The following is a 57671-nucleotide window of genomic DNA, read 5'->3' as shown; positions in this document are numbered from 1 at the left end:
GCAAGATTCTCACTTCGCGCTATCGCATCTCGCCGGATCGTGTGCGCGTCGTGCCGGGTTGCGTCGACGTCGAACAATTCAATTTGCCGATTACGCCCGCCGAGGCCCGTCTCAAACTGCAACTGCCGCAGGACCGGCCCATCGTGCTGGCAGTGCGGCGTCTCGTGCGGCGCATGGGCCTCGAGGATCTGATCGACGCGGTCAAGCTGCTCAAGCCGAGCCATCCCGATGTGTTGTTGCTGATCGCGGGCAAGGGCCGCCTCGCGGACGAATTGCAGTCGCGCATCGACGAGGCCGGCTTGCAGGACAATGTGAAGCTCTTGGGCTTCGTGCCGGATCAGCATCTCGCAGCGCTGTATCGGGCGGCGAATATCAGCGTCGTGCCGACAGTGGCGCTGGAAGGCTTCGGCTTGATTACGGTCGAGTCGCTCGCGTCGGGCACGCCGGTGCTGGTGACGCCGGTTGGCGGCTTGCCCGAGGCGGTCGCGGGGCTATCGCCCGATCTGGTGCTGCCGGAGACCGGCGCGAAAGCAATTGCGGCGGGACTTGCCGGTGCGCTAAGCGGATCGCTAAAACTGCCTGATGCCGAAGCGTGCAGGCGCTACGCGCGTGAGAACTTCGATAACTCCGTGATCGCGAAACGTGTGGCGTCGGTGTATAGCGAGGCGATTGCGGCGGGCGGCGTGCATTGACTGAGCACTGAAATTTGCAGGGGAAATGACAAAGGCGCCGGCACCTGTAGAAGAGAGCCGGCGCCTTTGTCATACGCTAAATTTTGTGCCGCCGCCACTGCATCATCGCGATGCAGGCTTGAGCGGCAGACGATTAAAACGTCTCGTGATGCTGATTGCGCCCAATGTCCGCATGAACCATCATGTGGCACAGTTGTTCGAGATTGGTCTGCGCCTGCCAGCCCAGTTTCTCGCGCGCCTTGTCCGCGCAGCCGATCAGCAGATCCACTTCAGCCGGCCGGTAGAACTTCGGATTCACACGCACGAGCGTCTTGCCGGTCGCCACGTCGATACCCGTTTCGCGCTCTTCCTTGCCCGTCCACTCGATCTGATAACCCGCCGCGGCGAACGCCATGCGCACGAAGTCGCGGACGGTTTCCGTGCGGCCGGTCGCAAGCACGAAGGTATCCGGCTCGTCGGCTTGCAGCATGCGCCACATACCTTCGACGTATTCGAGCGCGAAGCCCCAGTCGCGTTTCGCGCCCAGATTGCCGAGTTCCAGCACGTCGTGCTTGCCGAGCTTGATCTTTGCGACCGTGTCGGTGATCTTGCGCGTCACGAATTCGCGGCCACGTAGCGGCGATTCGTGATTGAACAGAATGCCGCTGCTCGCAAAGAGATCATACGACTCGCGATAGTTGATCGTCGACCAATGCGCGAACAGCTTCGCGACGCCATACGGGCTACGCGGATAGAAGGGCGTGTCTTCGCGCTGCGGCACGGCTTGCACGAGTCCGAACATTTCCGACGTCGACGCCTGGTAGTAGCGCATCTTCGGATTGAGAATACGGATGCCTTCGAGCAGATTCAGCGCGCCGATGCCGGTCACCTCGGCGGTCGTCACCGGCTGGTCGAACGACACGCCCACGAAACTTTGCGCGGCGAGGTTATACAGTTCGTCGGCCTGAGCGCCTTCGAGCAAACGCAGCGTCGAGCCGAGGTCCGTCAGGTCGTGTTCGACGAGACGCAGGTTCGGATGATCGACCACGCCGAGCTCGCGCATGCGCCAGAAGTTCACGGAACTCGTGCGCCGATAGGTGCCTGTTACCTGATAGCCCTTGTCGAGCAGCAGCTTGGTCAGGTAGGCGCCGTCCTGTCCGGACACACCGGTGATGATCGCTTTGCGTGGTTGGCTCATAGCTTGCCTTCAATATGGGTAAAAGAAAAAGAGCACCTCAGAGCGTGCCATCCAGGAGCCGCCGCACCAGCGGTTCGACGACCTGAAAATCCTGTTCAGCCTTGAGCCGGTACAGGCCCGGCTTCGGATGCGCGCCGTCGGACATCAAGGTTTTCCAGTCGGGCAGACTGCTGATGTACGTGAACTGGTCGACCAGCGGGACCTGCTGCTCGGCGGCCACGCGGCGCGTCATCGCGACCATCGAGGCGAGCCGCGCATTGAGCCGGTTATCGGGCATCGGATTCGACGTCTCCAGTACCGGCTCTTTGCCGAGCGCGCGAGCCGTTTTGACGAGCGCGGTTTGCGCTGCGTAGAACTGCTCGGGCGTCTGGTTCTGCATGACCTCGTTAATGCCGTAGTTGATCAGCACGATCCGCGCGGGTGACGCCGTGAGCCGTTCGCGCCAGGGCAAACCGGCGGTGGGCCCAGCGCGGCGATTGCCCGTGCCGTCGAGCAGTTGCGTGGCCATGGTGCCGCCCACGCCATAGTTGGTCACGCGCACACGGTCCCCGTGATGCGTCTGCAACTCGTCCTGCAGGTAGGCCACGGCGTTCTGTGCTTGCGGCGCGCAACGGCCTTCGTTGCATGAAATGCCGAGCGTGGTGGAGTCGCCGTATGCGTCGATCAATATCTGCGCTTGCGCGGCTCGCGCGTTGCCAGGCGGTGCCGTGAGAACACACGCGGCCAGCGGCGCGAGCAGCGCGGTGCGCCATGCGCGGCCTCTCATGCGCGGCTGTGCGGTACTTGCGGCGCAGCGCTTGCCACGCCCGCGCCCGTCGTCGCATGCGAATTGCCGCGCGAACCGAAGATCAGCCGCTTCTCAAAGCCGAACCACGTGAGGCTCGCGTACGCGATGGTGATCGCGAGCGCGAGCGCGGCCGTCACATAGCGGTTCATTTGAAGCGGCCACAATGCATAGAGCACGCTCAAATGAATCAGATAGATCGTGTAGCTGATCGTACCGATGTACACCAGCACCGGATTGCACAGCAGCCGTTTGACGATGCCCTTGCTTTGCAGGGCGATGACTACGACGGACGTGCAAAGCACCAACGAAATGCTGTAAAGCCCCGCATTCGACAGCGGCGTATTGGCCGCGCGAAAACGCGGAAAGTGCAGATGCAGCCAGGCGAGCGCGGCGAGGGCGGCGATCACGCCCAGCACGGCCACGCCCTTGAACGGTTCGAGCGCGTGACGATCGCGGCGCACCGCTACCGCCAGCAGCGCGCCGGCCGCGAGCAAATCCATGCGAAACGGCGTCAGGTAATAGATCGGCCAGAACGAATCGAACCACGGCGTGGCCACTGCGCGCAGCACCGGCACGAGCAGGATCAACGCGGCGGCGACCCATGCGAGCACACGCTCGGGCACGAGCAGGATCACGAACGGCCAGACAATATAAAACTGCTCTTCGACCGCGAGCGACCACAGCACATTGAGGCTGTCGTGTCCGCTCTGATTCAGCGCATCGCCGATATTGGTTGCGAAGAACGCGTACCACTGCCAGTGCTGCGCCCAGCCGAAGCCGAACAGGATCGACGACACCACCATCAGCAACAGATAAGGCGGCAGGATGCGCCGCGCGCGACGTGCGTAGAAGTAGCCGAAATACGACTGCTCGCGCGCCTTGCGTTCGAGCAGGATGCCGGTAATCAGAAAGCCGCTGAGAACGAAAAACAGATCGACGCCCATCCACAGCGGCGCTTTCAATGCGTGCTGCGCGAACACCGCGAGCACGGCGATCGCGCGCAAGCCGTCGAGCTGCACGATGCGGCGTGAATGAGAAGGCGCTGTGGGCAGTGCGCTAGCAGTCATGAACCGTCCGTGGTGTGAAGCGGAAGAGCCGCGAGGAACTGCGAGGAATTGCAGGACGCGAGTCGCGCCCGCAATGGCCGCGACCAGAGTGCAATCGATTCTAGGCAAAATAAAATCGCGAAAAAACGGGAATGAAATGGATAAATGAATCAGATTGCAACAGCGTGTTTCGTTATGCATATTCGCGAGGCTTTTGTGCTTGCGCTTTACTTATGTTGTACTTGTGTCGCGTTCATGACGCGAGCCCCAATCGGTGCTGAAAATATCAGCAGCATCAACCGGCGCGGTAAAAAATGGGCGCGAGCGGTGCACGCATGCACCGTTCTCCGCACAAGACAAACAAATTTCCTTTTAATCGATTTTTAAATCGATTTCTTTTGTGCCGTTTAAAGGATCGAATATTTTTGAATTATTTTCGATTTTCATCGCGGCGTTTTTTACGCGTAATGTGAGCCGTGCGGATGGGGCGACCAGGGACTGCGCGTGCGCCGCATTCCTTCGACGCGGCATGCCGCCGCATTGACCCGCGTAGCAGGAGCGGGCGCCCGTGTATTCCGGCGTCGTCTCTCACAGCAACTTCTGGATGAAGCCGTCACGTTCATTGAGCGCCTGTGCGTGCCGATAGCGGCCTACGTCCGCGGATGGCGCTTGCAACGACGCTTGCGCGTGCGTGCTTGCCTATTCGCCGCACCGTTTGCAGCACCGTTTACAGCACCGTTCTGTCAAAGCGCCGATTCGCATCGACTGGAGGAAATACCTTGCCCCGTTTCACGTTCAAAAGCTGGCTCGCGGTATTCGCGTGCGTCGTCGGATTGGCTGCAGCATCGGCCAGTTTCACGGCTCGCGCGGAAACGGCGTTGGACGCGAAGACATCATGGATCGGCAATACGTTTGGCTTCGGCGACGGCACGTGGACGCAGATCAACATCACCGCGATTGCCGTCGCGCCCGACGGCAAGGTCTATACGAATGCGCCGTGGGACGAAAGCGGCGCGGAAGCGAGTGTTTACCAAAACGGCAAGATGCTCGGCTTCGCGGGCGGCACGCATGGCTGGGGCAATAGCGGCGGCAACGCAATTGCGATCAATCGCAAGTATGCGTTCGTCGCGATCGCAGTCGGCAATGAAAAAGGCCGGCTGGTCGAGCAGGGCGTATGGCCGGCAAAGGGCAAGCAGTGGTTCGGCATTTCGCGCCGGCAGATCGCCGATCCAAAGCGCGCGGCACCGTTTCAGCCCGCTGCGAAAGCTGCCGACCCGCATGCGCAACTCGCGGCCGGCTTCCTGATGATGAACGAAGTGCCGACCGGCACGAGCGCCGAGATCGGCGGACTTGCGGCGAGCGACACCACGCTCTACGCGGCCAACACGGCGCGCGATCGCATCGAGGTGTACGACGCCGAGTCGATGCAGCAGAAAGCCACGTGGAGCGTGCACGAGCCTGGCCGCATCGCGCTTGCGCCCGACGGCACGCTGTGGCTGCTGAGCGGTACGCGCAACGACCGCGCAGCGCATGTCGAGCACTACACGCCGGGCGGCAAGCGTATCGACGAGAACTTTGAACTGCCCGCCGGTACGCTCGCGGTCGACATCGCCGTCGATGCGAAAGGCCGCGTTCTGATCGCCGATAACGGCCCGCGTCAGCAGGTGCTGTTCTTCAGCAAGACCAATGGCCGCTACGAGCAATCCGGCTCGCTGGGCGAGCGCGGCGGCATTTTCAGCGGCGTCGCCGGAAGACCGGGACCGCAGCGTTTCAATGGACTCACAGGCGTGGGCGTGGATGCGCGCGGCAACGTCTACGTATCGACCAACGGCATCGGCCCGCGTTATGAGCCGATCGGCGCCGGTCTTGGCGCGACGCTCGAGAGCTACGCGCCTGACGGCAAGCAGAACTGGCTCGTGCAGGGACTGCTTTTCGTCGACGGCGCGTGGATCGATCCGTCGCGGCCCGACAGCGTGTATACGGGCAACAAACGCTTCGAGCTCGATTTGTCGAAGCCCGCGGGACAGGACTGGAAATATGTCGGATTCCTGTCTAACCGATTCAGATATCCGGACGATCCGGTTTTTCACACCGACCAGTATCCGGGCTTGCCGATCGTCCGCAAGTTGAAGGGTCACACGTTCCTGTATCTGACGGACATGTATGCGGACCATTTGAAGATCTATCGCTTCGATCCGCAACGCGATGGCGAAACGGCGATTCCATCGGGCTTTATCGCGGGCCGCGAGCGCGCGGTCGCCAAAGTGCCGAATGCACCGCCAGGCGGCGACTGGATCTGGCGCGACGCGAATGGCGACGGCAAATTCAATACCGACGAATTCGCACTCAATACGAGCGGCACGAAGCTCGCGGGCGGCTGGGGATGGTGGGTCGATACCGCCGGCGACATCTGGCGCACGCGCGATACCAAGGGCATTTACCGCTTCCGCTTCGGCGGTCTGGATTCGAAGGGCAACCCCGTCTATTCGTATTCGGACCTCACGCAGTACCCGGTGCCGCAACCGTTTACCGAACTGCATCGCGCGATCTACGAGCCCGACACCGACACGATGTATGTGAGCGGTTATACGCCCGACACGCCGGTCGATCGCGGCTTCTGGAAGGAAGTGGGCCGCGTGCTGGTGCGCTACGACAAATGGTCGAGCGGCAAGCCGGTGCAGCGCTATTCGATCGCGCTGCCGTGGCAGACACAGAGCAAACCCATCGCGACGATCATCGGCCTCACGGTCGAGGGGCGATACATCTTCGGCGTGGAACCGGTGGGCGCGGTGCACGTGTGGGACAAGGACAGCGGCCGCGAACTCGGCGTGATCCGGCCCGGACCCGAAGTGGGCGGAGCGTCCGGCTGGGTCGATGTGCCGAACGGCATCAGCGCTGCGAAGCGCGGCAACGGCGAGTACCTGATATTCGTCGAGGAAGACGCGCGCGGCAAGGTGCTGATGTACCGCTGGAAACCTTGACGGCTCGTCGGCAACACCACGCATGACAGAGAAAACAGGCAATCGTAGTCGAACCCAGGGCATCCGATGGACAAAGGCATTCTCAAGAACGTAGCGATCAATTTCTTCGGTCTCGTGCTGCCGACTTTCGTCTCGCTCGTCACCGTGCCGTCGTATATCAGGCTGCTCGGCGTCGAGCGCTATGGCGTGATCAGCCTCGTGTGGACGCTGATCGGCTACTTCGGAATTCTCGATCTCGGCATGAGCATGGCCGCGCAGAATCACATCTCGAAGGCGCGCGCGTCGGGCGACAAGAGCGAAAGCGCGCGCGTGTTCTGGAGCGCGACCTGGCTCAATCTCGCGACCGGTGTGATCGGCGGGCTGATCATCTATTTCGGCGCGTTCCTGTACACCGCGTATTTCACGAAGGTTTCGCCGGAACTGCAGCATGAGGTGTACATGGCGCTGCCGTGGCTCGCGGTGGCGATTCCCATTGCTAACGTCTCGTGGGTATTCGCGGGCGCAATCAACGGCGCTGAACGCTTCGGCATCTACAACACGAATCAGACGATCGGCACATTCCTGTTCCAGCTATTGCCGCTCGGCGCAGCGCTGTGGCTCGGCGCGAATTTGCAGAATGTGCTGGCGGCCGCGGTGTTCGCACGCATCCTCGCTGCGATCCTGCTTGGCCGGTCCGCGTTAAAAGTGCTTGAAATACGCAGTATTCTGCCGCCGCAACTCGGCGTCGCGAAGGGACTCTTCAACTTCGGCGGCTGGATGCTGATTGCGAGCGTCACCAACATGATCGCCGAATCGCTCGACCGTGTGATGCTCGGCACGAGTCTCGGCGCGCGCTTCGTCACGTATTACACGGTGCCGCAAAACCTCGTCACGCGTTTGAACATCGTGCCCACGGCGATGGTGCGCACGCTGTTTCCACGGCTGTCCGCCGTGGGCCGTGCGGACGCCGACACCATCACGCAACAGTCGCTCGAATTTCTCAACGGCGTGTTCACGCCGGTCGCGTTAATCGCGATGCTCGTGCTCGAACCGTTCCTGCATCTTTGGGTCGGCAATGAAATCGCGACCGTCGCGGCACCCGTGGGACGCATCATGATCGTCGCGGTATGGCTCGTGGGCCAGGCCAACGTCACGCGAATTTTGATCCAGTCGCAGGTCAATCCTGCCACCGCCGCGCGCGTGGGCCTGTTCGAATTGCCCTTGTTTGCAGGGGCTTTGTGGTTCGGCATCACGCATTTCGGCCTGACCGGCGCGGCGGTGACCGTGGCCGGCCGCGCGCTCTTCGATTACGTGGTGCTGTTGAGACTGTCGGCAATCCGGGCGAGACAGATCGCACTCGACATGCTCGCCCACCTCGCTTTCCTGCTGGCCAGCCTCTGGCTTTCCAGCTTCCTGCCGGGCCTCGCTATGGCGATCGTCGCCGGCGTATTGATGGTCGGCGCGAACATCGCCTGGTCCATCACGATGACTCCCGCCTTGCGCGATCTAGCGCGTTCACTGCTGTTGCGACTGAATCCGAGGAAAAGCGCATGAACCACGAAGTCCTTGAAGAAGCCGTGCTGCAAGTTCCAACGCGCAGCGCCCAGGCCGAACCGACCGCCGTTGCGGCGTTGGAGGCGTCGCCGCCGCGTGCCGCATCGCGCGGCGATAAACCCGTGCGCGTGGCCATCGTGCACGACTGGCTCGTTACCTATGCGGGCGCGGAGAAGGTGCTCGAACAGATCGTGGCGTGCTTCCCGGACGCGGACCTGTTCAGTCTCGTCGACTTTCTCGACGACCGCAGCTTTTTGCGCGGCAAGCCCGTTACCACGTCGTTCATTCAGAAGCTGCCGCTCGCGCGCACCAAGTACCGCACCTATCTGCCGTTAATGCCGCTCGCAATCGAACAACTGGACGTGTCCGCTTACGACGTGGTGATCTCCAGCAGCCACGCGGTGGCCAAGGGCATTCTCACCGGGCCGGATCAGGTGCATATCAGCTACGTGCATTCGCCGATTCGCTACGCGTGGGATTTGCAGCACCAGTACCTGCAACAGTCGAAGCTGACAAGCGGCCCGAAGTCCGCAATGGCGCGGCTCATTCTGCATTACATCCGCAATTGGGACACGCGCACGTCGAATTCGGTGGACGGCTTTATCGCCAACTCCGATTTCATCGCGCGGCGCATCAGGAAGGTCTATCAGCGCGATGCGCAGGTGATTTTTCCGCCCGTCGACGTCGAAGCCTTCACGCTATGCACGCAGAAGGACGATTTTTATCTGACGGCCTCGCGGATGGTGCCGTACAAAAAGATCGATCTGATCGTCGAGGCATTTGCGCGTATGCCCGAGCGCAAACTCGTTGTGATCGGCGACGGTCCCGACATGCAGAAAATCCGCGCGAAGGCCGGGCCGAACGTAGAAATCATGGGTTATCAGCCGTTTAACGTGCTGAAGGACCGGATGAGCCGCGCGAAGGCTTTCGTGTTTGCCGCGGAGGAAGACTTCGGCATCTCGGTGGTCGAGGCGCAGGCCTGCGGCACGCCTGTCATCGCGTATGGCAAGGGCGGTGCGCTCGAAACGGTGCGCGACCTGTCGGAGTCGCGTCCCACCGGCATGTTCTTCGACGAGCAGAGTGCGGAGTCGATCATCGCCGCCCTCGAGCGTTTCGACGGACACGTGAAGCGTTTTTCGCCAATCGACTGCCGTGCGAACGCAGAGCGTTTTTCAGAGGCGAACTTCCGCGAACGCTTTTTCGCGCATGTGGGGGCTTCGGTGCCGGCGCTGCGCAACGCGACACTCCCTCCGTACGTGCCGTATAAAGCGGAGCTTGCCGCAAACACGCCGCGCATTCTCGCCGTCGATCAAAGCGGCGTGCTCGGCGGTGCGGAGCTGTCGCTGCTCGAAATCGTGAAAGCCTTGCGCTCGCGCATTGAAGTCGTGCTGTTCGACGACGGCCCGTTCCGCGCGGCGCTCGACGAAGCGGGTGTCAGTGTCGAGGTGCTCGACGCGGGCGCACTGCGCAATGTGCGCAAGCAGGGCGGTTCGTTGCCGAAGGGCCAGGCGTTGAAGGGCTTGATGTCGCTCGTTCGCGCGACGGCCAGACGCGCGCGCAATGCGCAGGTGATCTATGCGAACACCCAGCGCGCGATGGTGATTGGAGCGGTCGCCGGCAAGCTCGCGAGGCGGCCGGTGGTCTGGCATCTGCGCGACATCGTGAGTCCCGAGCATTTCGGCGGCAAGCAGCTCGCGATCATCAAATGGTGCGCACGGCTCGGCCTAACGCACGTGATCGCCAATTCGGCCGCATCGGCGCGCGCGTTCGCCGACCTCACGCATTTCGACGAAAAACGCGTCGACGTGGTGTTCAACGGCATTTGCGCCGCGCCGTTCGACGCATTGCGCGACACGCCGCAAGCCGTGCTGCGCGAGCGGCTGAACCTGCCGAACGATGCATTCCTGGTGGGCTCGTTCAGCCGCCTCGCGCGCTGGAAAGGGCAGCACGTGCTGCTGCAGGCGCTGGTGCTCAATCCGCACATGCACGCGGTGCTGGTCGGCGCGCCGCTCTTCGGCGAGGACCAGTACGAGATCGAACTGCATGCGTTCGTCGCCGCGCACGATCTCGGCGGGCGTGTACATTTTCTCGGCTTTCAGCACGATATTCCCGCCTGCATGTGCGCGGTCGACGCGGTCGTGCATACGTCGATCACGCCCGAGCCATTCGGCCGCGTGATCGTCGAAGGGATGCTCGCGCAGCGGCCGGTGGTGGCCGCGCGCGCGGGTGGCGTGCTAGAAATTATCGACGACTACGAGAACGGCGTGCTGTGCACGCCTGGCGATGCGCATGCCTTGGCCGACGCGCTAGCCGAACTGCGCTCGAACGACGAACTGCGCATTAAGCTCGTCAAAAACGGCTACAGGACGGCGCTGAACCGGTTTGGTACGGCGAACTATGTCGAAAGCGTCGAGCGGATCCTGAAGCGTGTGGCGGGTCGTGGCAAGGCTGCTCGCGCGTGAAGTGCGCGGTTCGAAGGGCCGCGCCTGAGCCGCCGAGTTAGGGCAAAGATGCATGCTGCTGAGAACCCGGTTGAAAAGCGTAGCGAGAAACGCCGGTCACACGAGAAATAATTGACCCGGGTAAGCTGGACTCGGCCGGTTCCTGTCGTTTGGCGCAGCGGAGCGAACGTCATGGACGTTCGCTCCGTTTTTTTATCGCTATTACCTGAGCGCGCTTTTCGGCTTGAAACTGCCCGACCACTTCATCGCCGGCAGTTCGACGAGCCGATAGAACACATACGCGGCCGGCACGGCCACCAGCATATAGCCGAAGGACGGCCAGATCGACATCTGCAACGACGAGCGGTACAGCAGCGACGAAAGCAGCACGAAGATCGGCAGATGGATCAGGTACAGCGAGAAACTGAAGTCGCCGAAACGCCACAGAAGCCGCAAGCCCCAACCGTCGCGCTGGTCGCCGTTGCCGCGCTCGAGCGCATTGTAGAGATAGAAAGCAAACCCGATCGCCCACAGCTGGAACGCGCCGTACTGGCCGAAGTGAAACGCCGCGCAGCCAAGCGCGATGAATGCCGCGGCAAGTGCATAGAGCCAACGCGACGATTGCGTTCGCGGCGCAGTCCGGGCTTTCGCATCGGCAATCCACGCGCCAAGCGTCCACGAAAACCAGTACGACGTGAAGAACTGAATGTCATGCCGTTCCAGCACATACGCCGAAACGACATTGACCACGGCGACGATCGCGAGCACGGACGTCATGCCGATACGTCGACGCAGTGCAAAAAGCAGCGGATAGATCGCATAGAACTGCACTTCGAGCGAAAGCGTCCATAGCGCGCCGTTCGATCCATATGTCTTGCCGGCCACCCCTTGCAGCGAAAAGAGATTAACGAGAAACGCCTCTACGCCGATCTCGCGAATCTTGTGGCTCACCGGCGGCAGTTGCAGACTGAACCAGTCGAGTGCGAGTGTCAGCAGCAATGCCGCGAGCAGTACCGGATAGATGCGCGTAAAGCGGCGCACCCAGAAATTGCCTGCGGCGAGCCTGTAAGCCGGATCGTTAGCGAGCCGTAGTGCGCCGCTACGATGAATGCAGTAGCCGCTGATAACGAAGAAAATCGGCACGCCCGCCGATCCCCATGCAATCGGGAACGTCAGATAAGCAGCAATCGTATTCAGGCCCAATGAATGCCCCGCGTTCTGATGAAAAGCCTGCATGCCGACCCATTCGATCTGGCGGCAGTGAAAATACGCGACGAGCAGCGCGGCAAAGCCTCGCATTGCGTCGATCACATGCTCCTTGCCGGCACTGTCGGCGCGTGCGTCGCTTTGCGCGCGCGGCACGGCGGGCGTACGAGTTGGAGAGAGGGGCAGGGATGAGCCGGCGGCATCCAGTGCTGAGTCGCTCATGCGCGGTCCTTTATTCGAAGTGGTGCAAGGCGGATTCGCGCGCCGTCCGCGCGCAGTGCATCACATGCTAGTGCACTGTGCGCGCAAAAAATGGATAAAAAATCAATGGCGATTTCTTTTGAAAGTCCGTTTTGTGACCAATTGTAATTGCGCACCAGCAGATGAAGCGAACAATTATTTATCGCTTTTGTCGTGCTAATTTGCAGCACGGATTCTCCTGATGAGAGGTGAAGTCATGAACCTGCATTTGCTTGCCGGCATCGCCGTACTACTGATCCTCGTCGCCGCCTCCGCTTATCGCGAGGCGCTGCGCAATGAGCCGATCCGACGTTACCGCATTAATTCGGGCAAGCTGCCGCAACTCGACGAAAATGAGGAAGCCCGCCCGTGAGAGCCTGATGCGCCGGGCGCCTGTCAGCCGACAAGAGGGCAGCCGGCGATAAGCGGCGTGAGTAAATTTTTCTGAAACGTCTAAAAATAATTCGATTTTTCAAAGTAAATGTTGCCTGTCCTATTGGCATGCGGGGCAACGCACATCAATCGATTTTATTAAGCGATTTTTGAGAAATTTCACGCGTGATCTCGTGTGGCTTTTTTGTTAGCCTTTGTCGCGACGTTGAGCGGCCGCCATGCCCGCGAACACCAATTTCTAACCGATCTGGGAATGCCTATCATGCTGAAAGTCACCAAAGCCGTGTTTCCCGTAGCGGGCCTCGGGACACGATTCCTGCCGGCTACCAAAGCAAGTCCGAAGGAAATGCTGCCTATCGTCGACAAGCCGCTGATTCAGTACGCCGTCGAAGAAGCGATTGCCGCCGGCATCACCGAGATGATCTTCGTAACGGGCCGCAGCAAGCGCGCTATCGAAGATCATTTCGACAAATCGTATGAAATCGAAGCCGAGCTCGAGGCGCGCAACAAACAGAAGCTGCTGGACCTCGTGCGCAGCATCAAACCGGCCAACGTCGACTGTTTCTACGTGCGCCAGGCCGAAGCGCTCGGCCTCGGTCACGCGGTGCTGTGCGCAGAGAAGCTGGTGGGCGAGAGTCCGTTCGCGGTGATTCTCGCCGACGACCTGCTGCATAGCTCGAAGCCCGTCATGAGCCAGCTCGTCGATACGTTCAATCACTACCACAGCTCGGTGATCGGCGTCGAAACCATCGCGCGCGAGGACAGCCGTTCGTACGGTGTCGTGGATGGCCGCGAGTGGGAAGACAATGTGATCAAGCTCTCGGGCATCGTCGAGAAGCCGGCCCCGGACAAGGCGCCGTCGAATCTCGGCGTGGTGGGCCGTTACGTGCTGATGCCGACCATCTTCAAGCACATTCGCGCGCTCAAGCCTGGCGCGGGCGGCGAACTTCAATTGACCGATGCGGTGCAGTCGCTGCTCACCGAGGAGCAGGTGCTCGCGTATCGCTACTTCGGCACGCGTTTCGATTGCGGCAGCAAGCTTGGCTATCTGAAGGCGACGGTGGAGTTCGCGCTGCGCCATCCGGAGGTGAAGGAGGAATTCGAGGCGTATCTGCAGGCTTATATGCAGACAAACGCGCTGGCAAATCCGCAAGCAGATGCGCAGAGCGTGCCGGCGCAGTACACCGCTGAAGCGGCTTGAACAGAGCCACGGCCACCCCGATCGCGCAGTTCACGCAGGCTCGCATACAGGCATCACGTCGAAGCATCACGCAGAAGCGCGCATAACATCGCGTGCATTGAAAACGGGCGCCGCAGACCACGCGGGCGCCCGTCTTTTTTTGCCGCGCCAGAACTTCAATCCGTTCGGGGCGCGGTTGATATCAAGCTCAATTTTTCTTCACTTCCAGACGGAATTTGTGCAGCAACGGTTCCGTGTAGCCGCTCGGCTGCTGGCGCCCTTCGAACACAAGTGCCTGCGCAGCCTTGAACGCAATCGTGTCGAAGGCAGGCGCCATCGGCTTGTAATACGGATCGGCGGCGTTCTGCTGGTCGACGATCTTCGCCATGCGCTTGAAGGTTTCCTCGACCTGCTCGCGCGTCGCTACGCCGTGATACAGCCAGTTGGCGATGTGCTGGCTCGAGATACGCAGCGTCGCGCGGTCTTCCATCAGACCGACGTCGTGAATGTCGGGCACCTTCGAGCAGCCCACGCCCTGGTCGATCCAGCGCACCACGTAGCCGAGAATGCCTTGCGCGTTGTTGTCGAGCTCAGCGCGGATTTCATCGTCGCTCCACTTCGCGGTTTCGACGACCGGAATCGTCAGCAGGCCGTCGAGCAGTTCGTCGCGCACCTTCGCATAGTCGGTGCGTTCCAGTTCCTGCTGAACTGCCTGTACGTCGACCTGGTGATAATGCAGCGCATGCAGCGTCGCGGCGGTGGGCGAGGGCACCCACGCAGTGTTCGCGCCGGCCTTCGGATGCACGATTTTCTGTTCGAGCATCGCGTGCATCAAATCGGGCATCGCCCACATGCCCTTGCCGATCTGCGAGCGGCCCCGCAGGCCCGCGTGCAAACCGACGAGCACATTGCTGCGTTCATAGGCGGCAATCCATGCGCTCGACTTCATGTCGCCCTTGCGCATCATCGGGCCGGCTTCCATCGCGCTATGCATTTCGTCGCCGGTGCGGTCGAGAAAGCCCGTGTTGATGAAGGCGACACGTTCCGATGCCTCGGCGATACACGCGAGCAGATTCACGCTCGTGCGGCGCTCCTCGTCCATGATGCCCATCTTGATCGTGTTGCGCGGCAGCTTCAGCAGATCTTCGACGCGCGCAAACAGTTCGCTCGCGAATGCGACTTCGGCGGGGCCGTGCATTTTCGGCTTCACGATATAGATGGAGCCAGTGCGCGAATTCAGCTTGTGCTTGCGATCGTGCAGCGCACACAGCGTCGTGATCACAGCGTCGAGAATGCCCTCGGGAATCTCGGCGCCGTCCTTCGTCAGCACCGCCGGATTGGTCATCAAATGACCGACGTTGCGAATGAACAGCAGCGAGCGGCCATGCAGCACGACCGGCGCCGTGCCGTTCGCGGCGACGTACACACGGTCGTCGTTCAGACGGCGCGTGAACGTCTTGCCGTTCTTCGTGACTTCTTCGGTGAGGTCGCCGTTCATCAGGCCGAGCCAGTTGCGATAGAGCTGAACCTTGTCGTTCGCATCCACGGCTGCCACGGAATCTTCGCAGTCGATGATCGTGCTCACCGCCGCTTCGACCACCACGTCCTTCACGTGCGCGGCATCGGTCTTTCCGATCGAATCGTTCGCGTCGATCTGGATCTCGAAGTGCAGCCCATTGTGCTTGAGCAGCACGGCTGACGGCGCGTTCACCTCGCCCTGATAGCCGACGAATTGCGCGGGTGTCCTGAGTTCGCTCGTGCCAGTCTTCAGCGCGACGACGAGTTTGCCGCCTTCCACGCTATAGCGCATTGCATCGGCATGCGAGCCGTTTGCGAGCGGCGCGGCTTCGTCGAGAAACTTGCGCGCATAGGCGATCACCGCGGCGCCGCGCACCGGGTTGAAGGTTTTTTGCCTTTCGGCGCCGTTGGTGTCGGCAATTGCGTCCGTGCCGTACAGCGCGTCGTACAGACTGCCCCAGCGCGCGTTCGCCGCGTTCAGCGCATAGCGCTGATTCGACAGCGGCACGACCAGTTGCGGGCCTGCCTGTTCGGCGATTTCGGTGTCGACCTGATCGGTCGTGGCCTTCACGCTCGCCGGCGCCGGCACGATATAGCCGATGCCTTCAAGAAACGCACGATAGGCGCGCAAGTCGCGCACCGGGCCCGGATTGGCGCGATGCCAGTTGTCCAGTTCCGTTTGCAGGCGGTCGCGCTCGGCGAGCAGCGCACGGTTTTTGGGCGCCAGCTCGTGCACGAGGGCGTCGAAACCCGACCAGAATGCGGCGCTGTCGATTCCGGTGCCGGGCAGGGCTTCGGTTTCGACGAACTGGTCGAGGTTGGCGGCGACCTGCAATCCGCCGCGCGGGTTCATCTGAGTCATCGACTGCTCCATCTGTCTGAGTGGGGCCGATGTGTGGGGCATCGGCCCGCGTTGGGGCTACTGCCACGACAAGCTTCTTTCGGGTGTTGCATTTCGGGTTCAAGGGCCACGCAATCACGCGGCATTCGTGATTGCGCTCGCGTTGGCGATCGCTAACGCCATCGCCAATGCAGACTCAGACGCCGAGCGCCTGAATACCGGCCTTCGCGATCTGCGCGTCCTGATCGGACTTCACGCCCGATACGCCGACCGCGCCGATCACCTGACCTTCGACGATCACCGGCACGCCGCCTTCCAGCGTACCTTGCAGCGGCGCGCTGAGAAACGCGGTGCGGCCGTTGTTGATCATGTCCTCGTATACCTTGGTTTCGCGGCGACCGATCGCCGACGTGCGGGCTTTCTCCGTCGCGATGTACGAACTCGCAGGCGCGCTGCCGTCCAGACGCAGCATGCCGAGCGGGTGGCCGCCATCGTCGACCACGACGATTGCGACGGCCCACTTGTTTTTCTCGGCTTCCGTGCGCGCGGCTTCGAGGATGCGGGTCGTTTCGGCAATGGTCAGCACGGGTTTGCTCAGCATAATCAATTTCCTGTCTCGTTCATTGTAGGGATGCGACGTGCAGGGACCGCGAAAGGTGATCGTCCGCGGCACGTCCGTCGCGAATCAGCTTGATTGGGGATTCTACGTCCAAGAGCGATGTGAAGAAACGGGCGCCAGCAGTGACCACCTGCAATGGCCCGCGTCGAGCGGCGCATCGCGAACCGCGGCATGCGGGATTACCCGAAACAGGCGGCCACAAACTGACGCACAGCAGGGCTGTTGAAACGCTCAAGTGCCGAACCGATTTACAATCGAGCCTTGATTCAAGACTTGCCATATAAAAACGAGCGAGCGCGTGGTCCGGCGCTCGCGCATCCAACGCCCACGCCCCACATCATGCCAAGCATCAGCGAGCTTTTTGTCTATCCGATCAAATCTTGCGCGGGCATCGCGTTAAACGAGGCGCGCGTTTTGTCGACCGGTCTCGAATACGACCGCTACTGGATGGCCGTCGATTCGAATGGCGCGATGCTCACGCAACGCGCGTACCCACGCATGGCGCTGATCAAGGTGGAGATTGGCGCACAGGAACTGGTGATCCGCGCGCCCGGCATGAGCGAGTTGCGTACGCCACTCGATGCCGCGGAACTCGACACGCGGCCCAAGGTTGCGACGAAGGTCTGGCGCGACGCGGCCTTTGGGCTCGACACCGGCGAAGAATGCGCGACATGGTTCTCCACTTTTCTCGGCGTGCCGGTGCGGCTGTTGCGTTTCGACCCGGAGCGTGAGCGCATTGTCGATCCGGCTTATACGGAGAGCGTGGGCGGCGCCACGACGCATTTCGCCGACGGCTTCCCGCTGCTCGTCATTAGCCAGGCCTCGCTCGACGATCTCAATACGCGGCTGAATGCGAAAGGCGCACCGTCGATTCCGATCGACCGCTTTCGTCCGAACATCGTGTTGAGCGGGCTCGATGCCTACGAAGAAGACTATGTGGAGACGCTCGCCATCAGCGATGCCACAGCGGACAGCGCAGAAGGTGTCGAACTGCGCCTCGTCAAACTATGCGCGCGCTGCCCGATGCCGACCATCGACCAGGCGAAGGGCGAGCGCGATCCCGAATGGCCGAACGAACCGACCGACACAATGAGTGTCTATCGCGCGAACCCGCAGCGCGACGGCGCGATCACGTTCGGCAACAACGCGCTCGTGACGAGCGGGGCGGGCGCATGGCTGCGCGTCGGTCAAACGGTCGAAGCGGAACTGAGCTTCGGCGACTAGCTGCTGTGCGAGCAATGGTTGCAACGGACGCGTTGTCTATCGGCGCGGTGGTGCCGAATTGAAGCCGCTGAAATTAAGCCGCCGAATTGAAGCCGCTGAAGCGAAGCGCACCGGCTTCACGCGGCGCGAGCATGTGCCGCATCATCGCGCGATGCCGCGTCTTGCACCCAACCTGTCTGCATACTTTCACCGATCGCGTTGCCGATCAGAATGACCGCGGGACTGCCGAAGCCCGCATCCGCGGCGTCGGCCGCGAGCCGGTCGAGGCGCGTCACGAGGCGCCGCTCATTGACACTACCGGCCCATTGCACGACCGCAGCCGGCGTATCGGCAGGCAGGCTCGCAAGCAACGCGCTGGCGAGGCTGCCGATGCGCCGCATCCCCATATAGATGGCAAGCGTGGTGCGCGTCGCCGCGAGCGCGGCCCAATCCGGTTCGCCGTGATCTTCGGTGTGCGCCGTGACGAACGTGACGCCGTGGCAATGACGGCGATGCGTGAGCGAGATGCCGAGGCCCGCCGCAGCCGCGAAGCCCGACGAGATGCCGTTGACGATCTCCACCGGAATGCAGGCGTCGCGCAAAGTCGCGAGCTCTTCACCGGCGCGGCCGAATAGCAGCGCTTCGCCACCTTTCACGCGGACCACGTGCAGGCCCTTTTGCGCGTAACGCCTCATCAGCCGTTCGATAAACGCTTGTGGCGTCGAGCGGCAGCCGCCACGCTTGCCGACGCGAATCACACGCGCTTGCGGTGCGAGCGTGACGATCTCCGGGTTCGCGAGATCGTCGAGCAGCACGACGTCGGCGGCTGCGAGCGCCTTGGCCGCTCGCAGCGTGAGCAGATCGAGTTCGCCTGGACCGGCGCTCAGTAGCGTGACCTTGCCGGAGTTCGTGTTCATCGCGATGTCCTTTAGCTTCCCTGTGTGGCCGGCGCCTGGTTGCCGCCGGCGCAAAACAAAAAACGGCGTCCGCTCGTGATGGTCACGAGGGGACGCCGTTGTCCGATGCTGCCGATTTGCCGCTCATTGCTTCGAAGCCTTGCGAGGCACCGCGTTGTGCCTCGCGAGGTGATGCAGTCGTTTGCACCGGCTGCGTTGCCAGAGCGAATGTGATTCGCGTAAAGCTCATGCAAGGAGCAGGCCAGAACGACGCGTGCATCGCCGGCAAGGCATATCCATTTGAGTGAAAGCCCCGACGATGCGGGCTTCAATGCGTCGCCGGCGCATCGCAAGCGGCCCTTGGACGCAGCATCAGGTCCTCCGCATGGCCGCCGCGTGCATCGGCAACACGCCCGCTTTTGGCACGTGCAAAGTGCTGCGTCGCACCATCGCTGTGCTGGCTGCATCGAAATGCATCGTGCGCGTGACTCCTCGCCGGCACGCGCAATTGTCCGCAAAGCCCCGCGCTGCGCGGCGCACGCGCGCATTGACCGCGATTGGCACAACCCTTGCATTTAATGCGGCCATCGGATCAACGTGGATCCGCCGCGAGCGCCACACAAAGCGCTTGCCGCAGTACCTGGTCAGGACAACGGCGTCCCCCGGATTCAGTCATCGACTGGGTTCGCGGGACGCCGTTTTTATTTCCGGCGCCGCTTTGCCGATGACGGCATGGCGGCGACCGAAGCCCAGCACATTGAGGAAGCCGCGGTCATGAAAATCATCGTTATCGGTCACGGGATGGTCGGTCACAAACTGGTCGAGTGTCTGGCGCAAGACGCTGCGCACGGCCTCGACATCACGGTGCTGTGCGAAGAATCGCGTCCGGCGTACGACCGCGTACACCTCTCCGAATTCTTTTCGGGCAAAACGGCGGACGACCTCTCGCTCGTCGAACCGGGCTTCTTCGAGCGCCAGAACGTGCTGCTCAAGCTCAACGCAAAGGCTGTCGCGATCGACCGGGATGCGCGCACCGTGACCGTCTCGACCGGCGAGACGCTGCCCTACGACAAGCTCGTCTTCGCGACCGGCTCATATCCGTTCGTGCCGCCAGTGCCGGGGCGCGAGCGCGCCGATTGCTTCGTCTATCGAACCATCGACGATCTCGAAGCGATGCAGGAATGCGGCGCGCGCTCGAAGACCGGCACGGTGGTCGGCGGCGGGCTGCTCGGGCTCGAATGCGCGAAGGCCTTGCGCGACATGGGCCTGCAAACACATGTGGTCGAATTCGCGCCGCGTCTGATGGCGGTGCAGGTCGACGAAGGCGGTGGGCGCGTGCTGCGCACGAAGATCGAGGAACTTGGCGTGACGGTGCACACGCAGAAGAACACCACGGCAATCGTCGACGGCGAAGAGGGCACGCACCGTATGCAGTTCGCGGACGGCACGCATCTCGACACCGACATGATCGTGTTCTCCGCGGGCATTCGTCCGCGCGACGATCTCGCGCGCGAAAGCGGTCTGACGCTCGGCGCGCGCGGCGGCATCGTGATCGACAACGCGTGCCGCACAAGCGATCCGCACATCTACGCAATCGGCGAATGCGCGCTGTGGAACGGCCAGTTGTTCGGCCTCGTCGCGCCGGGCTACGACATGGCGCGCACGGTGGCAAAGCAACTGCTCGGCGAGCAGGCCGAATTCGCGGGCGCCGACATGAGCACCAAACTCAAGCTGATGGGCGTGGATGTGGCGAGCATCGGCGATGCGCATGGCACGACTCCGGGCAGTCGCGCCTATCAGTTCAGCGACGAGCGCAAGCAGGTCTACAAGAAGCTCGTGATCTCCGGTTGCGGCAAATACCTGCTGGGCGGCGTGATGGTCGGCGACGCGAGCGAATACGGCACGCTGTTGCAGATGATGCTGAACCGGATCGAACTCCCAGAGGCGCCCGAATTCCTGATCCTGCCGCAAAGCGACGGTAAGGCGAAGCCGGGACTCGGCGTCGACGCGTTGCCGGACACCGCGCAGATCTGCTCGTGCAACAACGTGTCGAAGGGCGACCTGTGCGCCGCCGTTTGCGCGGGGGCGACCGACATCGGCGCGCTCAAATGCGCAACCACAGCGGGCACATCGTGCGGCGGTTGCGTGCCGCTCGTCACTCAGGTGATGAAGGCCGAGATGAAGAAGCAGGGCCTCGCCGTGAACAACCACGTATGCGAGCACTTTGCGTATTCGCGCCAGGAGCTCTATCACATCGTGCGTGTGGAAGGCGTGCGCAGCTTCGGCGAACTGCTCGGCAAGCATGGCCGCGGACTCGGCTGCGATATCTGCAAGCCGGTCGTCGCCAGCATTCTCGCTTCGTGCTGGAACGAATTCGTGCTGAAGAAAGAGCACGCATCGCTACAGGACACCAACGACTACTACCTCGCGAACATCCAGCGCGACGGCACCTATTCGGTCGTGCCGCGCATGCCGGGCGGCGAAGTCACACCCGACGGCCTGATCGCCGTCGCTCAGGTCGCGAAGAAATACGGCCTCTACACGAAGATCACCGGCGGCCAGCGCGTCGATCTGTTCGGCGCGCGCGTCGAACAGTTGCCGTTGATTTGGGAAGAGTTGATCGAGGCGGGCTTCGAATCTGGCCATGCGTACGGCAAGTCGCTGCGCACGGTGAAGTCGTGCGTCGGCTCGACATGGTGCCGCTACGGCGTGGGCGATTCGGTCGGCCTCGCGGTCGAGCTCGAAAACCGCTACAAGGGTTTGCGCACGCCGCACAAGATCAAGTTCGGCGTCTCGGGCTGCACACGCGAATGCGCGGAAGCGCAGGGCAAGGACGTCGGCGTGATCGCGACCGACAAGGGCTGGAATCTGTACGTATGCGGTAACGGCGGCATGAAGCCCCGTCATGCCGAACTGATCGCGTCCGATCTCGACCGTGAAACGCTGGTTCGCTACATCGACCGTTTTCTGATGTTCTACGTGCGCACCGCCGACCGCCTGCAACGCACCAGTGTCTGGCGTGAAAGCCTGGAAGGTGGTCTCCAGTATCTGATCGACGTGGTCGTCAACGATCACCTGGGCGTGGCCGACGAACTGGAAGCGGACATGCAGCGCGTGATCGACAGCTACGAATGCGAGTGGAAGAAGGCGGTGACCGATCCCGAAACGCGCAAGCGCTTCCGCCATTTCGTCAACAGCGACCAGGCGGACAGCACCGTGAGCTTCGTCGAGGAGCGCGGGCAGATTCGCCCGGCGACGCACGAGGAACGCCAATCGAAGCTCGCCGCTATTCCTGTCGTAGTCGAGACTGTTTGAACCCTTTCGCGTCATTGAACGAGGAGCTCCGCCATGAGTAACGACCGCTTGCCGCAAACCTGGACACCCGTTTGCACGCTCGACGACATCGTTCCCAATACGGGAGTCTGCGCGCTCGTCAAAGGTGAACAGGTGGCCGTATTCCACGTGAACACGAATGAAGACAAGGCCGCGGTGTACGCAATCGAGAACTTCGATCCGGGCTCGCGGGCCGCCGTGCTGTCGCGCGGACTGATCGGCAGTCTCGGCGAACGCGTGGTGGTGGCCTCGCCGATCTACAAGCACCACTTCGATCTGCGCACCGGCGAATGCCTCGAAACGCCGGCGCATTCGGTGAGCGCTTTCCGCACGCGCGTGGAGAACGGCCAGGTGTGGGTCGCCGTTTGAGCGTCGAGGTTCTTCAACGGTTTCAACTAACTTCTTGAGCGATGTCGACGCCGCACTGAAAGAAGTGTGGCACGGTGCGGTGCCATGAGCGAAGAACAGGCCGGCGAATACGTGAGCCGGCTCGGGCAGGAAAAGCGCTACGCACGCGACGTTTATTCAGCGTGACGCGCGCATCGTTTCAAGCTTTACGGAGCACGCAGTTCAGCATCGAAAAGATGGCCCGCATGGCACAGACGTTGCATATAAATCGCGGGTTCCAACATAGTGATCATTCCGGTGCGTGGCGAAGCATTCGGTCAGCCGAATGATCGAAAATCAGTTTAGTGAGGATGTCTGATGAAAAACGTGATGAGCTCCCTCAAGAGTGGAGACTGGCGCGCGCTAGTAGCGTGTTTCCTTTATTTCGATACCGGCTTCACAGTCTGGGTTCTGTATGGCCCGCTCGCGCCGTTCATCAGCAAGAGCATTTCGATGACGCCCGCGCAGCAAGGTCTGCTGGTCGCGGTGCCCGTGCTATCGGCAGCGATTCTGCGGGTGACGCTCGGCAACCTCTATCAATCGGCGCACGGCAAGCGCATTGCGTTGCTCGGCGTGCTGCTTTCAGCCGTGCCGACCATCGTGTTGCCGGTGCTGCCGTTCGTGCCGTCGTACACGCTGCTGCTGGTGCTCGGCGTGTTCCTCGGCGTCGGTGGCGCGAGCTTCGCAGTCGCATTGCCGATGGCCGGCAGCAACTATCCGCCGAAGGTGCAGGGTCTCGTGCTGGGTCTCGCCGCTGCGGGCAACATCGGCGCCGTCCTCGACGGCTTCCTGTTCCCGCAACTGGCCACGCACTACGGCTGGCAGGTCGCAACGGGCGGCGCACTGCCGTTGCTCGCTATTGCGGGCATCACGCTCTATTTCTGGGCGAACGACTCCGGCGTGAAGACGGGCAGCGTGCTGCGCGCGTTCGGCAGCTTCGTGGTGACGCTCGTCGGTTTGATCGTGCTCGTGCTGCTGGTCGAAGCGGGTATGTTCGGATCGGGCAAGACCGGCGTGCTGCTGTTGCCGGTGATCGGCGCATTGCTTGCGATTGCGGTGCTGCCCAAGCGCTATCGCGCGGTGCTGGCGGAGCGCGATACGTGGGTGATCATGCTCGTTTATAGCATCACGTTCGGCGGTTTCGTCGGCATGTCCTCGTATGTGTCGCTGCTGCTGACCAATCTCTATCAACTGTCGAAGATCGATGCGGGCCTCTTCATGGCGCTTCTCGCCGCAACCGGCGCGCTCGTGCGTCCGCTCGGCGGCCTGATCGCCGACAAGGTCTCCGGTGTGCGCGCACTGACGGTGCTGCTCGCGACGATCTCGCTGTGCGACTTCGTGTTCGCCGCGGTCATGCCTACGCTGGCGGGCGGCATTGCGCTGCTGCTTTGTCTGTACCTCGCCTTTGGGCTTGGCAACGGCGCGACGTTTCAGCTCGTGCCCCATCGCTGGGCCGGCCGCACCGGCTTGATGTCGGGCATCGTGGGCGCCGCAGGCGGCATTGGCGGCTTCTATCTGCCAGTCGTCATGGGCATCGCGAAGGAAAGCACCGGTTCTTATCAGATGGGCTTTGCGACCTTCGGTGCGCTGGCCGCCTGCGCGTTCGTCGCGATCGTCGCACTGCGCCGGCCGTGGATGGCGTGGTCGATGCAATCAGGTGTGATGCACGCTCATGCAACCGAATAGGCGAGCGAGCAGTCAAGCGAGCAGGGCACTGAACAACGCCACCGAGTGCGGCAACCGGGGAATGTAAAAGCGGTAACGCAGCGCATCAACGGCCGCGTCGACGCGCAACGAAGCGCGCGCCGACGCGGCCCGCCGATCTGGATCTTCAGAAGTAAATATGGTCACAACAATAGAACGGATTCAGGTAGCGCGGTCCGAGCCAGCTGAAGCGGATGTGTCCAACGAGGCGTTGAGCTCGTTGATCAACATCGCGGGGCGTCAAAGGATGCTTTCGCAGCGCATCGTCTTCAAGGCGATGCTCGCGCTGCGGGAAAGCGACGGCGCCCTCGCCATCGCGCAAGACACGTTGCGCACGTTTGCGGACAGTCACGCGGCGCTCGTGCAAGGCCGTGACGGCTTACCCGGACTCTTTTCGCCGGCTTTGCGCGATGCTTTTCATGGCAATGGCAATGGACACGGCAACGGGCATGTCGCGAAGAAAATCGCGGACTTCATCGCATTGGCTTCGGCAGCGCTCGATGCGATAGCGCGCAAGTCGCCAAACGCCGAATCCGCGGTGCAGGCATTGATCGCTTCAGCCGATCCGCTGTTGAGCGATCTGCATGGCGTGACGGCCGTCTACGAACAGGAAAGCCGGCGTATTGCGCGGGCCCAGAAGAAAGAACAACAGCAATTGATCGAACGGATCAAGTCGATCGCGAAGGAGGCGCATATCGTGTCGTTCAACGGTCAGATCGTGGCGAGCCGCGCGGACGTAACCGGCCGCGAGTTCGCGGTGGTGGCCGGCGTGATGACGTCGATCACGAAGGAACTGGAAGCAGTGGTGAGCGCATTCGTGAAGAAAACCTCGGGCACGTGATTCGCAATTCGCCGAACGCGCTGCACTGCGTTGCCCGCGGCGCGTCCGCACGTCTTCGCTGATCTCTGCCCACACCGGCGCATCCCGGCTATGCTGGGGTTTTCGCGAACGTCGGGTCAAGCACATGAATACCGGATGGCAGGCCGTGTGGGCGACAGCCAAGGCGGAGTTCTCGGATCTCGGCGATCCGACCGATCTGACGCAAGTGCTGATGCGTCTCGGGCTCGCGCTGATACTGGGCGGCGTGATCGGTTTCGAGCGGGAAATATCACGGCGCGACGCCGGCATGCGCACGCACATGATGGTCGCGGTGGGCGCGGCCTTGTTCGTCGTGGTGCCGCTGCAAGCCGGTTTCTCGCAGGACAACATGAGCCGCGTGCTGCAAGGGCTCGTGTCCGGCGTCGGATTTCTCGGCGCGGGCGCGATCATGAAACTCAGTGCGCAGCGTGAGGTGCGCGGCCTGACAACGGCGGCAAGCCTGTGGCTCAGCGCCGGGGTCGGTGTGGCCGCGGGCCTCGGGCGTGAAGCTACGGCGATTCTCAGCGTGGTGATCGCGTTACTGATCCTGTCGAGCGCGCGGCTCGTTAAGAGCCACATGCCCGACGGCAAATAGCGGTGCGCCGGGTGTTAGAGCTTGCGGCGCGGCGCGACGCGCACAATTGGGCGCATTCAGCGCGGGCATTTTGCGTTTCAACGCGTTGGACCGGAAGACGGGCGCGGTGCGTGATGTGCCCGGTGTCCTGGCGTCTGCGACGCGCGCAACCGAAAATGTTTTTCGCCGGCTGCGCGGCTTGAAGGAGTGGCGAACGCAGCGGGAACACACACGGATCCGTCGAACCGTTCCCGCCGCGCGAGTTTGCGTTTGCCCCCGCAAAAACTAATCCGCCGCCCGCCGATCCGCCAACGCCTTCTCGCAATCCGCGAGAACCTGCCGCACGAGCCGCGCTTGCGGATCGAGTTCGTCGGTATCCAGGATTTCCTCGACGGCGTCGCGCGCCCAGTCGGTGTCGACAAAGCGCGCGTGCCGGCGCGCAATCTCCAGTGCGGTCGCCGACAACTTCGCGATGGAAAGCCAGTCTGCCTCGCGCGCGCGGCGGTCAAGCCATTTGTGGGCGGCCTGGACGTGGAACGCCGCGTCCGGCCAGTCTTCGTTGAGGTAAAAAGCGCCGAGGCTGCCGCATGTGAGCCAGCACAACAGCTCCAGACGGTCTCGCGGACTCAGATGGTGGCGTACATCACTCATGGCGACGCTCGCTGCGGTAAAGTGCTTTCCGGGGGAGGCGGCGTGCGGCCGTCCTCCGCATTGATCAACAATATCACGCAGAATTCACCAGCGGCAATTCCCGGGCGTACCCTGGCGCACGCCGCAATCCCGCAAGAGCGCCTACGCCGGTGCACCGCTGCAGGCGGGCCGCCGGTGCTGTTTTCAGCTGCGTCGTTCCGCCGTTGGATTGCTGTCGGCGTTGGTTTGCGGCTGGCGTTGGTTTGGCGCCGCCGTTGTTTTGGCGCCGCCGTTGTTTACGGTCGTCGTTGTTTTACCGTCGACGTTGTTTGCCGTCGTCGTTTCGCCGCCATCGTTGGTTTGCCGCCGTCGTCGTTTCGCCGTGCCGCCGCCGCGCCTCTATCCCGCCTCTGTCCAGCAGCACGGCGCGCAGCGCGAAATCCCGCGAGGCGCTAACCTGACGCTTCCTTCCCAACCACCGCATCCGACGCGCTATGCTGCAAATCCTCGGCAAGACTTCATCCATCAACGTGCGCAAGGTGCTGTGGACTTGCGTCGAACTGGGGCTCGCGTTCGAGCAGGAAGATTGGGGCGCGGGATTTCGCCCGACCAACGTTGCTGAATTTCTCGCGCTCAATCCGAATGCGATGGTCCCCGTCATCAAGGACGGTGACTTCGTACTGTGGGAATCCAACTCGATCATCCGCTATCTCGCGGGCCGCTATCAGGACGAAAGCGAGTCCCTATACCCAGGCGACCCATGCGAGCGCGCCCGATGCGACCAGTGGATCGACTGGCAGGCGAGCGAACTGAACCGCTCGTGGAGCTACGCGTTCCTCGCGCTCGTGCGGCAATCGCCGGCACATCGCGATGCGCAGCAGATCGAGTTATCGCGGGCGAACTGGGCGAAGCATATGGCGATCGTCGAAGGGCAATTGCAGCATACCGGCGCGTTCATCGCGGGCAACGCGTTCTCGCTCGCGGACATTCCGATTGCGCTGTCGATCAACCGTTGGCTCGAAACGCCGATCGAACACGGCGATCTGCCCGCGGTTGCCGCTTATATGACGCGTCTCGCGGAGCGCGACGGTTATCGCGAGTACTGCCGCAACGGCACGCCGTAAGCGCGGCAGCGGCACAAAACCCAAACGGGAAGGGGAAGGCAACACGCAGGACAAACCGCGCGGCAAAAACGACGCAGGAAAAACGGCGCAGGAAAGCGACGCAGGAAAAACGACGCGGGGCGCGAAGGCCCCGCAACCTAACCCCAATCCGGCTCAGACTTCGACGAGCCGCGGAATCTGCACGTCCGGATCGACGTCGGCCTCGTAATCGACGCCCTCGATTTCAAAGCCGAAAAGACGCAGGAAATCGGTCTTGTAGCCGCTGAAATCGGTAAGTTCGTAGATGTTGTCGTTCGTCACCTGGCCCCACAGCGCCTGAACCTGGTTCTGCACGTCCGGATCCAGTTCCTTGTAGTCCGCGCGCAGACGGCCTTCGTCGTCGATGTGCGGCGCCGCCCCGTAGAGACTGTCCTTGTAGAGCCCGTAGACCTGCTCGATACAGCCTTCGTGCGTGCCTTTCTCCTTCATCACCTTGAAGAGCAGCGACAGGTAGAGCGGCATCATCGGGATTGCGGAACTCGCTTGCGTGACGACCGCCTTGAGCACCGAGACGCGCGCGTCGCCGCCTTTGGCCGCGAGCTTCGCGCGAATGCCGAGCACTTTCTGGTCGAGGTCCTTCTTGGCGGCGCCAATCGAGCCGTTCCAGTAGATGTCGTGCGTGATCTTTTCGCCGAGATAGGTGAACGCGGTCGTCTTCGCGCCGTCCGCGAGCACGCCGGCTTCCAGTAACGCGTCGATCCACATTTGCCAGTCTTCGCCGCCCATCACCGCGACCGTTTGGTCGATTTCGGTTTGCGTGGCGGGTTCGAGCACGGTCTCCTTGATGACTTCCTTGTCCGTGTCGATGCCGCGCAGCTTGACCGCCTTGCCGACCGGCTTCAGCGTCGAGCTGAAAACTTCGCCGGTTTTCGGATGCGTGCGCTTGGGCGCGGCAAGGCTGTACACGACGAGATCGACCTGCCCGAGATCGCGCTTGATGACCTCGATCGTGCGTGCCTTGACTTCGTCCGAAAATGCGTCGCCGTTGATGCTGCTCGCGTACAAGCCTTCCGCGCTCGCGAATTTCTCGAACGCCGCGCTGTTGTACCAGCCGGCCGTGCCGGCCTTGCTTTCGCTGCCGCCGCGCTCGAAGAACACGCCGAGCGTGGCCGCGCCGCAGCCGAATGCGGCGCTGATGCGCGCGGCCAGTCCGTAGCCCGTGGATGCGCCGATCACGAGCACTTTCTTCGGACCGTTGGCGATGGGGCCGCGTGCCTTGACGTATTCGATCTGTTCCTTGACGTTGGCCTCGCAGCCCGTCGGATGGGTGGTTACGCAGATGAAGCCACGCACGCGCGGTTTGATGATCATGAAGCACCTCTTGTCGGAATTGGCGACATTATAGTGGCCCGCGCCGGCTCCTGGCGTGGCGCGCCGGATCGGTCGCCGGCGGCGCAAGCGGCCCGCCCGGCCGCCCGAAAATCGGCCGGCGCAGCACATCTTGGTAGGATTCAGCCTTTTCCAGCAGACGGTAACCAGTGTGAAGCGTCTTATCCCCCTGATTCTGGAGACTCTCGACAGAGGTCTGACCCGCGCGAACCCGCTCATCGCCGGGGCCTGGGCGCATGTGCGGCACGTGCGCCATCCGACCCGCCGCGGCATGCTGAGGGCGTGCGCAGCGCTTCCGCTGTTGTTCGTGCTGTATGTGCTGATCCTGATTCCGTTCACACCGGGCATCGGCGATATTCGCAAGGCCAAGATCGAGCAGCCCGCGCGGATTCTCTCGGCGGACGGCAAACTGCTCGCCGAGTTCAAGCCGTCGAACCGGGAGTGGGTCAAGCTCAAGGACATCTCGCCGAATGTGGTGAACGCGCTGATCGCCACCGAGGACCATCGCTTCTATCAGCATTTCGGGCTCGACTGGCGACGCACCGCATCGGCCGCGCTGCATACGTTTTCGGGCGACCGGCAGGGCGGCTCGACCATCACGCAGCAACTGGCGCGCAATCTCTATCCAGACGAAATCGGCCGCGCGCCGACGCTGACCCGCAAGCTCAAGGAGGCGATCACCGCCTTCAAGATCGAGGCGCTCTACACGAAGGACGAGATTCTCGAAACGTACTTGAACACGGTGCCGTTTCTCTACAACGCGTATGGCATCGAGATGGCGGCGCGCACGTACTTCGACAAGTCCGCGTCGGACCTGAACGTGCTCGAAAGCGCGACGCTCGCGGGCATGCTGAAGGGCAACAGCTACTACAACCCGGTGCTCAATCCCGAGCGTGCATTGCAGCGGCGCAATACGGTGCTCGGGCAGATGGTGAAGTTCGGCAAGCTCATACCCGCCGCGTATGAATCGCTCAAGAAGAGGCCGTTGCGCATCGACTTCGAGCGGCAGACCGAGCCGCCCGGGCCCGCGCCGCACTTTGCGCAGCAACTTCGCAAGTGGCTCGCGGCGTGGGCCGACCGCAACGACTACAACATCTATTCCGATGGCCTCGTCGTGCGCACCACGATCGATTCGCGGCTGCAGACGATGGCCACCCAGGCCGTGATCCTACAGGGCAACCAGTTGCAAGGCATCGCCAACGCGGCGTGGGGCAGCCATGCCGGTTGTTCGAACGGCAAGGATCTGCTCGCGACATTCCTGCGCGAAACGCCCGACTATCGCGCCGCAAAAGACATGGGCCTGACCGACGACGACGCGCTCAAACGGGTGTCGTCCGATCGCAGCCTCGTGCAGTCGGTCTGCGAATCCAAGACGCGCGTGCAGGCCGATTTTCTCGCGATGGACCCGCGCAACGGCCAGATCAAGGCGTGGGTCGGCAGCCGCGATTTCACCCAGGATCCGTTCGACCACGTGCAGCAGGCGCGTCGTCAGCCGGGCTCCACCTTCAAGCCGTTCGTCTACGCGGCGGCCTTCGAGGCGGGCGCGAAACCGACCGACACGTTGCTCGATCAGCCGGTCGAAATACAGCTGGCGGGCGGCGAGGTCTGGCGCCCGAGCGACGAAGACGACCCGACCGAGCGGCCGATCACCCTGCGCGACGCTCTCGCGTATTCGCGCAACCGCATCACCGCGCAACTGATGCAAACGGTCGGCCCCAACAAGGTCGCGCGGCTCGCCCGCGCAATGGGCGTGCGCGACAGCCCGCTGGACGCGGTCCCGTCGCTCGCGTTGGGCACGAGCCCCGTCACGCTGAAGGAAATGGTGTCGGCGTACGGGACCATTGCCAACCTCGGCGGATACGTGGAGCCGGTGATGGTGACGCGCATCGAGGACCGCAACGGCGAAGTGCTGGCCGACTTCGCGCCGGTGTCGCCGCAACAGGAACTGCCCGCCGACGCCGCCCGCACGCTTGTCGACGTGATGCGCGACGTCGTCAGTCGCGGCACGGGATCGGCGATACGCGGACGCTTCGGTGTGCGCGGCGACGTGGCCGGCAAGACCGGTACGACGCAGGGCAACGCGGACGGCTGGTTCATCCTGATTCATCCGCAACTCGTAGCGGGCGCGTGGGTCGGTTTCAACGACAGCCGCGTGACCTTGCGCAGCGACTACTGGGGGCAGGGGGCGCATAGCGCACTGCCGATCGTCGGCGATTTCTTCCAGCGCGCGCAGCGCTCCAGGCTCGTCGACACGCGCGTCAGGTTCGCCACCGAGCAGCAGCCCGGATGGTTCGCCGAGCGTTCCGAGCGGCTGCGGGAGTGGTTCCAGCATCTCTTTCCATCGTCGTCGACGGTGAAGCCCCCGGCGAGCGTGACGGCTCGCAATACGACACGGCGCGCGCCGGTGGCGACGGCTTCGTCCGGGGCGTCGGATGGTGGCATGGCAGCTGGGAGCGCGTCGGCTGCGGCTGCCGGCAGCGCGGTAGAGACTGCCGGCGCGGGATCGCGCGCGCTGCCGCCGTTGCTGCCGACGCCCGGCACGGGTTCGGGTTCGGGTTCGGGTTCAGCTCCAGGTTCGGCAGCGGCTTCCACTTCGGCTCCTGGTTCGGCAGTGGCACTCGGCAGCGAGGCCGTCTTCGGGCAGACACACGGCGCCGCCACGGCGGCATCGGCGCCGACGCCCACACCGGACGACGTCGTGCCGCCGGAGTACATCGGCGCGGACGGTCAAGCTCGCGACGCGGGCACGTCGCCCTGATGGCGAGGCGTTCGCTATGACGGCTAATATTCCGCGACGCGGGGCTGGGCGGATGCGTCCCGTTTCGCCGTGCCCGCCGACGCTTCGAGCGAAGGGTCGTGATGCAGCAGCAGCGCGGCCGCGGCGCCGACGAGCCCCGCTCCCGCGAGACAGAGCAGGCCCGCACCGAAGCCGCCGGTGCTGTCCTTGATCCAGCCCATCGCGTAAGGCCCGAAGAATCCGGCCAGATTGCCGAGCGAATTGATCGCGGCTATCCCGCCCGCGGCCGCCGCGCCCGACAGGAATGCGGCCGGCAAGGTCCAGATAACGGGCAGGCAGCCAAAAATGCCGAAGCCCGCAATCGATAGCGCAATCATTTTCTCGACCGGATTATCGAGCCCCGCCGACGCCGCAATGCCGGCCGCCGCAACCGTCAGCGCGATCGCCACATGGCGCTTGCGTTCGAGCTTGCGGTCCGAGTGGCGTCCCCAGAAAACCATGCTGATTACGCCGACGATATACGGCAGCGACGTCACAAAGCCGGTCTGCAAATTAGTTAGGCCGAAGGCCTTGACGATCTGCGGCAGGAAAAAACTCAAGCCGTAATTCGTTGCGTTGGCACCGAAGTAGATGAGCGCAATTGCGAGCACGCGCCGATTCAGAAGTGCTTCTTTCACGCTGAAAGCATGCGCGGCCTCACGGTGCTCGCGTTCCTGCTTCTGACGCGCGACGAGCCATTCGCGTTCATCGGCGGCGAGCCAGCTTGCGTCGGCCGGCTTGTCGGTCAGGTAAAACCACACCGCGAACGCCAGCAGCAGAGCGGGCAGGGCTTCGATCAGATAGACCCATTGCCAGCCGGCGAGGCCGACGGAGCCGTCCAGCGAGAGCAGGGCGCCCGAGATCGGGCCGCCTATTACCGTCGATAGCGGAATCGCCGCCATGAAATAGCCGACCACGCGGCCGCGATACGCCGCGGGAAACCACAATGTGAGCAGGAAGATGACGCCGGGGAAGAAACCCGCTTCGGCCACGCCCAGCAGAATGCGCAAGCCATAAAACACATACGCGGCCGGCAGCCCCGTGTATTGCGCGATATGTGGGATATACGCCATCGCGCCGGCCAGCAAGCCCCACGTGAACATGATTCTCGCGATCCAGCGGCGTGCGCCGAATTTCTCGAGCAGAAGGTTGGACGGCACTTCGAAGAAGAAGTACGCAATAAAGAAAATCCCCGCGCCAAAGCCGAATGCGCTCGCGGAAAGTCCGAGTGCCTTGTTCATCTGCAACGCGGCGAAGCCAACGTTTACGCGGTCCAGATAGGCGACGAAATAGCAGACGATCAGGAACGGCACGAGCCGAACCGTCACACGTTTCATGGTACGTGCTTCGAGTTCCATCGATGTCTCCTCCAGTTCATTGTCCGGATGGTTCAGAAGATGTCGTTACAGACTAGTCGCTCGGCCACGATTCGGGAAGCGCTTTAAACAGTTCGTGCGCGCCAATGCGTCGATGCGCAACTGCCGCGGATTGCCGCATTTCGCGCCGATTGTTAAGGCGAAGGCAACAGTGTTTTCGAGCGGTGAGGCTGATCTCGCGTGCGTAATTCCGGATAATTACGCTTCAGAGAAAAACCAGCCGACCGCCCTCGAACGACTCAGTGAGCGGTCACGCAACGATCAGAAACGCAGGTGCATCATGTTGAATAAGCTTCGCGATTGGGCTCGCGTCGCCATTGCGGCGCTCGCGACAGGAGGCGCGCTTGCCGGCTGCGCATCCTCGACGCATGTCGTCGCGGCCGATAAACCCGGCACGTACACGGTTGCGGCAAGCGCGACGGGCGGGCGCATGGCCTGGGCACGCGCGCACGGCGAGGCGCTGAACGAGGCGCGCGATTACTGCGAGCGTCGCGGCATGCAAAGCAGCGTCAATGCGGAAACGGTGAGTGGGGTAGAGATGTTGACGACGCATGCGTCGTCGGTGAGCTTCGAATGTCATCCGAAGTTCTAGCAGGGAGATGCGCGACGCGGCACGCATTTGGATGAATGCCGCGCGGCCTGTGTCGTTACTTCTTGTCGAAGGTCACCAGCTTGTTGTCGTTCGAGTCCGCCACGAAAATGGCGAGAAGCCTGGCGGGCTCCGTGTCGCTCGCGTTTTCGCTGACCGTGTGATGCGCGCCGGGCTTTTCGATCCAGTGCTCGCCCGCATGGAACACATGCGCCTGGCCGCCGTCGACGCCGCTGCGAATCGCGCCTGACAGCACATACGCGACGACGAAAGCCTGTCCATGCCGGTGCGGCGAGGACTTGCCGCCCGGCGCGTACTCGACCACGAGCGCCGTCATCTTTTTACCAGGCACGTTTGCAATGGCTTCGGCGAACGCGGGCGTGATGGTTTCCGCGGTGACGGCTGGTTCTGCGGCAAGGCCGGATTGCGATGTTGCGATCATGCCAAGGCCCGTGAGCATTGCCGCGGCAAGCAAGGTGTGGATTTTCATTGCGTTACCTCCGATTGCAGCAGGGCGTGTGCGGCTTTTTCAGCAGATGCGCGCGAAGCGCAAGCGGCGGACGCGGACATCGCCCAACGTGCCGCCACGGCCGACAATTCGCTGCGTGCGTGGTCGAGCGCTTCGGCTCGCGCTTCCTGATTCGCGAACTGCAATGGCTGCGCATCGACGAAAGTCGGCGACGTCACGCCGAGAAAACCGAACGCGGCTTTGAGCGCGGGCGTGAGGGCGTCCATCGACGAGTATCGCGAACCCGGCCGCAAGTCCGCGCCGCGACTCGTGATGAACAGCACGTTTTTGCCTGCGAGCTGGCCGACGACGCTGCCGTCGTCCGCATGAGTGTAAGTCACGCCCGTGCGCGTGATGCTGTCGATGAACGCCTTGAACACGGACGGCATTGACCAGTTGTACATGGGCATCGCGAGCACGAGCGCATCCGCGGCGAGCACTCGTTCGCACAACGCGTCCGACGCAGCGAGCCGCGCCTTCATGGCCGGCGTGCGTTCGTGCGGCTCCTTGTACGTCGCGATCGCGAAGGTTTCATCGACATGCGCAGGGGTATCGACGGAAACGTCCAGGTAATCCACTTCGACGTCCGCGTGCCCGGCGCGCAGACATTCCACAAAATAGCGGCTCAATGCGCGCGAGTTGGACGGCTCGCGTTTGGCGCTGGCATCGACATGCATGAGCTTCATCATTGCTTCCCTTCAAGGTTGAACGAGTGAAGTCAGATTAGAGCCGATATTGGCTTTGTGGAATGACCAGTTTTTATTAAGTTTAGGTGACCAATGAGGAGCGAGGCTGCAAGCCGTAACCGCGCGTTGTTGCGACGGCGTACGTGCAGCGCTCTAAGACGAGCTTCGTGAAATGTTGGCCAGCGCACAGACGAATGCAACGGTGCTTGTTCAACTCGGCTTGCTTTGTCCGATACGGGTCGGCCTCGATTGGCGACGGTGTATCCGGCTTGCCTGCGCAGTGATAGATCGGCAACAGCCCAGTTCCGTGTCGCCTCGGACGTGCTGCAAAGAGCAATCGCGCACGCATGCTCTTGCAGTTCCTCAATGAAGAGGTGCCGCCATGAGGTCGTTTGCCCTTGCCGTCCTGACGCTGGTGCTGGCGCTCGCAGGATGCGCCGCGGACCATGCCGCCTCAAGCAGTGCGTCGCCGCCGGCCGGCAGTTGCAAGGTTGCGACGAATGGCGAGATCGCCGCGTTATTCGATCGATGGAATGAGTCTTTGCAGACCGGCGATCCGCATAAGGTGGTCGCCAACTACGCAGAACGGTCGATTCTTCTTGCGACGATATCCAACAAGCCGCGCCTGACGGTTACGGATAAGGAGGACTATTTCCATTACTTTTTGCAAGACCGGCCCTCCGGGAAAATCGATTTCCGCTTTCTCGAACTGGGCTGCAATTCGGCCGTTGACGCGGGGGTTTACACGTTTACGTTCGCGCGAACTGGCGTGGTCGTGAAGGCACGCTACACCTATACCTATCGCTGGGACGGGACACAATGGCTAATCACGAGTCATCACTCGTCGGCGATGCCGGAGAAGGAATGAGCCGGTGGAGGTATCTGAGGCTTTAAACGATGAAGCGGCTGCGCGTGTGGAGCTACGGTGCGAAAAAGCGGACATTTCTAATGCGCCAGAACCTGACGTTTCTAAAAAGCTCTGACATCGAAACAGTTGATAATTTATCTTATGTCAAATTATAAATTGAAGCCGAACCGGCCATCACTGCTCGAAACCCCACCGTCTTATCTTGCGTAAAGATCCAAACGACTCACAAACGACCCATTATGCAAGAACTGCCTCTCATCCGACAAACCACGCCGATCGTCAAGGGAAAGCACCGAGCCATTTCTTCCAGAAACGGTTTGACGGCTTTATTAGCTCGTATATGCTAGCTATAGGCGATCGTCATACCGGCGTCGAAAAACACTTGCTGCGTGCTTTGTGCGCAGCGAATTCGCTTCGCAGCCGTTGAAGGCGATCATCCGAGCGTCCTGTTTCTTTAAACGCCCCGTGCGAATTCGAGCAGGCCGTTCAATACTTTCAACGTCGCTAGTCGAGTGTAATCGTGAGAGTCCGTGGCCCTTTGGTGAGATGGAACCGCAGTCACGCGAGTTGTCCTCGCGCTGACGGCACCATCGCCGATGGCAGCAGCGGCAGCCTTGCGTTCCGCCGCTTTCTGTCCGTCTTCACAATCCTTTCCCGTCGTTCAGTTCGACGTCACAACTCTATCTCCGCGCGCGCCTTCATTGCCGTGCGTACGGACGAAGTCGCTTCGTTGTTGCCCTAGCGCCTCCCTACTTCTTGCCGCTCGATCCGTCCGTTTGCATGAAGGCGTTCGCTTAAGCCGCGCGTTCGCGCGCGTGCGGCGCACTCTGTCGTCCATGCGTTTCGCACACAACGGCTCGGTTGGCTCGGTTACGCACCGCATCGGACCTTATCGAACGGCCAACCTGATCATCACGCGCGGCGCGTTCCGTTGACGGCGACCGCCTGCCCTGCTCCGGTGGCTTGACGCGTCGGTTCCGGCCGCGGACTCGTGCCGCGTTGTGTTCAACGTTGTTCGTGCCGCGTCTCGCGGCTGGATAAACACGTTCATTCGTTATGCGAAACAAACCTCTCATCGCAATCAGTGCTGATAGAACGACGATAGGAGCTCATCCTTCGCACGTGGTCAGCGAGAAATACATCGCCTCAATCGTCGATGGATCGCAGGCGCTCGCCCTGCTGCTGCCTGCGCTCGGCGAGCGTCAGTCCACGGAAGATGTACTCGCCACGGTCGATGGTCTGTTCTTCACCGGCAGCTATTCGAACGTCGAGCCGCAGCGCTACGGCGGCGAGCCGAGTGTGCCAGGCACGCTGCACGACGCCGCCCGCGATGCCACGACGTTGCCTCTGCTGCGTGCCGCAATTGCGGCCGGCGTGCCCGTGCTCGCGGTATGCCGAGGCTTTCAGGAAATGAACGTGACATACGGCGGAACACTGCATCAAAGCGTTCATGCGATGGCGGGCCTCAGCGACCATCGCGAGAACAAGGAAGACGGCCTCGACGTGCAATACGCACCGTCTCATTCGATCTTGCTTAAACAAGGCGGCTTATTGCAGCGCCTCGCGGGCGGCGTGAACGAAGCCCGCGTGAATTCATTGCACTGTCAGGGCGTCGAGCGGTTGGGCGTGGGGCTCGTGGTTGAAGCCACTGCGCTGGATGGATTGATCGAAGCAGTGAGCGTGAACAACGCGCGCGCTTTCGCGCTGGGGGTGCAGTGGCATCCCGAGTGGAAGCATGCGAGCGACGCGCTTTCCACGGCGATTTTTCGCGCGTTCGGCGACGCCTGTCGCGATCGTATGCGCACGAGGGCCGGCAACGGCGCTTTATTCGGCGCCTCCACACAGGTCTGAGCAGTCGCGCAAAAAATAGAGAGAGAAAAATCATGCATGACATCGACGAATTTTTAAAAAAGAATCACGTCACTGAAATCGAAGCGATCATTCCCGATATGGCGGGGATTGCGCGCGGCAAGATCATTCCGCGCAGCAAGTTCGAGTCCGGCGAGTCCATGCGCTTGCCACAGGCCGTGATGATCCAGACCGTCACCGGAGATTATCCGGACGGCGGCACGCTGACCGGCGTCACCGACCCGGACATGGTGTGCGTCCCCGACTCCAGCACCATCCGGATGATTCCGTGGGCCGTCGATCCGACTGCGCAAGTGATTCACGATTGCGTCCACTTCGACGGCACGCCCGTCGCCATCTCGCCCCGCCGCGTGCTGCGCCGCGTACTCGAACTCTACACGGCGAAGGGCTGGAAGCCGGTGATCGCACCCGAGCTCGAGTTCTATCTGGTCGATATGAACAAGGACCCCGATCTGCCATTGCAACCGCCGATCGGCCGCACGGGGCGTCCGGAGACGGGACGCCAGGCCTATTCGATAGAAGCCGTCAACGAGTTCGACCCGCTTTTTGAAGACATTTACGAGTACTGCGAGGTTCAGGAACTGGAGGTCGATACGCTGATTCATGAGGTAGGCGCCGCGCAGATGGAGATTAACTTCATGCACGGCGATCCGCTCAAACTCGCGGACAGCGTGTTTCTATTCAAGCGCACCGTGCGTGAAGCTGCATTGCGTCACAAGATGTACGCCACCTTCATGGCCAAGCCAATGGAAGGCGAGCCGGGCTCCGCCATGCACATGCATCAGAGCCTTGTCGACGACGAGACCGGCCACAACCTTTTCACTGGCGCCGACGGCAAGGCCACATCGCTCTTCACCAGCTATATAGCGGGCTTGCAAAAATACACGCCCGCGCTGATGCCGATTTTCGCGCCGTATATCAACTCGTATCGGCGTCTCTCGCGCTTCATGGCCGCGCCGATCAATGTCGCCTGGGGCTACGACAATCGCACAGTCGGTTTCCGCATTCCGCATTCGGGACCAGCCGCGCGCCGCATTGAAAATCGCATTCCGGGCGTGGATTGCAACCCGTATCTCGCGATTGCGGCGACGCTCGCGGCCGGCTATCTCGGCATGACACAAAAGCTCGAAGCCACCGAGCCGCTGCTAAGCGACGGATATGAATTGCCGTATCAGCTACCGCGCAATCTCGAAGAGGGACTCACGTTGATGGCCGCCTGCGAACCCATTGCCGAAGTACTCGGCGAGAAGTTCGTCAGAGCCTACCTCGCTTTGAAAGAGACCGAGTACGAAGCGTTTTTCCGCGTGATCAGTTCGTGGGAGCGCCGGCATTTACTGCTGCACGTGTAACGGAAAACGCAGGAAACATTGGAGGCAGTATGAGCTACAGAACAGAAGAAATCGCTTACGTGCGACCGGCCCAGGCTACGGCGAGTGCTCGAGCCGCGCAGCAACGCAGCACCGCCGACTACCGCGCGCTCGATGCCGCGCACCACCTTCACCCGTTCTCGGATATGGGCGCGCTCAATCGCAGCGGCAGCCGCGTGATCGTAAAAGCCCACGGCGTTTACTTGTGGGACTCGGAAGGCAACAAGATCATCGACGGCATGGCCGGCCTTTGGTGCGTCAATGTCGGGTACGGGCGCAAGGAACTGGCCGATGCGGCATACCAGCAGATTCTGGAATTGCCGTACTACAACACGTTCTTCAAGACCACACACCCGCCGGTAATCGAGTTGTCGGCGTTGCTCGCGGAACTCGCGCCGCAGCCGTTCAATCACTTCTTCTACTGCAATAGCGGGTCCGAGGGCAACGATACGGTACTGCGCATCGTTCATCGGTATTGGGCGACGCAAGGCAAGCAGTCGAAGAAAGTCGTGATTTCGCGAAAAAATGGCTACCACGGCTCGACGATTGCAGGCGGCACGCTTGGCGGCATGGGGTACATGCATGAGCAGATGCCGTCGAAAGTCGAGAACATCGTGCATATCGATCAGCCATATTTCTTTGGCGAGGCGGAAGGAGATCAGACACCGGAAGAATTCGCGCTCGCCCGGGCGCAGCAACTCGAAGCGAAGATCGTCGAACTAGGCGCGCAGAATGTGGCCGCGTTTATCGGTGAACCTTTCCAGGGCGCGGGCGGTGTGATCTTTCCCGCGTCGACGTACTGGCCGGAAATTCAGCGTATCTGCCGTAAGCACGACATTCTGCTGGTCGCGGACGAAGTGATCGGCGGCTTTGGCCGCACTGGCGAATGGTTCGCCCATCAGCACTTCGGCTTCGAGCCCGATCTCATCACACTGGCGAAGGGCCTCACGAGCGGTTATGTACCCATGGGCGCCGTCGGTCTGCACGATCGCGTCGCATCGGCGATTATCGACAATGGCGAGTTCAATCACGGTCTGACTTACTCCGGGCATCCGGTCGCGGCCGCGGTGGCGGTCGCCAATCTGAAACTGCTGCGCGACGAGAAGATCGTCGAACGCGTCAAGACGGATACGGGCCCCTACTTCCAGAAGAAACTGCGCGACACCTTCGCCACCCATCCGATTGTCGGCGAGATTGCCGGTGCCGGACTCGTGGCCGGATTGCAGCTTGCGGAACAATCTGCGTCGCGCAAACGCTTTGTGAATGGCGGCGATGTGGGCACCGTTTGCCGGGACTTCTGCTTCAACGGCAATCTGATCATGCGCGCAACCGGCGACCGTATGCTGCTGTCGCCGCCGCTCGTCATCAGCAGACAGGAAATCGACGAGATTGTCGCGAAGGCGAAAAAAGCGTTCGACGCGACAGCGGATCAACTCGGCCTTTCCTGAACGGTAGCCTGTTCCGGCCTAGGCGCGCCGGCGATTCGCGCGCATGGCGGATGCACTGAAGACCGCATTCAATCGCGCACGATAAGGATTCGGTTTTTCCGAAGCATACCTTCGGCATTAACAGGTTTATTCGATCCGAACATTGCGCGAGACTGGACCCTTCTTCATACGGACCTGGTCCGCGAAAAGGACTTGATCATGCGAAGCTATCCGCGTAACAGCCCCGAGGCAGCCGCCCGCATCGTCGCACTAGCGCTCACCTCGGACGGCCATGTGTGCAGATCGGAAGAGCGCACATTGGAGAAGCTGGATATTGCCGGCGAACTCGGTCTTGCGCCGGCGCAATTCGCCCAGATTGTGCAGACGCTATGCGAGGACCGATCGATTGCGCAGATGTCGTCCGCGCCTCCGATGGGTCGTCTCGATACTGCCATGCTCATGACGCTGATCGACGAAATCGATGATCCTGCGTTGCGTCGCAAGATCATTCGCCTATGCGTTGCGGTGACGGTCGCCGACGACTATCTGGCCGACGGCGAAATCGCGTTGCTCGCCGCCGTGTTCGATGCATGGGGACATGACCTGAAACCGGCCGCAGGCCGCGGCGGACTCCCCTCACACGTGTTGCGCGGTTACGAACGCGCGGTGGCCAGCACCTGAGAAGCCAGGGCGTGATGCTGCCCACGCCGCGAGCGGATCGCGTGAATCTCTTCGATCACGCCGTCCGCGCGGCCAAGCCAGCGCAATCCCCGCAGCAGCGAAACATCTTCCGCACCTAGTTCAGCCAGCGGAAATACTCCAAGGCCACGTGCGGCGAACACCGCCATCAGCGCACTGTCCTCGAATTCGCCCACGACGCGTGGCCGGATGCCCTGCGAATCGAACCAACGGTCGAGCCGCGCACGCAGCGCCGCGTGGCGCGTCGGCAGCAGCACTGGCAGATCCGCGAGGCACTGTGGAAAGCCCGCGCGCGCGGATTTGCGCAAGATCTCAGCGGGACCGTACCAGTCGACCGGGGAACCGACGAGCCGCTGACTCAGCACGCGAAGATCAGAGTTGTGTGGCGCAGGCTGGCAAGCGAGTACGAGATCGAGCCGATGCAGCGCGAGTTCGGATAACAACTGCGCGTGCTCCCCCTCGTGGCACAAAAGCCTCAGTGACGGCGTGCCGAGCACCGGCGCAAGCAGCGCATGCGCTGCGAGCTTGGAGAGGCCGTCGGACAGACCGACCGCCAGCCGCGCGACGCCTTCTGCGCCGGCATCGCGCATGTCATCGAGCAGTGCCTCGCCGAGCTGGAAGATCTGCTCTGCGCGACTAAACGCGGTTTCGCCGGCCTCCGTCATTGCGACGCCGCGACCAGCGGGCTTGAGCAACTGGCGCCCAATGGACTTTTCGAGCTCACGCACTTGCGCGCTGATGGTCTGAACTGCCATATCGAGCCGCTCGGCCGCGCGCGCAAAACCACCCTCCTTCACGACGATCCAGAAATAGTACAGGTGACGGTAGTTGAGCATAGGGCGGCCAGTAATGATGAGCTTCGAAAAAAACGATCCGTTGCTCAGATTAACACTGGTTTATCCGATCCGTCCGGACGGCGATCATGATCGCTATTCCACGTTTATCCACTCATTTGCCGACGAACGCCATGAACACACTGCTCACACTCGTTGCCGATCCCGCAGCATGGGTTGCGCTCCTCACGCTGGTCGTGATGGAAATCGTGCTCGGCATCGACAATCTCATCTTCATCTCGATCCTCAGCAACAAGCTGCCAGAGGCGCAGCGTGCGCGCACACAACGTCTTGGCATCATGCTGGCGCTGGTGCTGCGCCTGGGCCTGCTGGGCACCGTTGCGTGGATCGCGCAGTTGACCGCGCCCGCCATCACGCTGCTCGGCCACGCGTTCTCGTGGCGCGATCTGATCCTGCTCGGCGGCGGCCTTTTCCTCGTGTGGAAGGCAACGCGTGAAATGCATCACCACGTGGTCCACGCGGAAGAGGAACGCAGCGCCGCAGGCAGCACCGTTCAGCTGACCGTGGCGGGTGCGATCGGCCAGATCCTGCTGCTCGACATTGTGTTTTCCGTCGACAGCATCATCACGGCGGTCGGCATGACCGACCACTTGCCGATCATGTTCCTCGCCGTCATAAGTGCCGTCATGGCGATGCTGTTCGCTGCGCGCCCGCTGTCGCGCTTCATCGATCGCAATCCGACCATCGTGACGCTCGCGTTGAGCTTCCTGCTTGTAATTGGCATGACGCTGATTGCGGAAGGCTTCGGGACGCATGTGCCAAAGGCCTATATCTATGTAGCGATGGCTTTCTCCGCGTTTGTCGAGGCCGTCAACATGCTGGTGCGCCGCGCGAAAACGAAGCGCGCGATCAGTACCGGATCGTGAGTGCCAACGGCGCGTTGCTGGCGCAACGGCCGGCATGCGTGACCGACCATTCGATGTCTTTGTACTTCAACTATCGAGGAGCGACACGATGAAATGCCCTGTTTGCAAGACGAGTGACCTGCTGATGACCGAGCGCCGCTCAATCGAAATCGACTACTGCCCTGACTGCCGCGGCGTGTGGCTCGACCGTGGCGAGCTCGACAAGCTGATCGCGCAGGATGCCGCCGAGACCGGCGTGCACAGCGCTACGCGCGCGAACCGCGACGATCGTCGGGATCGCGACCACGCTTACGACAATAACCGCCGGCACGAAGATGATCGTTCGGGTTATCGAACGCACAAGAAAAAGCGCTCCATTTTCGACGTGTTCGATTTCGACTGAGCGTTCAGTGCCGTTCGTACGCGGGTGGATGCGAGGGTGTAGCCAGCACCGCTCGCGCATCCAGAGCCACCCGCTGCCTGTGAAGCGATGAAGCAGTGCGAGACGTCGATACCCGCACTGCTATTTCGCTTGCGCTTCGCGCCCATCGCCGCGCCGCGTAGTCATCGGCTCCACAACGCTAAAGAGCAGCAGCAGGCACAACAGTGCAGTACCGACCATATAGAGGAATACGCTCGTCCAGCTATACCTGTCGAGCAGAATGCCGACGACGAGCGGTGCGCATGCGCCACCGATCTGGCCGACACAGTTCACAATGCCGAACGCCGCCGGATAGGTGGACTTCGTCGCGAGGCCCATCGGATACGCGGAATATCCGGCAAAGCCGATGCCGAGCATGAGGCCCGCGAGGATTAGCGCGACACCGAGATACGCGACACTGTCCGGCGCATCGATTAGCAGCAGCATCATCAACATGGTGCCGAGCGCGCCGAGCATCATCATCGGCTTGCGGCGGCCGCCGAGCAGACGGTCGGAGACGACGCCGCCGAGCATATTGCCGGCCACCGCGCCAATGAATGGCGCCGACGCGAGAAAACCCATTTTTACCGATGTAAAACCCTTGACCGTGACCAGGTAGGTCGGCATCCACGACATGAAGATGTTGCTGATACCGATCATGCAGCCATAGCCAATCGCGACGCCCAGGATATTCCACGACCCGAACACCTGGCGAATCGTCTCGAGCTGCGCCACACGCTTCGTGCGATTAAACGCGTCCAGATACGGAATGTGGGCCACTTCATTGCGCCGCGATGCATGCGCTCCGCGCGACTGACGCGGCGTGTCGTCGGCGATATAGCGTTGTTCGGCTTCGGAGCAGAAGCGATTTTCGCTCGGCGAGTTCGTCACCAGAAACATCCAGACGATAGCGAGCAGAATGCCTGGCACAGCGAACACATAGAAGATCTCGCGCCATCCCCACAACTGGATCACGACGATGCACACCGACGGTACGATCAACGGACCGAGCTTCGACGCCGCGATCCATAATCCGGTCGCAGTGCCCTTCTCTTTCGCGGGAAACCAGCGATTGATCACATTCGTGCAGCCGATACCCAGCGGTCCTTCGGACAGGCCGAGACCGACGCGGTATGCCTGCAACAGAAACACCGACGATGTCGTACCCATGAGTCCCGTAAACACCGACGTGAGAATCATGAAAATCGAAAACAGAAAGCCAGTGGTCTTTTCGCTGAGCCGTTTATAAAGCAGCCCGACTGGTATCTGCACGAAGCCATACGCGAATGAAAAGAGACTCACGATCAGCCCCGCCTGCGTATTCGTAATGCCGTATTCCTTCTTCAAGTACGGCAACGCAATGCCGAAGTTTGCGCGGTCCGCGCAGGCAATCGCCCAGATGCAGAAGATGAGCCCCATTACGACCCAACGGTGGCCGGTGCGCTTGCCGGCAATCGGCTGCGCTTTCGTGCCGGCAACGACACCCTCGGCATTGTTCATAGCGAATCCCTCGCGATGCTGCGTCGGGATACGGGGGCAACGGCAATGGGCGCAATGAGGCGGCACGTCTTCACGTTTTGTCTCCGATGTACTTGAAACTTATTTTCCCTTCCCTGCTCGGAAGTGGGCGAAGGACTACTCCTTCTGACGCTGTCGATTCTGGCGGCGGTGCCCTATGTCGTCCAATCTTTTCTCGCTATTACCTGATGCCAGGATTGAATCGATAGTGAGCGCGTCATTCACCCTTCGATCCGTGGATCAACTGATAGCGTTTTGGGATTGGACGTGGCTTATGAAAAGGCCCATCATCCGCCGACATCGCGACTGGATGCGTGCACCGATTGCCACGCCGCGCCGGTCGCCAACTACAACAAGGAGCGCCCGGATTGAAACCGAACATTCTTCAACTGAACCCGATTCTGATTCCCGCGATCAACGACAAGCTGGCCTCGTTGTATACCGTGCATCGTCTGTTCGAACAGAGCGATAAAGACGCGTACATCCGCGAGCACGGCGCGTCGATCAGAGGCGTGATCACCGGCGGACATACGGGTATCGCGAATGATCTGATTCAACGCTTGCCCGCCTTGGAAGTGATCGCGGTCAACGGCGTGGGCACCGATGCCGTGGACCTCGAATTCGCGCGTTCGCGCGGCATTCCCGTCACGGCGACGTTCGGCGCTTTGACGGAAGATGTGGCCGATCTCGCCATCGGTTTGATGCTCGCGGTATGCCGTGAAATCTGTGCGGGCAACGAGTTCGTCAAATCGGGCAACTGGAAAAAGAATCCGCATCCTGGCGCATTGCCGCTGTCGCACCGCTTGAGCGGCAAGCGCGTGGGCATCGTCGGAATGGGTAAGGTCGGCCGCGCGATCGCGCAACGCGCCAGCGCGTTCAATTGCCCCATCACGTATACCGACTTGCGTCGTATGGACGATGTCGCGCATCCCTTCGTTGCCGATCTGCTGTCGCTCGCGCGCGGCTGCGATTTTCTCGTGCTGGCTGCCGCCGCCGACAAAGCGCAAGGCATCGTGAATGCCGCGGTGCTGGACGCGTTGGGCCAGCACGGCTACCTCATCAACGTGGCGCGCGGCAAGCTGGTGGTGGAGAGCGATCTGGTCGAAGCGTTGAGCGGCGGTGTGATTGCGGGCGCGGGTCTTGACGTGTTCGTCGACGAACCGAATGTGCCGCCCGCGCTCTTCGAGATGGACCGCGTCGTTTTGCAGGCGCATCGCGCGAGTGCCACGGTGGAATCGCGCACGGCGATGGGTGAAATGGTGTTGGCGAGTCTCGCGCAGGCACTGGCTGGGCAACGTCCTGAAGGCAGCCTTACGACCTGATGAAGCGGCCTGTGCGCCGATCCCGGATCGGATGGAAGCGTGGCACCTATAATGACCGTCGACTTCCCCATCCATGTCGATAGAAGAATGCTCGATCTCGGACAAGTGCGCTGCTTCGTTGCGGCGGCGACAGAACTGAACTTCAGACGCGCTGCTGCGCTGCTGAACATGACACAGCCGCCGCTGAGCCGTCAGATCCAATTGCTCGAAGACAATCTCGGCGTAAAGCTCTTCGAACGCGTTGGCCGCACCGTCAAGTTGACGACTGAAGGCCGCGTCTTTCTCGCGGATGCCGCGCGCCTGCTCAATCTAGCCGAGCAGGCCGAAAGCACGGTGCGGCGCGCGAGCAAGGGCAAGACCGGGCGCGTGCGCCTTGGCTTCACCGGCGCGGCCGGCTATGAACTGATTCCCGAGTTGCTGGTGGCGGCAGCCGATGTACTGCCCGAGATCGACGTCGTATTGCTTGAACTGGTCTCGGCCGCGCAGATCGAAGCGTTCGCCGCGAACACGATCGACCTCGGCTTTCTTCGGCCTTTGCCGTCAAAGCAGAAACTGGAGTTTGTTCTCGTCGACGAAGAGCCGTTGATCGTCGCGCTGCCGAAGCGGCACACGTTGTGTCAATTCGGGCAGATTGCATTAAAGCAACTCGACGATCAGCCGTTCATCATGCATTCGCCCACGCAAGGCAAGTACTTCCACGACCGCATCATGGGAATGTTGGCGGCCGAAGGTGTGAACCTGAACATCGCGCAATACATCGATCAGACGCCCACTATTCTGTCTCTCGTTCGCGCGGGACTGGGCCTTGCAATTTTGCCCGCGTCGGCGCAGCGGTTTCACTACGACAACGTCGAGTTTCGATTAATCGCCCGAAATTCGATTCAGGCTGAAATGAGCATGGCGTGGCGCGCGGATCAGGACAATCCGGCCGTTATCGCTTTCCGCTCGATGGCGGCTGAGTACTTCGCGCGGAAGGGCGGAAATGCCCGCTAGGCCAACCGCACTTAAAACCGGTGGCCGTTTCAACGCATCGGAGGCGATGCAGCAAGACTTCCACAGTTCCGGCCGAGGCAAAGCCGACAGCCCACCGCGCATACCAGGCACGCGGTGTTCGGTGCCCCCTTCCTACATCATGGTTCTATCGCGTCACGAAATGCCACCGACCGGATTCGGGGTCGAACATGGCAATCTGGTCATAGTCACCGCCTTCGTCCGTTTCCATGCACGACAGCGCGCGCATTACCGCTTCTGCAACAAGGGACTCATTCCAGCGACGGACTGCCGCGGATGTTTCTCGCCAGGCGTACAGGCCTGCACGCTCGTAAAGCGTGTCAATCTCCGCAGCCAGGTCCGCATCGAGCACGGGCGAAGACGGCTCACTGTCATTCACGCGTGTCCTCCTGATAACGGCGCGCGGCGTGCCGTCTGCTCCAGTGACAAAGCGCCTGTTGCGCGCGGCCCATCCCACGTGGAGGTAGACGTTATATCCATGCCGATCACAGTTGGCGAATGTTTCTGGTTCCATGTAGTCCGCTCGCACGGCCCGGAATGGCCGGTGAGACACTGCATTCATCGTTGAGCGCAACAGTACATCGAAATACGACACGAACCTGTGGACGATTTCACCATCTGGCGTACTGTAGGTGCAGACCGCCAGCTTGTCTCCTCCCATGCTGACCGCGAGCACTAGCAGTTCTGGTGAATCGGCGGCTCCCCTCCGATCGCTCCGCAGCGGCCTGTCGTTCGGTTCTTTCATGTAAGTCTCATTCAGCATTTTCAGTCCAGCAGCCAGCCATCGTCGCCGTCGATCAGCGTGCCGCCATGACTGGTTGTATCGCCCTTGCGGGCGACACCCCTACCGCCGAACGTAGAGGACGAGCCAGTAACGATGACCGCACCACAACTCGTTCCATCGCCTATACGGGCGACAGCACGGCCGTTGACCGTCACACCGCCTGTCCCCCCGGTAACGGTACCTATCCCGTGCATAGGGCAGGAATGACGATGACCTACAAGAACGACTGGACGCATCTGCAATTCCTTAAATGGGGACGTCAATGAGCCGCCAATTTACGCAACGTGCCGGTTTTCATCGGATTGTCGCGGAAGCCGCATTGGCAGGAGGGGCTGATCTGGCGCTGCCCGGATCAACGAACTCGACGCTACGCAGGATCGCCAGTGCATATGGCAGAAAGTTGGCCTTTGGATTAGAAAGTTTCATAACCTGTCCATCACCGCAGAAAGCGTCGTCACCGTGAAAAAGACAAAATGAAAAAAAGCGGACCCGTTGATCTGGATCGCCAATAACTTCATCGGTAGTACGTGCAAACCCGCTGCCATTGAGCGCCTTTAAGGAGTAGATGCGCGTTACCGGAGAGAGTAATTCCCGATCACTACCTTCATAGTAGGCAACCCAATTTTTTTGAATGCCGTCGTAAGCGCCACCATACCGCTCGGAAATGAGTCCTTTTTTTGATCGGCATTGACTTCAAAACATATCGAGTTGAAGTTAACTTGGCTCTTAATCAATTCAGGTATCGTGGGTTCAAGATAGCGTATATGACATTCTTTTGTCACCGCCATTTTGCCATCGGAGAAACCGTTGATCTGGTTTTCGAGAACCGACGTCACCAACTCCCTCTGTGTACTTGCGGTGAGAAGACTACCTGCGATGGCCACGGAATGCACAATAACAGCGCCTATGAGTAGAGCGCCGGCGTACCTGAGGCGAGTATTATTCCCTGTTGCGTTGGCGTTCGAAATTGCTTTCGCCCATGTCTTTTACAGCATTACAGCATTACAGCATACTGCCCTGCCAATTTGGCACAAACTGGCTTTTTCTTCCGAAAGCGTTTTTTGACGCAATAAAATTATCCCGCCAGACGGTGAAATTTTTGCAAAGTCAGCGCCATAGGTGTGCCGATTTTTTTGATAAAAACCAACAAGTCGTGTCGCAACAAGATGATTGTTTCTGATCTCGTAGAAGTAACGCATAGATTGATATCGTCCGCTACCGGTGATCAATGTCGAGTAAGTATTAGGAATGAACTTATCTTGCACCAGTTCTGGCGCTTCCCCGATGTCAATTACAGAGTCGGTTGGCGTTACCTTCCAATAATGCATCCCTGTTCCGTCGCGCCCTCTACCTGTCGACACACCAATACCCGGTGTAGAGCCAGCATCGAAGCTGATAGTTGTGTCGAGTTTAAGTACGTAGGCATTGCTTTCGCACCTTGTTTCGACTGTCGTTTTCAGCCCATGAAGGGATACAGTCATGACAATAGTCCCATCATTATCGGATGCAGGACATGATGTAGCATGTAGCGTGCTACCAAAAAATTTTGGAAGCTGCGCTTCAGCCCTTTGCGCATCACTGCATTCTTCAGCAGTTGAAGCCTGGCTGGCGAGCAGCAGGAATAATAAAATCGCTAAATTACATCGCATAGGTCACGTCCAGATACCAACGTCTCTGCCTCCCACACTGACCGTCATCACCAGGAGTTCCGCTGGTCATATCGCCCCCTGCGGGCGACCCCGGCACAGCCAAAAGTCGAGGACGAGCCCGTAACGATGACCGCACCGCAACTCGTGCTGTCACCAATACGAGCCACAGCACGGCCACTGACCCTCACTGCACTTGTGCCGCTGGTGACTATGCGCGTCCCATGCATGGGACAGAAATGACGATGACCTATAAGAACAACGGGGCGCATAACGTATTTCCTAGTAGCTATTTGGTCGGCAGTGCTTGACGGCGCGCGATCACCTGGGCGTTGTGACTGCCTGCATGGAACTTCCACCCGGTGACGACGCGGGACGATTCGCGGCCAGTCCAGCGACCGGCGCATCGGCAAACTCGATCGATTCGATGATTCTCAGTACGTTTGGCTTTACTCCGACTTTGCTGTAATGAGGGATTGCTACAACAGGTGCACTACCGCACAAGGCTACGGGCGGACGAAGAAGACAGAACCCTAAGGACCGGCTTCGTGTTTCCGGATCACCAGTAACCATGTCCTGAAGCGCTCCAAACCCAGAGCTGTTGACTGCCTTCAAAGAAATCCACTGCGTAGCGGGTTTCAATAGTTTTCTGTCACGTTCGGATAGCCCCGAAAAATCCGCCTGCCAATGTCCCTTCTGTTCATCGTATCGTGCGATGGTGTAGTCGCGGATTGAATCGTTATCGGCTGAACTTACGCAAGCAAAAGAAATCGAGAAATCTCCCACGCCCGTTTTTTTGTGCGGCAGGTCGTCCACGACATAACTGTTGCCAGAAATCCATCCTCCATAGGGATCGTGGAAACTGAACGCGCAGTTATGACCACTGGCGCTGACAATCATGTCCTTGCGCTCGTTTTGTCCAGACTTAGCGAATGAAGCACTGGGCACTCCCAGCGCAATACAGAACGATATGCCCGTCGCGATCCAGTGCTTGAAATGCGAACAATGTTGCGATCTTGAGCCGCTACCTGGCATCAGCTTCTCCTCAGAATGTTGTCTTGTGGGATTTCCACTGCCTGTCCTGCCGCCACGGGAAACTTCATTTCAGTTAGAACGGAGAGGGCCACACTATAGGCCATGCAACGCGCCTCGAATCCGTTGAGGTGTGTGGAGTAGAAATTGTTGATTGCGCCAGGCAGGTTCACTGAGGCCGAAGCTTTCCAGAAACTGGGGCTGCGGTAGTAGCAGTGCGCATGACCGCTGGCGGTGAGCGCTACCCGCTCTAGAACATGCGGCTCGTCGGCGTAACCGGCCATGCCTACCTTTACCCAGTAAAAACATGCGCTGAAGGTGGCATCGATCTGATCCGTAAGCGACACGTCACCCCGCCACTTACGCATGTCGGGCGTTAGTGCTAACTCAGAAGAATTCCAAGCCGCGTTGCTGCCTGAATGAGCCGCCGCCTGCTGTGCGCCAAGAAGTTGCGCACGTACCGCAGCGGGGATCTGGTTTGCTCGTCCGCGGAAATCCCAGTAGGCCAGGTAGTTGCTTGGCCAGGTCAATTGAAGAAAGCCCCGTCCATACCACGGGTAATACCTTTGGTTGGCCGGAGAGCCCTCTTGCAGCAACTGCAACCATTGCGATTCCTGAATTGCATTGCCAAAGAAACTGGCCATGCGCAGCGGCGTATTGATGCCATACGCGCGCATCATGAGGTTGAGAGGGACGCGTTGGTTTTTGAAGATGTTCCCATTGACGAAGGCGCCCGGCACCTGCTCCCATAGCATTTGCCCGGCATGCTTGCGCATCGCGAACGATGGCACAAGCTGTTTGAATTCCTTCTCGCTGAGCCACATGCACTTCCTGAACGTCTGGATAAACCGCCCCGGATGAAAGTGATAGTGCAGCCTGTCAAGCGTCAGACCCTGCGCCTGCGCATCCTCCCAGAAGGCCAGCGCCGCGTGGTGCTGCTTGAACCTGGTATAGGCCTCCGAAGTCAGGCAGCCGGTCATCAGCGCGATGGCCGGCAGATCATCCGGATCATCGCCCTTGACCCACTTCCAGCGGATGTCGAAATCCTCGCGCGACCACTCGGTCGGCATCTTCACCACGCAGTAACTGAGCCGTTCGCGCATCGGGCCGTCAAGGCTGCGTGCATAAGCCCGCGCAATGCGTTCGCGTTTTCTCTGCGCCTGCTGCTGGGCTGGCGTCTGCGCCGCAGCCCCGCTTGCAGCCGCTGGCGGACTCACAGCCGGCGGTGCGCCCGGATCGAGCATGCCGATCAGCACGTCGGAGTCGCACCGGCTGTTGCCGTCCGTATCGTCGTCGACAAAGGTCCAGCCCAGCCAGTCGGGGAAGTCCGCGTCGCTGTAGACTCTGACGCCGGGACCGTTCAGATTCGCATACACCGCCGTGTGATCGACCGGTGAGTGAATCTGCCGGATGTGCGGCAGGCGTCCCTGGTAGAGGTCTGCCGCTGCTGGCGCATCCGGGCCGATCATCCGGCCAAAGCGCAGCATTTCATAGCCGGCGCTGGGACACCCAGGATAGCGCCGGGTAGCGCGCTCATACAGCCCGTAACCATCTTCCGGCGTCGCCGAGCCAAGCACCGCGCCCCGGATGCTACGCGTGGTCAGGGTGATCAGGCCCGAGGACTCGCTGATACTCACGATCGTCTGCTCCGTGGTCGTCGCCTGCACCGGAACCTGCCACGCAGGATGGGCTGCCGAGCCAACCGACGGATCGCTGGCATAGAGCGGCGTACCGGCCGGCAACACGATATGAATGTCGCCCCAGAGACTATTGGTTCGCCCTTGTTCCGCTGCCAGCGGCGCGTGGTTACGCCCCATGAGCGCCGCGACGCTGGCGGCGTCAGCGACGATTTCAAAGTGGATACGGTTCGGCTGGCCGTAGATCGCGCCAGGCAAACCGATCGCGTCCTTGCGGTACACCTTGCTGCCGCGCGCCACCTGGGTCGTGTGCATGTGCTGGTAGATCGAGTAGAACTCGACGTTCACCCCTTCGCCAATCTCCGTCGCGTGCTTCAGGATCACTACACCGTTACTGGTCCAGCCCTTGTAGTACAGCAACGGATGCGCCGCGATCACGGCCGGAACGTCATGATGCTGCGGGATGTCATCACTGCTGCGCGCGAACACGACCTCACCGTCGGCAATCGCGCGCACCGGCTCCGAACTGTCCGCATTGCCCTGCGCTTCGAGATGGATGCCTCCGTGCCAGCCAAATTCACGGCTGACAGGAAACGCGCCTTTGCCACTGCGTTCGCCCAGGGTCGTGACCGGTTGCATCGGGTCGTCCTCATGCGCGGCTGCGCTGAGGAAGGGTTGACTGATCAGCATCAGGTTTCCTGTTTTTTTGTTCGTCTGTTTTGGGAATGGGTTCAGTCCGACAGCGGCACATGGCCAGGATCGGGTAACTGGCCCGGCAGTGGAATGCCGTGCATTCCGGGCACGCCCCCCGCGCCATCCTCCTGGGTCACGGCGCCCTTGAGCTTTATCGCAATGCCCTTGATCGTGACGCCGCTACTATCAATGGTGATGCTGCCGCCAGATGCCTTGATGACCAGACTGTCGCTCGCCTGGAGCTCATATACCTGGGTCCGGCGCGCGATGGCCTGACCTGCCCGAAGCTGGTGACGACCCTGCACGACATGCTCCGCGTGCCCACCGGTCTCGATCTGGTAGTCAGCGGCAATCCGGTCCCGCCGGTTGTTGCCCACGTTCTCCACAAGGTCCTTGCCGACCGTGACTGTCTGGTTCCGACCGACCGACACGGTATCGTCCTGCCCGACACGGCGCTGGCTGTCATGCGCGACATCGACCTGCTCGTCGTTACCCACGTGGCGCGCGCGATCGTGACTCACCGTAACGGTCTGGTCATGCTCGACCGCATGCACCTCGTCGTTTTCAACCTCCGTACGGAGGTTTTTCTCCGCGTGAATCCACACTTCTTCGCGGCCTTTCTTGTCCTCGAAACGGATCGCGTTGGCGGTGCCATAGCCGCCTCCCTTCGTGGAGCGCGATAGCGTTCCGCTCTGTGTCGCGTTATCCGGCAGCTTCCACGGCGGCATGCTCATCGCGTTGTACACGCGCCCGGTCACAATGGGCCTGTCCGGGTCACCGTTCTCGAACTCCACGATAACTTCTGTCCCGACCCGCGGAATGTTGATGCCGCCAAAGTTACTTCCCGCCCACGGATACGACACGCGCACCCAGCACGACGAGTTCTGGTCATTCACGGATGACTTGTCCCAATGAAATTTCAGTTTCACGCGCCCGTACTGATCGGTCCAGATTTCACTTCCCTCATACCCTGTCACGATCGCCGTCTGCGGACCTGCCGTGCGCGGTTTGCTCACCGTGCGCGGCGGCCGGAACATCGTGGTTGCCGGCTGCACTTCAAACGTCGTGCTAACCCGGTACTTACCTTTTCCGGTCGCATCGCCGATTTCCTCGGCGTCAAGGCTCGCGCGGATCACCAGATATTCACGGTTCGCTGCGTCCTGCGGATGGCCCGCCAGCGTGAAGGTCGTACCGCACACCACATTGCGCAGGTTGCCCCGGCCTTCGGCGCGCTCGCCCCGTGAGCGGATTTCCTGCATGCGAATGCGCGCGAACTGCTCGCCGTGCTCCGGGTCGGTATAGTCTCCCGGCCATTCGTAGACTGCCAGCTGGTTATGCAGCGTCTTCTGCGGCAACGCGTTCTGCACCGCCAGATCTGCCCTCGGCTTTGTGAAGTCGAAATCATCGGTCGTCCAGATTCCCGACTGGATGCTTTCCGTCGTATCGAAGTGGTTGACGTATTCGGTGTCGATCTTCCTGTCAGGCGGGTAGTACGACAGTGTGTGATAAGCCTCGCTAACCACGCGCCTGTGCGCGCCGAGGTTATCGACCAGCACCATCCGGTGTACGCCGTTCGAGTGTTCAAAAAACCAGTAAATGCCGTGCTCTTCCATCAACCTCTGAATGAACAAAAAATCGGATTCACCGTATTGGACCTGATAGACCAGCTTCGGATAGGTGCCCCCCAGACGCTTGACATAGGAGTACATGTAATTGCTTTTCAGCACCTCGTCGATGATCTCGACGACCGTCCTGTTCTGGAAGATCCGGTAGTCCGTACACCGCTCAGCCAGCACGATCCACGGCTTGAGGATCAGCCGGTAGCGGTACTGACGGTTCAGTTGCGCAACCAGGCTCGCCGCGGTGACAATGCCGCTGATCTGCCGTTCGCCGCGGCCGATATTGGACGCGCCTGTCGCGCCCGCTAGGCCGGAAATGAAGGTGCCCATCCCGTCGAGTTGCACGGTCACTGTCAGTTCCTTGCCGACCATCGCCTTCAGGTCCAGATTGGCCGCGGTGCTCCCGGGTAGCAGCGGGTTCAGCGGCGTGACGAGCCCCAGTTCGTACTCGTATATCGTCGACAGCGCTTCCTCGCCCCTGATGGAGCGTATCTGGAGCGCGGGCGCGCCGTCGTCCAGCGTGGGCAACGCAGCGCCGCTGACCGTGAAGGTACGCGGAGTCACAAAGTTCAGCATGAGCACCGTCCTCCGTGTGAACCGGACCGGTCGTCACCCGGGCAACGGACACCGTTATGCCGGGCGTGCCGCGCCCAACGCTTTCTCATGCGTGTCTGCATCGATCGTTCTCCATGAATGCCGGTGTCCTGTCCGGATTGCCCCGGCTCGCTGGCATGCTTTTCAGTGGTTGCGCTCATGCGACTCCGCGCGTGCCCATGCGCACCGGCCAGGTCGCCACATGGCCGCGCTGCACCGAGCGCAATCCGGTTTCAATGAACGAATGGGCTGAAGCGCGCCGCGCCAGAAAACGTTCGAGAATCAGGCCGAACAGGTAGGGGCTCACGCCCTGAAAGCGCGTTTCGTCAACCGTGACCACGCATTCAGCGCCGCAACCAAAAGCGAGTTGTCCGTTGCCCGGCAGCATGCGCGTGACCGTGCGCATCCTGACATCGACCAGACTTTCGATCTGCTGCCGGTAGACCTCGTCGCCGGGAGCGAGGAACAGTCCCAGCAGATTGCGCAGGCCCGCGGCCGACGGGTCTTCCAGTGCGAGGTAACTGAAGTTCAACTGGCGAATAAGCCGCCAGGCCGTTTCCCGATCGGCATACGGCGCGCGTGGTGCGCCAGGTGCGCGGATCAGCCCCACACTCACAACCGGGGCCGATTGTTCGAGCGTCAGGTCATGACGCCCGTCAGGCACGATCAGGTTCGGGAGTTCACGATTGGTCAGCAACGCGCTGAGCGCAAGGTACTTCATGCGCTCGCCGTAGGGTTGCCCGTCGTGGTCAACCAGCGACACGAACGTTGTCGTGCCGCTGTACGGCGCGCGCGTACCGTAGCGGCGAGTTGACAGTTCCGGCGTCAACCGGCGTGCGCAACGTGTTCTGAAATACCGCCCGTGGTTGCCTTCGTCATTCGTCAGGGGCTGGTGCAGCGGCCTGAATTCGAGCGATGTCGACGTCTCGCTGACCTGGCCGTACAGTGCCTGAACGGAAAACACTTCATAGTCCTGCTGCTTCAGTACGTCCGGGACTAGTTGAAATTCCGCGCCGGTTTCTGGCAATTCGACGGGGTCGCAGATGCGGGGAAAGAGATTGATAACCGGCGTGCAGAACAGCGCGAAGTGTGAGGCGTCCACGCGTTCCGCCAGCGCTCCGGTGAACTGGTTCAGCAGCACGACGATTTCAGCCTCGCGCCCACGCACCCGGCGCAGGCCCGCTTCGAGCCCCGTCAGCGTGAAGAAATAGAAGCGCGACGGGCATGCGGAAAACTCGTGCAACAGATTGTGTCCGTGAAGCTTCGGCCACACGAGCGGCAACAGACTCTGTTCGGGATCGAGTCCTTCATGTATCACCGCGTCGCGGCCTACCGCGTGGAAGGGACTGCCGGGCGAGCCGAAATTTCCGGGCTCGCCGGTAATCGATGCAACGCCCGCGACATGTAGCAGTTCGAACAGGTGGGATGCCACCTGCTCATCCCCGGCCAGATACACCGGTAGACGGTCGAGCCCCTGCAACTCTGCGATGCCGACTTCGCCGGTGGTGCGCAGCCGCAACCGCAACGCGCCACGCACCTGGGTATGCCCCGGCACGTACCGGTCGAGCGCGGGAATGTCAGGGGGAATGCCGGTCAGCCGCGCGCTGACGATCTCCAGCGGATACAGCGTCACGTCCTGACTGCTGCGGAACTCGCACGGCGTCTTCTCGCCATCGGGCACGCGGCTGGTGAATGTCGCACCGCGTGCAACGCGGATGCCCTCGGCGAGATTGCCCTCGGTGCCGTCCGGATAAAGGCGCGCTACGGCGATAGACGGCGTTGGGGCGACGAAATTCGGATACAGGCATTGCAGCAGCGGCTGCGTTAACTCGGGAAACCGGGCATCCAGCTTCATGCGCATGCCCGCGGAGGTGAAGCTGAATGCCTCGATCAGCCGCTGAACGTACACATCGCCGATTTCGCCCGCCTGCATGCCCAGGCGCCTTGCGATTTTTGGATGCGCCTGCCCGAATTCAGCGGCGAGTTCGCGCATGTACAGCAACTCTTCGTTGTAGTACTTCAGCAGTTGCTGGCTCGTGTCAGTATTGGGGTGCCGATCGCGTGGAGCGGCGTTCTTCGCCGCTTGCTCGACGTAATGCTCCGGCTCGAAGCGCATACCGGTAATGGGCGCATCCGTAGCCGCATGCCCAAGCCATCCAGACCAGCCGAGTTGTTCTGTTCCTCCCAGCACCGCCGCAGGCGCGCACTCTGGCTTGATGCGTAATTCCAGTTCCCAGCGGACACCCCGCCCGATAAATTCCATCACGCAGTCGACCAGTTTCGGGAGGTCCACGCCCCGAGGTGTGATGCGCAGGTAGGCGTCCATGTCGAGCGGCCCCAGGATAATGCGGAACTTGTGCTGGCGATCCGGCACCCGCTCGCCGAGCATCGCGCCCATCGCCAGCGTTGACGATGCCACCGGCTTTCCGAGGTAGCTGTGACTGTCGGGCGCGATTTCCATCCAGTGAAAGANGTACTCCTCGATCGCGACAGGCACGCCGAAGTAGTGTTCGAGCGTCGCGCATAAACCGTCCGGATTGCGCGCTTCACGCACCAGATGCGCGGACGCTGCCAGCCGCGCGTGCGCAGGAAACGGCTGGCCGGCGATTTCGTGCGGATCGTGGCCGGCGAGGCTTGCGACATAAAACGAGAACGTTTCATCGTCCGGCCGATCAAGCCCCGCGGCAGCCTGNNCCGANGCCCANGCCCGGTACAGCAGCGTCAGATAACGGTGATGGAAAATGTCGAGGAAATTGACCAGCGTCGGGTCGTGCCGGTTCTGCTCACGCTCGCGCGCG

The 57671-nt window shown here is 61.3% G+C and carries 50 protein-coding genes and 1 pseudogene (1 of these 51 running past the window's edge); 25 read left to right on the top strand and 26 right to left on the bottom strand.

Annotated elements, in window-relative coordinates; translation table 11 throughout:
• Positions 1–692 carry the 3' portion of a glycosyltransferase family 4 protein gene (locus F759_RS0103960; protein ID WP_027798709.1) on the top strand. Its footprint begins 475 nt before the window's first position, so 692 of the gene's 1167 nt are visible here — the last part of the coding sequence; its start codon lies beyond the left edge, outside the window; its stop codon occupies positions 690–692.
• 133 nt (positions 693–825) lie between these two features.
• On the opposite strand, the gene gmd is transcribed toward F759_RS0103960, so the two are convergent.
• From gmd to F759_RS0103945, 3 genes are read right to left on the bottom strand one after another with little or no spacing between them, the layout of a single operon-like run.
• Positions 826–1869: a GDP-mannose 4,6-dehydratase gene (gene gmd, locus F759_RS0103955; protein ID WP_027798708.1), complete on the bottom strand. Its 1044-nt coding sequence runs from the start codon at positions 1867–1869 to the stop codon at positions 826–828.
• Between the two features lie 37 nt (positions 1870–1906).
• Positions 1907–2635, bottom strand: coding sequence for an SGNH/GDSL hydrolase family protein (locus F759_RS0103950; protein ID WP_027798707.1), 729 nt, complete (start codon positions 2633–2635; stop codon positions 1907–1909).
• Complete coding sequence (locus F759_RS0103945; RefSeq protein ID WP_027798706.1) at positions 2632–3723, bottom strand: acyltransferase family protein; 1092 nt, start codon at positions 3721–3723, stop codon at positions 2632–2634. Before F759_RS0103945 ends, F759_RS0103950 begins: the two co-directional genes overlap by 4 nt.
• Before the next feature lie 758 nt (positions 3724–4481).
• Between F759_RS0103945 and F759_RS0103940 the strand changes: the two genes are divergently transcribed.
• The 3 genes from F759_RS0103940 to F759_RS0103930 all read left to right on the top strand — a co-directional run bounded on the left by F759_RS0103940 (position 4482) and on the right by F759_RS0103930 (position 10678).
• Positions 4482–6683 (top strand): NHL repeat-containing protein, encoded by a 2202-nt coding sequence (locus F759_RS0103940; protein WP_027798705.1) that lies wholly within the window; start codon positions 4482–4484, stop codon positions 6681–6683.
• 66 nt (positions 6684–6749) lie between these two features.
• The gene (locus F759_RS0103935; protein ID WP_027798704.1) at positions 6750–8216 is read left to right on the top strand and encodes a flippase; all 1467 of its coding nucleotides are present in this window, start codon (positions 6750–6752) and stop codon (positions 8214–8216) included.
• Positions 8213–10678, top strand: coding sequence for a glycosyltransferase family 4 protein (locus F759_RS0103930; RefSeq protein ID WP_027798703.1), 2466 nt, complete (start codon positions 8213–8215; stop codon positions 10676–10678). The genes F759_RS0103935 and F759_RS0103930 overlap by 4 nt, the downstream gene beginning before the upstream one ends.
• A 201-nt stretch (positions 10679–10879) precedes the next feature.
• Here F759_RS0103930 and F759_RS0103925 read toward each other — a convergent pair whose 3' ends face one another.
• The gene (locus F759_RS0103925) at positions 10880–12085 is read right to left on the bottom strand and encodes an acyltransferase family protein (protein ID WP_027798702.1); all 1206 of its coding nucleotides are present in this window, start codon (positions 12083–12085) and stop codon (positions 10880–10882) included.
• A complete protein-coding gene (locus tag F759_RS41990; protein WP_152530583.1) occupies positions 12082–12294 on the bottom strand; it encodes a hypothetical protein in 213 nt (70 codons plus the stop codon). The genes F759_RS0103925 and F759_RS41990 overlap by 4 nt, the downstream gene beginning before the upstream one ends.
• An 11-nt stretch (positions 12295–12305) precedes the next feature.
• Between F759_RS41990 and F759_RS43210 the strand changes: the two genes are divergently transcribed.
• Complete coding sequence (locus tag F759_RS43210) at positions 12306–12476, top strand: hypothetical protein (RefSeq protein WP_154670901.1); 171 nt, start codon at positions 12306–12308, stop codon at positions 12474–12476.
• Positions 12477–12758: 282 nt separating this feature from the next.
• Positions 12759–13697: a UTP--glucose-1-phosphate uridylyltransferase GalU gene (galU, locus tag F759_RS37220; RefSeq protein ID WP_084534206.1), complete on the top strand. Its 939-nt coding sequence runs from the start codon at positions 12759–12761 to the stop codon at positions 13695–13697.
• Between the two features lie 187 nt (positions 13698–13884).
• Here galU and F759_RS0103910 read toward each other — a convergent pair whose 3' ends face one another.
• The gene (locus tag F759_RS0103910; protein WP_027798701.1) at positions 13885–16056 is read right to left on the bottom strand and encodes a malate synthase G; all 2172 of its coding nucleotides are present in this window, start codon (positions 16054–16056) and stop codon (positions 13885–13887) included.
• A gap of 175 nt (positions 16057–16231) precedes the next feature.
• A complete protein-coding gene (locus F759_RS0103905; protein ID WP_027798700.1) occupies positions 16232–16636 on the bottom strand; it encodes a GlcG/HbpS family heme-binding protein in 405 nt (134 codons plus the stop codon).
• Between the two features lie 357 nt (positions 16637–16993).
• Here F759_RS0103905 and F759_RS0103900 point away from each other — a divergent pair, with 357 nt between their 5' ends.
• A complete protein-coding gene (locus tag F759_RS0103900; protein ID WP_027798699.1) occupies positions 16994–17878 on the top strand; it encodes an MOSC domain-containing protein in 885 nt (294 codons plus the stop codon).
• Between the two features lie 116 nt (positions 17879–17994).
• On the opposite strand, the gene cobA is transcribed toward F759_RS0103900, so the two are convergent.
• Both cobA and F759_RS44800 read right to left on the bottom strand, forming a co-directional pair.
• Positions 17995–18774: a uroporphyrinogen-III C-methyltransferase gene (cobA, locus tag F759_RS0103895; protein WP_027798698.1), complete on the bottom strand. Its 780-nt coding sequence runs from the start codon at positions 18772–18774 to the stop codon at positions 17995–17997.
• A gap of 651 nt (positions 18775–19425) precedes the next feature.
• Positions 19426–19551, bottom strand: coding sequence for a hypothetical protein (locus tag F759_RS44800; protein WP_274533466.1), 126 nt, complete (start codon positions 19549–19551; stop codon positions 19426–19428).
• Here F759_RS44800 and nirB point away from each other — a divergent pair.
• The 5 genes from nirB (at position 19528) to F759_RS0103850 (ending at position 25631) form a co-directional block, all read left to right on the top strand.
• A complete protein-coding gene (nirB, locus tag F759_RS0103880; protein ID WP_027798695.1) occupies positions 19528–22068 on the top strand; it encodes a nitrite reductase large subunit NirB in 2541 nt (846 codons plus the stop codon). The genes F759_RS44800 and nirB overlap by 24 nt on opposite strands.
• 33 nt (positions 22069–22101) lie before the next feature.
• Entirely contained in the window at positions 22102–22455 is a 354-nt protein-coding gene (nirD, locus tag F759_RS0103875; protein WP_027798694.1) for a nitrite reductase small subunit NirD, read from the top strand.
• A gap of 336 nt (positions 22456–22791) precedes the next feature.
• Positions 22792–24159 carry an MFS transporter gene (locus tag F759_RS0103860; RefSeq protein WP_027798693.1) on the top strand — a complete coding sequence of 456 codons (1368 nt, stop codon included), beginning with the start codon at positions 22792–22794 and terminating at the stop codon, positions 24157–24159.
• Between the two features lie 157 nt (positions 24160–24316).
• Entirely contained in the window at positions 24317–25018 is a 702-nt protein-coding gene (locus F759_RS0103855; protein ID WP_027798692.1) for a type IV pili methyl-accepting chemotaxis transducer N-terminal domain-containing protein, read from the top strand.
• Between the two features lie 124 nt (positions 25019–25142).
• Positions 25143–25631, top strand: coding sequence for an MgtC/SapB family protein (locus F759_RS0103850; protein WP_027798691.1), 489 nt, complete (start codon positions 25143–25145; stop codon positions 25629–25631).
• Positions 25632–25895: 264 nt separating this feature from the next.
• On the opposite strand, the gene F759_RS0103845 is transcribed toward F759_RS0103850, so the two are convergent.
• Positions 25896–26261, bottom strand: coding sequence for a hypothetical protein (locus tag F759_RS0103845; RefSeq protein ID WP_027798690.1), 366 nt, complete (start codon positions 26259–26261; stop codon positions 25896–25898).
• 473 nt (positions 26262–26734) lie between these two features.
• On the opposite strand from F759_RS0103845, the gene F759_RS0103840 reads away from it, so the two are divergent.
• Positions 26735–27364: a glutathione S-transferase family protein gene (locus F759_RS0103840; protein WP_027798689.1), complete on the top strand. Its 630-nt coding sequence runs from the start codon at positions 26735–26737 to the stop codon at positions 27362–27364.
• 153 nt (positions 27365–27517) lie between these two features.
• Here F759_RS0103840 and fabV read toward each other — a convergent pair whose 3' ends face one another.
• A complete protein-coding gene (gene fabV, locus F759_RS0103835) occupies positions 27518–28714 on the bottom strand; it encodes an enoyl-ACP reductase FabV (RefSeq protein ID WP_027798688.1) in 1197 nt (398 codons plus the stop codon).
• 169 nt (positions 28715–28883) lie between these two features.
• On the opposite strand from fabV, the gene F759_RS0103830 reads away from it, so the two are divergent.
• The gene (locus F759_RS0103830; protein ID WP_036023597.1) at positions 28884–31490 is read left to right on the top strand and encodes a penicillin-binding protein 1A; all 2607 of its coding nucleotides are present in this window, start codon (positions 28884–28886) and stop codon (positions 31488–31490) included.
• 23 nt (positions 31491–31513) lie between these two features.
• Here F759_RS0103830 and F759_RS0103825 read toward each other — a convergent pair whose 3' ends face one another.
• Positions 31514–32866: an MFS transporter gene (locus F759_RS0103825; protein WP_027798686.1), complete on the bottom strand. Its 1353-nt coding sequence runs from the start codon at positions 32864–32866 to the stop codon at positions 31514–31516.
• Positions 32867–33164: 298 nt separating this feature from the next.
• Between F759_RS0103825 and F759_RS0103820 the strand changes: the two genes are divergently transcribed.
• Positions 33165–33476: a hypothetical protein gene (locus tag F759_RS0103820; RefSeq protein ID WP_027798685.1), complete on the top strand. Its 312-nt coding sequence runs from the start codon at positions 33165–33167 to the stop codon at positions 33474–33476.
• 55 nt (positions 33477–33531) lie between these two features.
• Here the strand turns inward: F759_RS0103820 and F759_RS0103815 are convergent, their stop codons facing one another.
• Together F759_RS0103815 and F759_RS0103810 are read right to left on the bottom strand one after the other, a co-directional pair.
• The gene (locus F759_RS0103815) at positions 33532–33963 is read right to left on the bottom strand and encodes a cupin domain-containing protein (RefSeq protein ID WP_027798684.1); all 432 of its coding nucleotides are present in this window, start codon (positions 33961–33963) and stop codon (positions 33532–33534) included.
• Entirely contained in the window at positions 33960–34667 is a 708-nt protein-coding gene (locus tag F759_RS0103810) for an FMN-dependent NADH-azoreductase (RefSeq protein WP_036023594.1), read from the bottom strand. Before F759_RS0103810 ends, F759_RS0103815 begins: the two co-directional genes overlap by 4 nt.
• A 382-nt stretch (positions 34668–35049) precedes the next feature.
• On the opposite strand from F759_RS0103810, the gene F759_RS0103800 reads away from it, so the two are divergent.
• The 6 genes from F759_RS0103800 to F759_RS0103775 all read left to right on the top strand — a co-directional run bounded on the left by F759_RS0103800 (position 35050) and on the right by F759_RS0103775 (position 40879).
• A complete protein-coding gene (locus F759_RS0103800) occupies positions 35050–35535 on the top strand; it encodes a nuclear transport factor 2 family protein (RefSeq protein ID WP_027798681.1) in 486 nt (161 codons plus the stop codon).
• Between the two features lie 520 nt (positions 35536–36055).
• Positions 36056–36277 carry a hypothetical protein gene (locus tag F759_RS43930; protein ID WP_407668514.1) on the top strand — a complete coding sequence of 74 codons (222 nt, stop codon included), beginning with the start codon at positions 36056–36058 and terminating at the stop codon, positions 36275–36277.
• A gap of 314 nt (positions 36278–36591) precedes the next feature.
• Positions 36592–37386, top strand: coding sequence for a gamma-glutamyl-gamma-aminobutyrate hydrolase family protein (locus F759_RS0103790; protein ID WP_027798680.1), 795 nt, complete (start codon positions 36592–36594; stop codon positions 37384–37386).
• Between the two features lie 32 nt (positions 37387–37418).
• Positions 37419–38753 carry a glutamine synthetase family protein gene (locus tag F759_RS0103785; protein WP_027798679.1) on the top strand — a complete coding sequence of 445 codons (1335 nt, stop codon included), beginning with the start codon at positions 37419–37421 and terminating at the stop codon, positions 38751–38753.
• A gap of 29 nt (positions 38754–38782) precedes the next feature.
• Positions 38783–40219 carry an aspartate aminotransferase family protein gene (locus F759_RS0103780; protein WP_027798678.1) on the top strand — a complete coding sequence of 479 codons (1437 nt, stop codon included), beginning with the start codon at positions 38783–38785 and terminating at the stop codon, positions 40217–40219.
• 198 nt (positions 40220–40417) lie between these two features.
• Positions 40418–40879, top strand: coding sequence for a tellurite resistance TerB family protein (locus tag F759_RS0103775; protein ID WP_027798677.1), 462 nt, complete (start codon positions 40418–40420; stop codon positions 40877–40879).
• Here F759_RS0103775 and F759_RS0103770 read toward each other — a convergent pair.
• Positions 40852–41733: a LysR family transcriptional regulator gene (locus F759_RS0103770; protein WP_027798676.1), complete on the bottom strand. Its 882-nt coding sequence runs from the start codon at positions 41731–41733 to the stop codon at positions 40852–40854. The genes F759_RS0103775 and F759_RS0103770 overlap by 28 nt on opposite strands.
• A 131-nt stretch (positions 41734–41864) precedes the next feature.
• Between F759_RS0103770 and F759_RS0103765 the strand changes: the two genes are divergently transcribed.
• The gene (locus tag F759_RS0103765; RefSeq protein ID WP_027798675.1) at positions 41865–42617 is read left to right on the top strand and encodes a TerC family protein; all 753 of its coding nucleotides are present in this window, start codon (positions 41865–41867) and stop codon (positions 42615–42617) included.
• Between the two features lie 88 nt (positions 42618–42705).
• Entirely contained in the window at positions 42706–42999 is a 294-nt protein-coding gene (locus F759_RS0103760; protein ID WP_027798674.1) for a TFIIB-type zinc ribbon-containing protein, read from the top strand.
• Between the two features lie 120 nt (positions 43000–43119).
• On the opposite strand, the gene F759_RS0103755 is transcribed toward F759_RS0103760, so the two are convergent.
• A complete protein-coding gene (locus F759_RS0103755) occupies positions 43120–44517 on the bottom strand; it encodes an MFS transporter (protein WP_027798673.1) in 1398 nt (465 codons plus the stop codon).
• A 386-nt stretch (positions 44518–44903) separates the two neighbouring features.
• On the opposite strand from F759_RS0103755, the gene F759_RS0103750 reads away from it, so the two are divergent.
• Positions 44904–45857, top strand: a complete 954-nt coding sequence (locus F759_RS0103750; RefSeq protein ID WP_027798672.1) for a 2-hydroxyacid dehydrogenase — start codon at positions 44904–44906, stop codon at positions 45855–45857.
• A gap of 87 nt (positions 45858–45944) precedes the next feature.
• Positions 45945–46850, top strand: coding sequence for a LysR family transcriptional regulator (locus F759_RS0103745; protein WP_027798671.1), 906 nt, complete (start codon positions 45945–45947; stop codon positions 46848–46850).
• A gap of 145 nt (positions 46851–46995) precedes the next feature.
• Here F759_RS0103745 and F759_RS40020 read toward each other — a convergent pair whose 3' ends face one another.
• The 10 genes and pseudogenes from F759_RS40020 to tssG form a co-directional block, all read right to left on the bottom strand.
• Positions 46996–47613, bottom strand: a complete 618-nt coding sequence (locus tag F759_RS40020; protein ID WP_051377091.1) for a hypothetical protein — start codon at positions 47611–47613, stop codon at positions 46996–46998.
• A 20-nt stretch (positions 47614–47633) separates the two neighbouring features.
• The gene (locus F759_RS40585; protein ID WP_027798670.1) at positions 47634–47888 is read right to left on the bottom strand and encodes a PAAR domain-containing protein; all 255 of its coding nucleotides are present in this window, start codon (positions 47886–47888) and stop codon (positions 47634–47636) included.
• Positions 47889–48224: 336 nt separating this feature from the next.
• The gene (locus tag F759_RS0103725) at positions 48225–48536 is read right to left on the bottom strand and encodes a hypothetical protein (protein ID WP_152530582.1); all 312 of its coding nucleotides are present in this window, start codon (positions 48534–48536) and stop codon (positions 48225–48227) included.
• Positions 48537–48638: 102 nt separating this feature from the next.
• Positions 48639–49301: a hypothetical protein gene (locus F759_RS41985; protein WP_152530581.1), complete on the bottom strand. Its 663-nt coding sequence runs from the start codon at positions 49299–49301 to the stop codon at positions 48639–48641.
• 47 nt (positions 49302–49348) lie between these two features.
• Positions 49349–49528 (bottom strand): PAAR domain-containing protein, encoded by a 180-nt coding sequence (locus F759_RS43925; protein WP_244438788.1) that lies wholly within the window; start codon positions 49526–49528, stop codon positions 49349–49351.
• Between the two features lie 91 nt (positions 49529–49619).
• Complete coding sequence (locus F759_RS41980; RefSeq protein WP_152530579.1) at positions 49620–50333, bottom strand: hypothetical protein; 714 nt, start codon at positions 50331–50333, stop codon at positions 49620–49622.
• Entirely contained in the window at positions 50333–52657 is a 2325-nt protein-coding gene (locus F759_RS0103715) for a M23 family metallopeptidase (RefSeq protein ID WP_027798668.1), read from the bottom strand. The genes F759_RS41980 and F759_RS0103715 overlap by 1 nt, the downstream gene beginning before the upstream one ends.
• 41 nt (positions 52658–52698) lie before the next feature.
• A complete protein-coding gene (locus F759_RS0103710) occupies positions 52699–54855 on the bottom strand; it encodes a type VI secretion system Vgr family protein (protein WP_027798667.1) in 2157 nt (718 codons plus the stop codon).
• Positions 54856–55030: 175 nt separating this feature from the next.
• The gene (tssF, locus tag F759_RS0103705) at positions 55031–56866 is read right to left on the bottom strand and encodes a type VI secretion system baseplate subunit TssF (protein WP_051377120.1); all 1836 of its coding nucleotides are present in this window, start codon (positions 56864–56866) and stop codon (positions 55031–55033) included.
• Between the two features lie 213 nt (positions 56867–57079).
• Positions 57080–57616, bottom strand: a pseudogene (gene tssG, locus F759_RS43920) (type VI secretion system baseplate subunit TssG); the annotation flags it as partial.
• Positions 57617–57671 lie beyond the last annotated feature (55 nt).

It is taken from the genome of Paraburkholderia dilworthii (assembly GCF_000472525.1).
Taxonomy (GTDB): domain Bacteria; phylum Pseudomonadota; class Gammaproteobacteria; order Burkholderiales; family Burkholderiaceae; genus Paraburkholderia; species Paraburkholderia dilworthii.
This window is presented reverse-complemented; position numbering and strand designations above follow the sequence as displayed.

Coding starts and splice junctions, on each gene's coding strand:
- gmd (WP_027798708.1), bottom strand. CDS start 1,869: ATGAGCCAACCACGCAAAGCGATCATCACCGGTGTGTCCGGACAGGAC.
- F759_RS0103950 (WP_027798707.1), bottom strand. CDS start 2,635: ATGAGAGGCCGCGCATGGCGCACCGCGCTGCTCGCGCCGCTGGCCGCG.
- F759_RS0103945 (WP_027798706.1), bottom strand. CDS start 3,723: ATGACTGCTAGCGCACTGCCCACAGCGCCTTCTCATTCACGCCGCATC.
- F759_RS0103935 (WP_027798704.1), top strand. CDS start 6,750: ATGGACAAAGGCATTCTCAAGAACGTAGCGATCAATTTCTTCGGTCTC.
- F759_RS0103930 (WP_027798703.1), top strand. CDS start 8,213: ATGAACCACGAAGTCCTTGAAGAAGCCGTGCTGCAAGTTCCAACGCGC.
- F759_RS0103925 (WP_027798702.1), bottom strand. CDS start 12,085: ATGAGCGACTCAGCACTGGATGCCGCCGGCTCATCCCTGCCCCTCTCT.
- F759_RS43210 (WP_154670901.1), top strand. CDS start 12,306: ATGAGAGGTGAAGTCATGAACCTGCATTTGCTTGCCGGCATCGCCGTA.
- galU (WP_084534206.1), top strand. CDS start 12,759: ATGCTGAAAGTCACCAAAGCCGTGTTTCCCGTAGCGGGCCTCGGGACA.
- F759_RS0103910 (WP_027798701.1), bottom strand. CDS start 16,056: ATGACTCAGATGAACCCGCGCGGCGGATTGCAGGTCGCCGCCAACCTC.
- F759_RS0103905 (WP_027798700.1), bottom strand. CDS start 16,636: ATGCTGAGCAAACCCGTGCTGACCATTGCCGAAACGACCCGCATCCTC.
- F759_RS0103900 (WP_027798699.1), top strand. CDS start 16,994: ATGCCAAGCATCAGCGAGCTTTTTGTCTATCCGATCAAATCTTGCGCG.
- cobA (WP_027798698.1), bottom strand. CDS start 18,774: ATGAACACGAACTCCGGCAAGGTCACGCTACTGAGCGCCGGTCCAGGC.
- nirB (WP_027798695.1), top strand. CDS start 19,528: ATGAAAATCATCGTTATCGGTCACGGGATGGTCGGTCACAAACTGGTC.
- nirD (WP_027798694.1), top strand. CDS start 22,102: ATGAGTAACGACCGCTTGCCGCAAACCTGGACACCCGTTTGCACGCTC.
- F759_RS0103860 (WP_027798693.1), top strand. CDS start 22,792: ATGAAAAACGTGATGAGCTCCCTCAAGAGTGGAGACTGGCGCGCGCTA.
- F759_RS0103855 (WP_027798692.1), top strand. CDS start 24,317: ATGGTCACAACAATAGAACGGATTCAGGTAGCGCGGTCCGAGCCAGCT.
- F759_RS0103850 (WP_027798691.1), top strand. CDS start 25,143: ATGAATACCGGATGGCAGGCCGTGTGGGCGACAGCCAAGGCGGAGTTC.
- F759_RS0103845 (WP_027798690.1), bottom strand. CDS start 26,261: ATGAGTGATGTACGCCACCATCTGAGTCCGCGAGACCGTCTGGAGCTG.
- F759_RS0103840 (WP_027798689.1), top strand. CDS start 26,735: ATGCTGCAAATCCTCGGCAAGACTTCATCCATCAACGTGCGCAAGGTG.
- fabV (WP_027798688.1), bottom strand. CDS start 28,714: ATGATCATCAAACCGCGCGTGCGTGGCTTCATCTGCGTAACCACCCAT.
- F759_RS0103825 (WP_027798686.1), bottom strand. CDS start 32,866: ATGGAACTCGAAGCACGTACCATGAAACGTGTGACGGTTCGGCTCGTG.
- F759_RS0103820 (WP_027798685.1), top strand. CDS start 33,165: ATGTTGAATAAGCTTCGCGATTGGGCTCGCGTCGCCATTGCGGCGCTC.
- F759_RS0103815 (WP_027798684.1), bottom strand. CDS start 33,963: ATGAAAATCCACACCTTGCTTGCCGCGGCAATGCTCACGGGCCTTGGC.
- F759_RS0103810 (WP_036023594.1), bottom strand. CDS start 34,667: ATGAAGCTCATGCATGTCGATGCCAGCGCCAAACGCGAGCCGTCCAAC.
- F759_RS0103800 (WP_027798681.1), top strand. CDS start 35,050: ATGAGGTCGTTTGCCCTTGCCGTCCTGACGCTGGTGCTGGCGCTCGCA.
- F759_RS0103790 (WP_027798680.1), top strand. CDS start 36,592: ATGCGAAACAAACCTCTCATCGCAATCAGTGCTGATAGAACGACGATA.
- F759_RS0103785 (WP_027798679.1), top strand. CDS start 37,419: ATGCATGACATCGACGAATTTTTAAAAAAGAATCACGTCACTGAAATC.
- F759_RS0103780 (WP_027798678.1), top strand. CDS start 38,783: ATGAGCTACAGAACAGAAGAAATCGCTTACGTGCGACCGGCCCAGGCT.
- F759_RS0103775 (WP_027798677.1), top strand. CDS start 40,418: ATGCGAAGCTATCCGCGTAACAGCCCCGAGGCAGCCGCCCGCATCGTC.
- F759_RS0103770 (WP_027798676.1), bottom strand. CDS start 41,733: ATGCTCAACTACCGTCACCTGTACTATTTCTGGATCGTCGTGAAGGAG.
- F759_RS0103765 (WP_027798675.1), top strand. CDS start 41,865: ATGAACACACTGCTCACACTCGTTGCCGATCCCGCAGCATGGGTTGCG.
- F759_RS0103760 (WP_027798674.1), top strand. CDS start 42,706: ATGAAATGCCCTGTTTGCAAGACGAGTGACCTGCTGATGACCGAGCGC.
- F759_RS0103755 (WP_027798673.1), bottom strand. CDS start 44,517: ATGAACAATGCCGAGGGTGTCGTTGCCGGCACGAAAGCGCAGCCGATT.
- F759_RS0103745 (WP_027798671.1), top strand. CDS start 45,945: ATGCTCGATCTCGGACAAGTGCGCTGCTTCGTTGCGGCGGCGACAGAA.
- F759_RS40020 (WP_051377091.1), bottom strand. CDS start 47,613: ATGAAAGAACCGAACGACAGGCCGCTGCGGAGCGATCGGAGGGGAGCC.
- F759_RS40585 (WP_027798670.1), bottom strand. CDS start 47,888: ATGCGTCCAGTCGTTCTTGTAGGTCATCGTCATTCCTGCCCTATGCAC.
- F759_RS41985 (WP_152530581.1), bottom strand. CDS start 49,301: ATGCGATGTAATTTAGCGATTTTATTATTCCTGCTGCTCGCCAGCCAG.
- F759_RS43925 (WP_244438788.1), bottom strand. CDS start 49,528: ATGCATGGGACGCGCATAGTCACCAGCGGCACAAGTGCAGTGAGGGTC.
- F759_RS41980 (WP_152530579.1), bottom strand. CDS start 50,333: ATGCCAGGTAGCGGCTCAAGATCGCAACATTGTTCGCATTTCAAGCAC.
- F759_RS0103715 (WP_027798668.1), bottom strand. CDS start 52,657: ATGCTGATCAGTCAACCCTTCCTCAGCGCAGCCGCGCATGAGGACGAC.
- F759_RS0103710 (WP_027798667.1), bottom strand. CDS start 54,855: ATGCTGAACTTTGTGACTCCGCGTACCTTCACGGTCAGCGGCGCTGCG.
- tssF (WP_051377120.1), bottom strand. CDS start 56,866: ATGCGCGAACTCGCCGCTGAATTCGGGCAGGCGCATCCAAAAATCGCA.